We start from the raw sequence: 54,268 nt of genomic DNA on the forward strand, positions 1-54,268 counted from the left end.
ATGAGATGGCTGCCCAGTTGATCGAGGGATTTGCTGAACAGCGCGCATTGTCGCTGGCCGATGGTGCTGCCGAATATTTGGTGCCCCGCACAGAGCGCAGCTTTGCCGACCTGGAGGCGCTGGTGGCGATGATCGACCGTATCAGCCTTGAACGTCAGTCGGCGGCCACCATGTCTGTGTGGAGAGCAGCGTTGGAAGCGTTGCAAGGGCCCGAACAACAAAAACTGTTGTAGCCCGTGTTTGCAAATCCGCCCGATTGGTGGGAGTAAAAGCGCAATGTTCGACACGCTCAAAAGTTATCTGGACTCAATCCGTGCCCGTGATCCGGCGCCGCGCTCGCGCTTGGAAATCCTTTTATATCCCGGCGTTTGGGCCTTGGGCTTCCACCGGATTGCGCATTGGCTGTTCGATGCGAAGCTGTATTTTCTGGCGCGGATGATCAATCATATTTCGCGCGTGTTGACCGCCATCGATATTCATCCGGGCGCGACAATCGGGCGCAATTTCTTCATCGATCACGGCTTTACGGTGATTGGCGAAACCGCCGAGATTGGCAATAATGTAACGATCTATCAGTGTGTGACGCTGGGCGGGACCAACCCAACCAATGGCAAGGGCGGCAAACGTCACCCGACTTTGGAAGACAACGTCATCATCGGTTCCGGCGCGCAGATTATTGGCCCCATCGTCGTAGGCGAAAGGGGCCGGGTCGGAGCCAATGCCGTGGTCATGGAGGATGTGCCAGCGGGGGCCACGATGGTCGGTTTCAAGGCGCGCTCCACACTTGTCCCGGCGGAGGAGTGGATCAAGGAATTCATCCCATACGGAACGATGCCCGATTGCGAGGATGCAGAGGGGAACCGCATCGATTGCATCGAGGTGTTGCAAGACGAGCTCGCATCGCTGAAAGCCGAAATCGCCGAGATCAAGGCGGGCGGCGCGCATGGCACCCAATTGCCAGAGCAGACATCCCTTGATCTTGATCCCAAACGCAGCGGAACCAGCGACTGATGGCGTCAGGACCGCAGGGTAATTCTTCGTCAGGTCAGGTTGTTGCTTTTCCGGGCCGCGCAGGCGGGCAGGTGGGTTTTGAGCGCCTCGAATTGCAGCGCATCATGGATTTGTATGGCCGCATGGTCGCAGCCGGGCAGTGGCGCGATTATGCGATGGATTTCGATCGGAACGCCGCCAGCTTCGCCGCCTTTCGCAGGGCGACAGAACGTCCGCAGGCGCGCATTGAAAAGCGCCCGTCGCTCAGGAACAAACAGGGCATGTACACGCTGTTTGGCGAACATGGTCAGGTGCTTAAACGCGGTCACGATCTTGCCGGCGTCCTCGCGCCGATGGAGCGGCGCCTGATGAAATCGGTCGACGATTAAGCGATCTGCACGTGTCTTACATAAGGCGCGGGATCAGGTCGCAGGCGTAGCCGCCGACAGTTCATGGGTTACCGGTAACAGATCGCGAATGTCGCCGGGCAGTGCCGCAACCACGCTTTTGCGGATCGGTTGCCAGAACGCTGACAGGCTGAGCAGAGCCGAACCGATGACAAACGCGGTCAGCGCGAAATTCAGCTCCACCGCTCCAAATTCGCGGAACAGGAATGTGAGCGCAAACAGCACATAGGCGAGGGCCGAAACCAGCAAGGCGCGGCGATCAATTGCCAGCGCGAGCAGGCCGAAACCGACATACACCGCGAGCACGCCAAACGCTGCGCCGACGCCGATATTGTCGCCGTCCGTCACTCCGATAAGGGCAAAAATCGGATGCGCGATCATCGGGGCGGCTAGAAGGTGCAGCCAGAATGCGACATCGCTGCGCCGCGTCGTGCGTTCGCGGTCGGTAATGTCCCAGCGCATGGCAAAGGCAAAGACTGCAAGCCCGGCGGCAAAGACCAGCCCGAGTAAAAAGTCCGTGTTCAAATTGTCGGGTCCGACACCGGCGGCTATCAATCCTATCGTTGACGCCGCAACCGCCGCGGTGCCAGCTGCGATTGTGATCGGAACGGCAAAGCGGCGCCAGTGCAGGTAAGCCCCTCCGGCCGTGATCAGCGCTGCGGACGAAATAGCGATGGCACCGATACGGTCACCGCCACTCTCAACAAAAAAGATGCCCATGCCGAGCATGGTTGCGAAAGTGCCTCCGACAAAGGCGAGCAGCAGCAGGATTGAGGGAAGCGACATTCGGCGGCGCCGGGTGAAGAATTCGGACAGCGGCCATGCGGTCGCGGCAACCAGCAGTCCGGCAAACGAAATTTGCAGGGCATCGTGGAGGTTTTCAGCCTGCTGCCACGCTTCCACTTGCGCAGGCGTTGTGCCGGGAGCGGCTCGAACCAGCTGCCAGGCATCACTCACCGGAGCGAGAACGCTGGCAATGGCTTGTCCAATCGCGCCGGTAGCCAGAAGCAGGATAACAATCCCGATCGCGACGAAAATGTCGTTGAAGCTGTTTACGAGGCGAAAGTTCTCTTCCGAGGAACGCGGCAATTCGCGCACTTGCGTCATGTGCGCGCGAAAACTTTGCGCAGCCTCCGGCGTGATTGCGCCGGCTTCGACGGCTGAATTAAGATCGTCTTCGCTATACATCGGGCCTAGCCTCCCATCGCTTAGACGAGAGAAACTAGGCCCGGTGTATTACTGTGTCAATACGCTTGGACGCGTATCGGATGTGGGTCGATCAGCCGCGCGCGCTGTCAGGACCGGTGCCGGTCACTTTCTGCATCGCTTTCAGGATCGCGCCCGATTGCTCGCTGCCCGACTGCGGAGCGACGAGGTTGGTGAACGAGCTGATGTCGTCCCAACGATCAGCGAAACCTTCGACCGTGCGCTCGCCATCTTTCAGCCACACCGCATCGTTCATCACCACCCACGAGGAGTGGAAACCGCCAGCGCCAGCGCCGACGATTGCGTTGGTCGGCGAATCTTCGCTCACCAGGAAAAGCGCGGCTGGAACAACGTTTTCAGGTGCGAACAGCTTGAATGCTTCTTCTGGGAAGAGGTCTTCGGTCATGCGTGTACCAGCGACCGGGGAAAGCGAGTTGCAACGGATGTTGTACTTCGCGCCTTCAAGCTGGAGCGTCTTGGTAAGACCGGCGAGACCCAGCTTGGCCGCGCCGTAATTGGCCTGACCAAAGTTGCCGAACAGACCGGTTGAGGATGCGGTCATCAGCACGCGGCCATAGGACTGTTCGCGGAAGGTTTCCCAGCATGCCTTGGTCACGAAAGCCGACCCAGTGAGGTGAACTTTCAGAACGAATTCGAAATCATCCGGGGTCATCTTGGCGAAAGTCTTGTCGCGCAGGACGCCGGCATTGTTGATGAGGACGTGGACGCCGCCCCATTTTTGCTTGGCATCGGCGACCATCTTTTCCATCTGGTCGTATTCCGTGACGCTGCCGCCATTGGCCATCGCTTCACCGCCAGCGGCTTCGATCTCAGCAACCACTTCGGCAGCGGCATCGGATGTGCCGGTGCCATCGCGCGATCCGCCAAGGTCGTTGACGACAACTTTTGCGCCGCGCTTTGCCAGTTCCAGAGCGTAAGCCTTGCCCAGACCTCCGCCTGCGCCGGTGACGATCGCTACCTTGTCTTTGAAATCGATGCTCATGGGGGTCTTCTCCTGCTTCTTGTGTATCCCGCTTTACGCGGACGTAAACTTATCTGCGCGCTCGGTGACAGTTTTTACCGTATGTTGCAACAGGCCGAACGCCGCTTACCCCGCGCCGTAACGGCACATCGTGATGCTACAGCGTCTCTAGCGCCGGAATCAGGTCCGCCAGCGAATCAATCACCGCGTCTGCGCCAAGGTCATGCGGAGGTTTGTCGCAATAGCCATAGGCGGCAGCGATGACCGGTATACCGGCCGCCTTGGCCGCATTCACATCATAGGTGGAATCGCCGATAAACGCCATTGTCCCGCCGCCGCAGCGCCTCTGCGCCTCGATCAGGGGGTCAGGGTGAGGCTTCGACAGATAGCGTCCGTCCAGCCCTTTTCCCATGGAATTGCCGCCGATGACCGTTTCAAACGGCGCGATAAAATCGAGCTGTGTCAGGATCGAGCGGGCGAAGTCTTCAAATTTGTTGGTGACCACCGCCACTGTGACCCCGCGTGCCGCCAGATCGGCCACGACTTCGCGCGCATGGGGGTAGGGGGCGGAATGCACTGCGTTGTGATCAGCGTAATAGGCCAGCATCTGTTTGTAGAGCGCGCGGAAATCATCTTCGGGCATTCCGCCCTGCGCATCGACGGCGCGTTGCAGCATGATCTTTGCCCCGCCACCGATCAGATCCTTGCTGCTGTCGATTGGAACCAGATCGAACCCTCCAATTTCAAGCGCATGATTTACAGCAGTGCCGAGATCGCGAAACGTATCAAGCAGCGTTCCATCGAGATCAAAGCCTACCACTGCAAAGGGGAAATCCGCCATCAAGCCTCCTGATTGTGTGCCACTTTGATCGCCGCGTGAAGGAACCGCCTTCAATCTGCAAGGATTTGATGGCAAGCGCGCCGTGCAATATATTCCTTTTCCAACAGGGCCAGCCAATCCGCCCGCCGATGGGACAACCGATGACCGATTTTGCTGCCATTATCCTTGCCGCTGGCAAGGGCACCCGGATGAAGAGCAATCTGCACAAGGTGCTCCATCCCATCGCGGGCAAACCGATGCTGATGCACATTCTCGACAGCTTTGCCGAATTGCAGCCGCAGCGCACCGTTGTCGTGGTGGGTGACCGGCGCGAGCAGGTGGACGAAGCCCTGTCTGGCCGCGATGTCACCACTGCATTGCAAGACCCGCAGCATGGCACGGCCCACGCAGCCTTGCAGGCGCGCGAGGCCTTGTCGGGCTTCAACGGCAACATCTTGGTGACATTCGGCGACGTACCGATGGTCAGCGCGGCAACGGTCGAACGGCTGATCACCTCGCTGGATAAAGGCGCGAAGGTCGCGGTGCTCGGCTTTCGCCCGGCCGATCCGCTCGCCTATGGCCGCGTAATTGCAGATAGCGACGGCACGGTTCGCAAAATGGTGGAATTCAAAGACGCGAGCGAGGAAGAGCGCGCTTGCGACCTGTGCAATTCCGGCCTGATCGTGGCGCACTCCGATGATATGTGGACGCTGCTGGACGGGGTTGGGAATGATAACGCGCAGAGCGAATATTACCTTCCTGACGTCGCGACCGGCGCAATCGCGCGCGGAGACAGGGTGGAAGTCGTCGAATGCGATGAAAACGAGGTTGCGGGCATCAATTCGCGCGCCGAATTGGCCGCTGTAGAGGCGCAGTGGCAGGCTTTTAAACGCGAGGAGGCAATGGCAGGCGGCGCGACGCTTAAAGCGCCGGACACCGTATTCTTCAGCTGGGATACCCGGATTGGCAAGGATGTCATAGTCGAGCCGAATGTTGTATTCGGACCCGGCGTCACCGTTGCAGACGGCGTTCACGTGAAATCGTTCTCCCACATCGAAGGGGCAACGCTGGCCCGCGGTGTTCAGGTCGGCCCATTTGCGCGCCTGCGCCAAGGCGCGGTGCTGGAAGAAGACAGCTTTGTCGGCAATTTCGTCGAGATGAAAAAGGCCACGCTAGGCAAGGGCGCAAAGGCGAGCCACCTGTCCTACATTGGCGATGCGACGGTCGGCGCGAACGCGAATATCGGCGCAGGCACGATCACCTGCAATTACGATGGCTATTTCAAATATCACACGACCATCGGAGAGCGCGCCTTCATCGGATCGAACAGCGCATTGGTTGCCCCGGTCACGATCGGACCTGATTCGATTGTCGCCGCAGGATCGACTGTCAGCCGCGATGTCGGTGCTGGCGAGCTGCGCATGGTCCGCGCCGACCAGCTGGTAAAACAGGGCTGGGCTGACCGGTTTCACGATACGATGAAAAAGAAAAAGGCAGCGGCGAAGGACAAAAAATGACCCCGATCCTGTTTACCGCCAGTGCCAAACATGAGGAAGCCCGCGCTTTCTATGGAGAGGTCATGGGATTTGTGCTGACAGACGACAATCCGTTCTCGTTCGAGTTTGATGCGGCGGGAACCATGCTTTGGGTTCAAAAGGTGGAAGAATTTGCCGCGCATCCCTTCACGCAGATCGGCTGGGGGGTGAACGACATCGTAGGCGAACGTGATCGTCTGGTAGAGCACGGTGCAGAATTTCTTCGGTTTGAGTTCATGGAACAAGACGAACGCGACATCTGGACGGCGCCAGATGGAGCGAAGATTTGCTGGTTCCGTGATCCGGATGGAAACACGCTTTCGCTTACGCAACGGGCAGAATGAGCGACGAGCACCTTTTCTGCTGGCTATGCGGACGCCCTTTCGAGACGCTTGTCCAATGGCATCACCCGGTCCCGAAATCGAAAAAAGGCCGATCCACAGTCCCGGTCCATCCGATTTGCCACAAAACGATCCACGCAAACTTCACCAATGCAGAGCTTGCGCGGATTGGCGATGACTCGGGCTCAATGCTGAGGGATGAGGCGGTGGCAAAGTTCGTGCGCTGGGTCGCCTCCAAACCGCCCGATTTCCACGCGCCCACCCGCCGCTGAGCCTCGCGCCTCCGGGAACCTTTGCGCTGCAAAAAGGCTGGTGAAGCATAGCATCATCAGGAGATTACGAATGGGTATCGGTAAATATGTCGCCGCAGGCGCAGGTATTGCAGTTGTCGGCGCGGTCGCGGCCTATGCGCAATACCGCGATACAGAGGTGCCCGCGTACGAAATGATAAAGCAGGAAGCCGAGTTTGAAGTTCGCCAATACGCCCCGATGATCGTTGCCGAGGTCACACATACCGGCACACGCCGTCAGGCCAGCAGCGCGAGTTTCCGACGGCTTGCCGCCTATATCTTCGGACAGGACAGACCGCAGGGCGGCGAAGAAATCGCCATGACAGCGCCGGTTTTGACCGAGAAGGTCGATCAGAATGAGCAAATCGCGATGACCGCCCCGGTTCTGCAGGAAAGGACTGGCGGTGATACGTGGCGGATGCGGTTTGTGATGCCATCGAAATACACGATGGACACGCTTCCCGCAGCGCCATCGGACATCACTTTGACCGAAATGCCTGCACGCCGGATGGCGGCGGTCCGGTTCAGCGGATATGCGCGCAGCGACGCTTTGGCGCGGATGGAGGCCAAACTGATGGCCTGGATTGAAGAACAGGGACTGACTCCTGTCGGCTCTGTTGAATACGCATCCTATGATGCGCCAATGGTGCCCGGGCCGATGCGCCGGAACGAGGTGCTGGTGGAAGTGGCGGCCGAGTAACAGGGACCCCTACGGGGCGTCCCGGCCGCCATATCCAGCGATCAATTACGCGTTTTCAAGCTCACGCGCTGTGCCGGGCTGCACGCCGCTTTCGCGTTCCCATTGTTCAAACTCACTGCGGCTCAGCAGATAGCGTTCGCGCGCCTCGTGAAAGCTGATCACGCGGTCGTGAACGGCCTGAACAACATCGGCCTTTTTAGACTTTGACCAATACACACGGTGCGATTTGGGCAGACCATACTGCTTGATGGCATCGGCGATGGAAAGATGACGGGGGTATGCCATGCTTCGTACTCCTTGGGTTTAACCCAGTGCCTGCGGGGTGAGTGGGGGGTGCGACACTGAGCTGTTGGAGTGACGTTTGACTTTTGCACTTAACGCGAACCTACCAAGCATGGTTAATATCGCGTTGATGCCACCCTTTGTGTCTGGCCTGCGATGAAGTGAAGCAAAACTGTCGGATGATTTTACAGTCCATTGATTTGCCGCATAAAAAAGGGCGGCCCGCCAAAGCGAGCCGCCCCTACAATTTGGCATCAAAACGGCTTTAACCGCCGCTGTTTTCGTCCATCAACTGCTGCATCAGGTAAACATATTGAAGCGCCTGCAGCTTTGCACGCTGTTCGTTATCGACGCCGCCGGAATGTCCGCCGGTCATGTCTTCAAAGTAATAATAGGGCTGACCCAGCTCTTTCAGTTTCGCGGCGCCTTTGCGCGCGTGGGCAGGATGCGTGCGGTCATCAGCGGTCGATGCCCACAGGAACGGTGTGGGGTAATCCTCGCCCTCGACGATCTTCTGATAGGGCGAATATCCTTCAATCCACTCACGCTGCTCTGCAATGCGCGGATCGCCGTATTCGCCGATCCACGACGCCCCGCGCCCAATCAGGTGATAGCGCAGCATGTCAAATAGCGGGATTGCCACGATTGCCGCGTTGAAGAGGTCCGGGCGCTGCGTGAACGCCGTGCCGACCAGCAGGCCGCCCTGCGATCCGCCTTGAATGCCCAGATGCTCAGGTGAGGTGAAGCCTTTGTCCACCAGATCCTGACCCACGGCGATAAAATCGTCCCACGTGCGCTGTTTATTCTCGCGGATCGCGGTCTGATGCCAGCCGGGGCCAAATTCGCCCCCGCCGCGCAGATTGGCGAGGACATAGGCGCCGCCTTTCTCCAACCACAGCTTGCCCGTCGAACCCATATAGCCGGGAAGGCGGGGTATCTGGAAACCGCCATAGCCGCTCATCAGTGTGGCGGTGCTGCCGTCCATTTCCATGCCTTCGGGCTTGACGATAAAATACGGGATTTTTGTCCCGTCAGCGCTGGTCGCCTCGTGCTGCTCTACTTCCATACCGGCTTTGTCAAAGCGGCTGGGCGAGGTCTTCAGCACGGTCGGCGCGGCGGTGCCGTCGGTATAATACAGCGTCGTCGGGTTGAGGAAATCAGTGACCGTGAACATGATCTGGTCGGTTTCGCTGGAGCTTGCAGCGATGCCGACAGTGGCGTTGTCGGGCAGATCCACCTGTTCGCTCACCCATTCGCCGTTCACAAAGTTGAACTGCAACACCTTGCCCACGACATTGTCGAGCATCCCGACGAACAATGCGTTCCCGGTGATCGCTCCGCCGCGCTTCGTCTGGCGTTCTGCTGGCGCCCAGACGAGCGTCTTGGCCGCGCCATTGGGGTCGGCTTTCCATTCTTCCAGATTGACCGCAATCAGGCTGTCCGCCGGAAACGTCTGGCCGTCCACTTCCCAATCGACATCGGTGGAATAAAGCAGATGCCCGTCCACGATGCCGTAGGGTGAGGCTTTCTTCGGAATATCGAGCTTTACCCAGTCATCGTCGATCGAGACGAAATATTCGCTTTCATGGAAGCTGACGCCGCGAAAAGCGGTCATCGCGTGGATCGTGCCCGTGTTGTCGCGCAGCAGGCTCGCTCCGGCCCACACATCGCTGCTTTCGCCGCGGAAGACCTCCGGCGCATCGGCGAGCTCGGTGCCCCGTTTCCAGATACGGCTGGTAAAGGGGTATTCGCTGTCGGTCAGCGTGCCTTCGCCAAAGTTGCGGCCTACCAGCAGGGTGTCTTTGTCAATCCAGTTGACGCCGCCCTGGCTCTTGTCCTCGATGGCAAAGCCGCCCTCGACAAAGCTTTTGGTCGATGTGTCGAATTCGCGCATGATGGTGGCATCCTCGCCGCCGTCGGACAGCGCGATCATGCACATGTTGAGCGCAGGGGGGAGGCAGGTCGAGCCCTTGTAGACCCATTCCTTGCCCTCTGCCGCTGCCAGCGCGTCGACATCCAGCACGGTTTCCCATTCGGGTGTCTCGGTCTGATAGCTTTCCAGCGTGGTCCGGCGCAGCAGACCTTTCGGATTGTCCTTGTCCTGCCAGAAATTGTAGAGGCCATCAGGGCGGAAGCTGACATACGGCACGCGGTCTTCGCTGTCATAGATCGCCAGCGCCTCCGCCTTGAGCTGTTCAAAGCGCGGATCAGCTTCGAGCACGCCCAGCGTGCGCTCATTTTCGTTCTCGACCCATTCGAGCGCTTTTTCACTGCGCGCTTCCTCAAGCCAGATATACGGGTCCTGTTCAGGGCCGGGCACGCCGGTTTCATCCATGTGATCGTCGGCGGCTGCGCCGGTGGCTGCGGTGATCGTCATGGCAGCTGCCAGTGCGAGTGTGGAAACAAGTTTCAAACGTCCTCTCCTGCGGGGAATTTGTGCAGGAGATAGTGGCTTGGCAGGGACCGCTTGTGAAGGCCAAAATGTGCCGCTGGACAAGTTTCAGCCAGGTTCTGCCGACGGTTCCGCCGGCTTGCCAATCGCGAATTCACGGCCATCCAGCCAATTTACGTATTTTCCTGCGAGCCACCAGACCGCAACGACCAGGGGGGCGGACAGCATACCGTCCGTTGCATAATGCCAGCCAAGGTGGATGGAGCCGATGTAGATGACCACTGCATAGGTCCACCCGACGGCTGTCAGAATCTTCGATCCCTGCTGCTGAAGCCAAAGCGCAGCGGCAACCGAAATCGCGACATGGATCGAAGGCATGGCCGAAATCCCGCTGATCAGATTCGGGTTATCCATCGTGGCGATCAGCGCATCTTTCACCATAATCACAGACGGGGCGCTGTCCGAAAGGACGTCCAGCATCGGATCGAAACTGCGGTCGCCATAGAAATCGCCCACCATCACCGGCCCGACAGAGGACAGCGCCATCGCCAGCCCGCCGCCAAGGATCAGCCAGACGAATTGAAGCACCATGGCAAAACGGATTTTCTGCGCCTCGTCAAAAGCGAAAGCGACCCAGATGGCGAGGCCGATATGAACGACGTGCCACGCATTATACAGCCACACGATGGGCTGCGTGGCCCAGCCGAACAGGGCATGTGTGATGCGCCACGGATCGGTGCCGAAGAAAAGGGCGCGGTCCAGATCGACCAGAAACGGATCGAGATAGAACGGGACCACGAACGGGATGGATTTCTTGAGCCCGCTGAACACCTCAAGCGACATCGAAAGCGAGAAATACAGCGCCGCTGCCCATGCGACCTTGGGCCAATGGCGTCGCAATTCCTCTCTTAGCTGTTGAAAGGGGTTGAGGTCCCTTGCCAGGATTGGCCTCAGGAGGAAAAAGATCACCAATATCGGAATGAAGGTCACTGCGAGTTTCAGGAATGCATCGCCGCGATTGTTGTCCGGTACCGGCGCGAGCAAAGCGATCAGCGCGATCGCGACGACGGTCATATAGCCTACACTGATGCCGCGAATAATCATGACGAGTGCCTAACAGCTCCGGTAACTGGCAGAGCGGGCGGACGATTATTCCGCCCGTTTCTGCCAAAAAAAGGGCGACCCGCGGGCCGCCCAATTCAAATCGCATTGTTTGGTAAATATCTGTTTAACTCTCGACGTGCTCGGCAAGCACGGTCAGCCCGTTTTCGCCGACTTCGGCAAACCCGCCGCGCACTTCGATTGTTTCGGGCGCTGCGCCTTCGGTCTTGTAAACCTGCACCGCTCCGTCGCGGATTGTGCTCATGAAGGGCGCATGGCCCTCCAGAACGCCGAATTCACCCTCGCTGCCGGGCACGACGACCATATGGACGTCTTCGCTGCGGACCTGCTTGGCCGGGGTTACGAGTTCAAAGTGAAGGGGCATCTGACTTAAGCGTCCTCAGCCATTTGGGCGGCTTTTTTCTGCACGTCCTCGATGCCGCCGACCATATAGAACGCCTGTTCTGGCAGGTGATCATATTCACCTTCGACAACGGCCTTGAACGATTTCACGGTGTCTTCGAGCTGGACGAATACGCCGCTAATGCCGGTGAAGACCTCTGCCACGTGGAACGGCTGCGAGAGGAACTTCTGGATCTTGCGCGCGCGGGCAACGGTAAGCTTATCTTCTTCCGAAAGCTCGTCCATGCCGAGAATGGCGATGATGTCCTGCAGCGACTTGTATTTCTGCAAAGTCTCCTGGACCTTACGAGCTGTCTCATAGTGCTCTTGACCAACAACGCGCGGTTCGAGAACGCGGCTGGTGGAATCGAGCGGGTCAACCGCCGGGTAGATGCCCAGCTCGGAAATCGCGCGGTTCAGCGTGGTCGTTGCGTCAAGGTGAGCAAACGAGGTTGCCGGTGCAGGGTCGGTAAGGTCATCGGCAGGCACGTAGATGGCCTGAACCGAGGTGATCGAACCCTTGTTGGTCGAGGTGATGCGTTCCTGCAGGTTACCCATGTCGGTCGACAGGGTCGGCTGATAGCCCACTGCCGATGGAATACGGCCCAGCAGCGCGGACACTTCCGAACCGGCCTGCGTGAAGCGGAAGATGTTGTCGACGAAAAACAGAACGTCCTGACCTTCCTCATCGCGGAAATATTCCGCCATGGTCAGACCAGAGAGAGCAACACGCGCGCGCGCACCGGGAGGCTCGTTCATCTGACCGAAGACGAGGGCCACTTTCGAACCTTCGCTGGTGGCGACACCGTTGTCATCTTTCTGGATAACGCCCGCATCGAGGAATTCGTGGTAGAGATCGTTACCTTCGCGGGTACGCTCACCCACACCGGCGAACACGGACACGCCGCCGTGGCCTTTTGCGATGTTGTTGATGAGTTCCTGAATAAGAACGGTTTTACCAACGCCAGCGCCGCCGAACAGGCCGATCTTTCCGCCCTTTGCGTAAGGCGCGAGCAAGTCGATCACCTTGATGCCGGTGACGAGGATCGCGGCATCGGTCGACTGGTCGACAAATGCCGGTGCCTCGGCGTGGATTGGCATGGTTTTATCCGCGCCAACGGGGCCGAGTTCGTCGATCGACTGACCGATGACGTTCATGATGCGGCCCAGTGTTTTCGGGCCGACCGGCACAGAAATCTGCGCACCGGTCGAAATCACTTCGCTGCCGCGGACGAGGCCCTCGGTCGCGTCCATCGCGATGGTGCGGACGGTATTTTCGCCAAGGTGCTGGGCAACTTCGAGAACAAGCGTCTTGCCGTCGTTCTTGGTTTCGAGCGCGGAGAGGATCGCCGGCAGTTCGCCTTCGAACTGCACGTCGACGACAGCGCCGATGACCTGGGCGATAACGCCGTTGGTGGTCTGGTTGAGGACTGGTGCGGTGGCCATGTTGTGTTCCTTAGCCTTAAATTAGAGCGCTTCTGCGCCAGCAATAATTTCGATGAGTTCGGTGGTGATCGCTGCCTGACGGCGGCGATTGTATTCGATGTTGAGGTCTTTGATGAGCTCGCCAGCATTGCGCGTCGCGTTGTCCATCGCGGTCATCGAAGCGCCTTGCTCCGACGCCTCGCGTTCGAGGAGCGATCCGAACAACTGCGTTTTCACGTAGCGCGGCAGCAGCTCTTCGAGGATTTCCTCTTCGCCCGGTTCATATTCGACCACGGCATCGCTGTCGTCAATCGCTTCGGGTGAGGGAACAGGGATCAACTGATTGACAGTCGGTTCCTGCACCAGCGCCGATTTGAACGTCGGGTAAATCAGATGCGCGACATCGAATTTGCCGTTTTCGAACATATCGATCAGCTCGGCTGCGATTGCATCCGCCTCTTCGAAACCCGGTGTCTTTACCGTGCTGGTGTCGAAGTGCTTGCCGATCTTGCTTTCAAAGTCGCGCTTCAATGGTGCGCGGCCTTTTTTGCCGACGAGGTAGAATTCGATCTCCTTGCCATCGGCCAGCAATTCCCTCGCCTTGAGCTTGGCAGCTTTGACGATGTTCGAATTGAGACCGCCGCACAGCCCTTTGTCCGTGTTGACCACGACCAACAGGTTGCGTTTGTCAGACCCTGTTCCGGCCAGCAGTTTGGGTGCGCTGTCGCCCGAAACCTTGCCGGCCAGGCTGGCCATGACCGCGCTGAGACGTTCGGCATAGGGCCGACCCGCTTCGGCAGCGGCCTGCGCCCGGCGAAGCTTCGCCGCAGCGACCATCTGTTTGGCCTTGGTGATCTTCTGGGTGGATTTAACCGACCCGATCCGATCCTTGAGTTCCTTTAGCGAAGCCACTGAGGCGCTCCTTTACGCGAACTGCTTGGCGAATGCTTTGAGAGCCGCTTCGGTGCGGTCCTTCACATCGCCTTCGAACTTCTTGCTCGAACGGATATCGCCAAGCACATCGGCGTGTTCGCCGCGGAAGAAAGCGAGCATCTGCTCTTCATATTCGCCGACGCGGTCCACGGCGACATCATCGATGTAACCGTTGGTGCCTGCAAAGATCGACACGGTCTGCTCTTCGAATGGCATGGGCGAGAATTGCGCCTGTTTCAGCAGCTCGGTAAGGCGGGCACCGCGGTTAAGCAGTTTCTGCGTCGCTGCATCAAGATCGGAGCCGAACTGTGCGAACGCCGCCATTTCGCGGTACTGCGCAAGGTCCAGTTTCATCGAGCCGGAAACCTTTTTCATCGCTTTGGTCTGGGCGGCACCGCCCACACGGCTGACCGAAAGACCGACGTTAATGGCTGGACGGATGCCTTGATAGAACAGGTCCGTTTCAAGGAAGATCTGGCCGTCGGTGATCGAAATCACGTTGGTCGGAATATAGGCCGACACGTCGCCTGCCTGCGTTTCAATGATCGGCAGCGCAGTCAGCGATCCGTGACCTTCGCTCTCGTTCATCTTCGCAGCGCGTTCCAGAAGGCGACTGTGAAGATAGAAAACGTCACCGGGATATGCTTCACGACCCGGCGGGCGGCGCAGCAGCAGCGACATCTGGCGGTAAGCAACGGCCTGCTTGGAAAGGTCATCGTAAACGATCACGGCGTGCATGCCGTTGTCGCGGAAAAATTCACCCATTGCGCAGCCGGTGTAAGGCGCGAGATACTGGAGCGGTGCAGGCTCGGAAGCGGTAGCGGCCACAACGATGGAATATTCCATGGCGCCGTTTTCTTCGAGCTGCTTCACGATCTGAGCAACCGTCGAACGCTTTTGACCAACAGCGACATAGATGCAGTACAGTTTCTGCTTCTCGTCATCGCCCTTGTGCGCGTCTTTCTGGTTGATGAAGGTATCGATTGCGACAGCCGATTTACCGGTCTGGCGGTCACCAATGATGAGTTCGCGCTGACCGCGGCCAACCGGGACGAGCGCGTCAATAGCCTTGAGGCCCGACTGCACTGGCTCGCTCACCGATTCGCGCGGGATGATGCCCGGCGCTTTTACTTCGACGCGGCTACGCTGGGTCGTTTCGATCGGGCCTTTGCCGTCAATCGGGTTGCCCAGTGCATCGACCACGCGGCCGAGGAGAGCTTTGCCGACAGGAACGTCAACGATGGTTTCGGTCCGCTTGACCATATCGCCTTCTTTGATCTCGGCGTCCGAGCCGAAGATCACGACACCGACATTGTCGGCTTCGAGGTTGAGGGCCATGCCCTGTACGCCATTGGCAAATTCAACCATCTCACCGGCCTGAACCTTGTCGAGGCCGTGGATGCGGGCGATCCCGTCACCCACGCTGAGAACGGTGCCGACTTCGCTGACTTGCGCTTCGGTTCCGAAGTTGGCGATCTGGTCTTTGATGACCTTGGAGATTTCTGCGGCGCGGATTTCCATATTCGTAGTCCTTTAAGCCTTCATGGCCTGTGCAAGCGAGTTAAGACGGGTGCGGATCGAGGCGTCGATGCGCTGCGATCCGATGGTGACGACGAGGCCGCCGAGCAAGTCGGGGTCTACATCGGCTGAAAGCATGACAGTACGGCCTTCGCGGGCCGTCAGCTTGCCTTTTAATTCATTGAGCTGCGTATCGCTCAGCGGGTGCGCGCTGGTAACTGTTGCGGTGACTTCACCGCGCTGCGCAGCGGCGATCGCTCTAAAAGCGGCGATCATACCGTGCAGCGATGCCAGACGGCGGTTCGAGGCAAGCACACCGAGAAAATTGGTGGTCAGCTCTGTCAGGCCAAGATGTTTTGCCACGGCGCTGATGGCCTGCCCCTGCTCGCTGCGCGAGAGTTGCGGGTTGGTGGTGGCGCTGCGCAAATCGTCCGATTCGCCTAGCGCGTCCTGCAGCTTGGCGAGATCAGATTCGACGGCAGTAACCGTCCCGGCCTCGCTGGCCAATTCGAACAGGGCTGAGGCGTAACGGCCTGGCAGGCTAGCCTGAATACCGGCGGAAATATCCACGCGTTTCGATGTCCTTTAGGATCTTCGAGAATAACGATGCATCGCTTCGCACGAACGGGCTGCTCAAAGGCATCCCCACGAAGCTGGCGCGCGCCTAGCAATGTCTTTGTGATTCCGCAAGCGAAGCGGAGACACTTTGTTGTCGGCACACGCCCCGCTGCGGCCTGTCTCATTCGCTTGCACCCGAAAACAAAATATGCACAACTTGCAAAGAGGAGCGAAAACGCTCTCGGGAGAGGAATTATGCAGTTTACACCGATGGCCCCGAAATGCGGGGTAGAGGTATCCGGCGTTGCGTTGGCCGATTGCACCGATGATCAGATGAATGAGATCAAGCAGGCCATTTACGAGCACGGCGTTGCTGTCTTTCGCGATCAGGAATTTTCGCCGGAGGATCACATCACGTTCGGCCGCCGGTGGGGCGGGATCGATGTGAACAATTATTTCCCGCTTCAGGACGACTTCAAAGAGATCGCCATCGTCAAAAAGGAAGCGGACCAGTCGACCAATATCGGCGGAGCATGGCACACCGATCATTCCTATGACCAGATACCGGCCATGGGATCGGTCCTAGTCGCGCGCGACTTGCCTCCAACCGGCGGCGATACGGAATGGGCGCATATGGGTGCGGCCTACGATGCGCTGCCCGATAATCTGAAGCAGGAAATCGAGGGGCTGGAGGCATTTCACACCGCCGACCACGTCTATAAAGTAGACGGTCTCTATGCGCAGACCGACATGGGTAAAAGCCTGCGCGGACAGGACCTGAAGACGGGCGCGGTGCATCCGGTGGTGATCCGGCACCCGCACACCGGGCGAAAGCTGCTGTATGTGAACACCGCTTTCACGATCAATTTCGTTGGGCAAACCCGCGAAGAGAGCTTGCCGTTACTACAACGTCTCTGCGATGCGGCGCTCATCGGTGACAACCAGTACCGCTTGCAATGGAAGCCCGGCACGGTTGCGATCTGGGACAACCGGACGACGTGGCACAATGCGATCAACGATTATGCGGGTCACCGGCGCGAAATGCACCGGATCACGCTGTCGGGTGAGGCGCTGGCGGCATAGAGCATACCCGTTTCGGTGCGCAGTTATCCCAGCGTCCGCGTTAACCAGATGACCGGCGCGAGCGACAATATGCCGAACCCGATGGCGACCATCCACCAGCGCCGGGCGAAGATCATGGCAAGGAACAATAGCCCGGCAAGCGTGTCGCCTGACACTCTCATCGCAAAATCGGCGAATGAACTGGATTCGGGCCACACATTTGCAAACCAGCGAATGTTGATTGTCCAGAAAAACAGAGACATCAAAATCCACTGATACTTGCGGTTCTCCTGATAGTATTCACCAAGATCCAATCCCTCTTCGGGGATCGCGTCAGGCAAGGAAACGGCCGCCAGCAAAACCAGCATGATCAGCTGGAACATAATCGGCAGAAAGGCGCCGAGCGTTATCGAACCGCCTGCATTGTTAGCGACACCCCACCAGTATGAAATGATCGTCAGCAGGACGAAAAACGCAAACAGCGGCTGCGCCCAATGCCAGCGAACTGTCCTCGACCGCAGAACCTTGTTGAGATGATCGAGTTCAAAGGCGATGGCCACGCCAAGAACGATGGATGCAAGGACGAGAGCCTGTTCCACCGGTTACAGCCCGGTTTCGTCCAGGTTCGTTGCAGACGCCTCGCAATTATAAACCAGCCGTTCGTTCGGGCGTTGCGGTAGCTGGGCGATTACGGCGGATTGCTGTTCCCCCAGCAGACGGGCCGCATCCAGCACGCCGCAGGCTGGCGGCGTATATTCTCCGCGTGCCTCACGTGCGGCCTGCATGGCTGAACGACTGAGCAGATAGCGATCGCTGCGGAAGGTTCGCGTTTCCGGGTCGTAGGTGTTGACCGAAACCGCTGCTTCTTCGCCGGGGACAAGCACGCGGGTCCAATCGCCGCTCGTAAGGCCGTATTGTGTGCGGCCATTGACGCATCCGTCAGCCGCCCATGAAAATTCGACATCGTCTTTCCGGCCGCTGGTTATACGGCTGCGTTCGGGGATGAGCGTGCAGATCAGCGTCCCGTCGCTGGCAAACGATGTGGGCGGTCCTGTTCCACCGCTGCCATTATTACCGCCCTCGGCCTGCTCCATCGCGGCTGCAACGCGGTCTTCAATCTCGGAATAGCCGGGGCGCGTGATCCAGACGAGAATTGTGCCGATGATGGCGGCTGCCGCGACACCTGCGGCGATCATCGAATTGGACTGCGCGTGGCTGTTTGCCTCAGGGTTCATCCGGGCCGATTGGCGCAGCTGGATCGCGGCATAGCCTGATCCGATGCCGACCAGCAGCAGAATCAGCGCCATCGCCATGGCATTGTCGCGTTCTTCCATGACGGAAAGCTGGGCGGCCATGCGCGCTTCGCTGCGGGCTTCCCGCATGGCGTCCTCGCGCGCTTCGACCAATGCCCGCGCCTCGGCCCGCTGCGCGTCGAAACGGGCGCGCTCTGCCGCATCAAGATCCTCTATCGAACGGCAGGGCAGTGCATTGACCTGCGGCTCGACATCGTTGGCACGCAAAAACGGGAGCAACTCGCGCAGGGAAACAGCGAAATAAAACTCTGCGTCGGACCCGTTGGAATCCGCTCCGAATGAATTAACACCCAACACGCGCCCGCAGCCATCGAGCAGCGGTCCACCGGAATTCCCGCGCGCAATCGGCGCGGTGTGCAGGATTGTGTCGAATTGCCGGCTGGGCCGCTGGCCGGACAGGAAACCGCGGCTTTTTACAGGTGGCTGCGCCTTGAAAATGTCGCTGATCTCCAGCCCCTGAGCAAGATCGACGTTCATTGGGTAGCCCACAGCGGACACTCCGCTCATGTCGCCGCCTGAACTGCCGTCGACGCCGCCTGCAATCGTGAGTGCTGGCAGCGAGAGCGAGCTATCGATGATTTCCAACAGCGCGAGGTCATTGCGCGGGCTGACCGAAACAGGCCGGACAAATGCGCCGTCATCACCTTCGCTAGGCACGATCCCGATCCGCAGGGTGTCGTCCTGCAAAGCCTCCCGAATGACATGGGCGTTCGTGACGATGCGTGTCGGCGTCACGGCAAAACCGGTGCCGTGCGTGACCGGCACGAGTTCCTCACCGTCCTGACTGATGATTACTACGCGCACTACGCCGCGCGCGGCGGCATCGATGTCACCTGGATCGGCGCGGAGCGGGGCGGCGAGCAGGGCTGTCAGCACCACCAATATTTTCAGAAAATTGTTCATCCCGTTCCCCTTTACCCACCGTGCTACATTGACCGCAAGCTTCGGGATGCGCTGTAACCACGCTTGTGAAAAAAGCTGCTTCATGATGACCCCGCAAACTTTGAGCGATGATGAACGCTGGCAGATTGCCATGGCAAAGGATCGCCGGTTCGATGGCGCATTTGTGACCGGGGTGCATTCGACCGGCATTTATTGCCGCCCCTCATGTCCAGCGCGCGCTCCTCTACGAAAGAACGTGCGCTTTTATCTGGACGCATCGGCAGCCGAGGCGGCGGGGCTGCGCGCCTGCAAACGGTGTTCCCCCAATACGCAAAGCGCGGAAGAAGCTTGCGTTATGGCGGCCATCGCAGCGATCCGTGCGGATGGCAGGATGACACTGGATCAATTGGCGGACCTGACCGGATATTCGCCGACACACTTCCAGCGCTTGTTCAAACGCACGGTCGGCCTGTCTCCTGCGGCATTTGCGCGGGCGCTGCGTGAAGAGAAAGCGCGTGAAGCATTGGAGGGCGGGGCAAACGTGACCGACGCGCTTTATCAGGCGGGATATTCCGCTCCCTCACGCTTTTACGAGGATACGAAAGGACGGCTGGGAATGCAGGCGAGCGACTGGTGCGATGGCGGTAAGGGCGTGCGCATCCATTGGAGCGTGATCGATACGTCGCTGGGCGCGATGCTGGTCGCCGCGACGGATAAAGGGGTGTGTTGCCTGTCATTCAACGAAGCCGAAGAGGAACTGCGCGCACGTTTTCCCAAAGCTGGGCTCGTGCAAGCTGGTGAGCAATTCAAGGCATTGTTCAAGAGGGTCACTGCCATCGTCGAAGATCCCACGCTAGATAGCGCGAACATTCCGCTCGACGTGAAGGGCACCGCGTTTCAACAGCGCTGCTGGGAGGCCCTTCGCCGGATTCCGGCTGGCGAGACGCGCTCTTACGGGGAACAGGCGGCAATGCTTGGCAATCCAAAAGCAAGCCGCGCCGTGGGCAGCGCGAACGGCGCGAACAACATTGCAGTGCTGATCCCGTGCCACCGCGTGGTGCAGGCGGACGGATCAATCGGCGGATACGCTTACGGGCCGGAAATCAAAGCTGAACTGCTGAAGCGCGAAGGCGAAGGATAATCATGACAAAATCGGAATTTGCAGCGCTGCATACCGGCAGCGCCCCGCTCGTGTTGTTCAACATCTGGGATGCGGGCAGCGCACGCGCCGTTGCCAAAGCCGGTGCGAAGGCCGTCGCCACCGGCAGCCTGTCGCTGACGGGAGCCCAAGGAGTGGACGATGGAGAGGCGCTGCCGATTGCGGACCTGCTAAAGACTGTGAGGCAGATCGCCGCAGCTACCGCACTGCCTCTGACCGTCGATTTCGAAACCGGCTATGCGTCCAGTCTTGTCGAACTTGCTGCCAATGCGAAGGCGTTGCGGGACGCTGGCGCAATCGGTTGCAATCTGGAAGACCGAGTTATCGGCAGTTCGTCCTTGCGCGACCCGCAGGAGCAGGCTGAACGGATCGCCGCACTCGATCATGCAGGGTTATTCGTGAATGCGCGGACCGACATTTTTCTAGGCCCCTTGATGGCCGGAGAAAATCCAAATTCCAGCGATCTGGTTGAAGCCGCCATTGTGCGAGCAGAGATTTATCAGAAAGCCGGCGCAGGATGCTTTTTTATACCCGGATTGAGCGATCCTGAATTGATCCGGAGGGTTTGCCAAGCGATCGCTATGCCTGTGAACGTGATGCGATTGCCCGGTATGTTAGGCAATCGCGAACTTCACGAACTTGGTGTTGCCAGAATCAGCCACGGTCCCGCACCGTGGCGGGACGCGATGGCAGCTCTTGAGGAGGCAGCGCGCGAGGCTTTCGACGACTGATGCAGCCATCATTCCCGCGCGCTTTTGGTTAGCCTTCGAATTCGGTTTCCAACGTTATCTCGCAATTGAAAAGCTTCGAGATCGGGCAGCCTTCCTTGGCTTTGGCGGCGAGCTCTTCGAATTCCTCTTTCGTTACGCCCGGCAGCTTTCCCGTGAGTTTCAGCGCGCTTTTGGTGACGTCAAAGCCGCCCTCACCGTCACCTTCAAGCGTCACGTCACAAGTCGTATGCAGCGTGCCGTTTTCGTGACCGGCTTCTGCCAGCTGGAAACTCGTCGCCATCGTAAAACACGCGGCGTGCGCGGCGGCGATCATCTCTTCGGGATTGGTGCCTGCTGCGTCCTCAAACCGGGTTTTGAAACCGTAGGGATTGTCGAGAGCGCCTGATTTGGTCGAGACGTGCCCTTTGCCATCCTTGCCCATGCCCTCATAACTTGCTGATGCGGAATTGATGGTCTTCATGATCGATTTCTCCTTCGGGAAACCAACCCCCGGCGCGGACGGATGTTCCACTACCTGGAAAGCGGATTGCGAGCGTTCATTTGCGCGCGGTTCAGGTGTCTGATGCGTGGACCTCAGCTAGCCGGACAAACGGAGCGAGCAGTTCGTCCTCGCTGGCAGTTTCGATCTTTCCGGCATCGACATCGCTGACCGACCAGAAGATTGAGGGCGCTTCATCATCCAGCATCGCCCAGGATGCGAACATCCGTTCGTGTGCTTCTTCTTCCAGCAGCAGGCGGACATTGGTGTGCCGATCATCTTGCTCAATCCGGGCGAAGAGTGCGTCGATTTTGTCCGCGGGGCCTTCGATCAATTGCAGATAGATATCATGGCGGCAGATCAGCGCCCCGCTGATGTCATCGCGCGGATTGTTGCGCCGGGCCTGCAACAGAATGCCTGCCAGCATGGAATTGTCGAAGCCAAATGGCTGCGACCTGTAAATAAGCCGCTTTTCCATAATTCTTCTCCGGTAAATGCTGGGCTGGCGAGACTACGCTAACAAAGGCGCTGTGGACAGGTATGTTCGCAGCGCGTCAGTCCAGTTTCGGCGGAAAACCCGGCTCGCATTTGGCCATGGCGTTCTGATAGGCTTCGCGCGATCCGATGCGCTGCAGGTACGCTTTCAGATTGGGCATGTGGTCGATGGTCATATCGTTGAAGGCGCGGCTGGTGGTCAGCTGGAAAACCATCATGATGTCGGCTGTGGTTAGCTGCGATCCGCCAAAGTAATCCGCTTCCCCCAGCCGAGTTTCGATCTGCTCCCATGCATTGGTCACGCGTTTCATCAGCGGCGGCGGCATATCCGCGCCCACCGCGTTCACCGCGATCTGCATCATGCCATTGGTCATGAAAGTCGCGTTGGCAAAGTGGAACCAGTACAGGTGATCGGCGAAATCCGCATGATCCGGGCCGGGGACCAGAGCGGTATCAGGCGCATATTTGCCTACGATATATTCGACGATCGCACCGCTTTCGCCCAGCTTCGTCTCACCATCTTCGATCACCGGAGCGATCTGCATCGGATGGATCGCCTTTAACTCTGGCGGGGCGAGCCGCGTTTCAGGATCGCGGTTGTAGAGTTTAAGATCGTAGTCGAGCCCCAGTTCCTCGCAGAGCCAGACGATCCGCTCGGATTGCGAAATACGAAGGTGATGGATGGTGAGCATTCTTTCCTCTCAACGGTTGGCGGCGTTAAGCCCGCCTTCAAGTTGCAGCGGCGATGCAGCAAAAAAAGCGAGGGGGAAAGGGGCCGATGCATTTCAAGGCAGCAATAGCAACGGCAGTAACGGCGATCTTGACCTGCGGCGGATGTGCGACGGTTGGTCTGCCTGCGGCTGCTCCGGCAGAACGGACCATCATAAGCCGCTATAGCTGCCAGCTCGAATACACTATCGTGGGCGGCACGATAAGGGCAAACGCTGAGCTGAATGAGGACGGGACGCTCTACGCGCAGTCAGGCATCCGCTGGGAATTTAGCAGTGAAGGCTCGTTTACTCCAAGTCTGGCAGACCCTCGCTACAAAGTGCTTCCGCCCCGTTACATACTGGCGTGGCCCTTAAACAGTGACGGCGCGATCGATCCCGCGCTTGGGCAGATATATGTCAATCGCCATGTCTTTCCCGCTGATCGCACCCAATCATTGCCCGAACAGGTTCGCATCGGCCTTCGATCCAGTCTTGCTCAACCCGGTTTTGGCAATGCAAGGTTTGGCACCGATCCCGTGCCGGCGACAGGATCGCTCAATTTCTTTGCGTCGTTGGTTGAGGCGGTGGCCTTGGGTCGAGGGGGCGGGGCGCTGTTCGGCATCGTTACCGACGCAGATGGCGCTCTGCTGGATTACTGGTCGATGGATTACGCGCGGTTTGAGGCCGTGAGAGCCCAAGTCCCCTCGGCGCAGGCAAGGCTAGAGATGCTGCGCGAAAATTTCCGCGAAGAATGCATGTTCATCGAAGATGTCGAGGCAAACCGCATCTATCTAACCGACAATTCCTAGCCGCGCGCCCAAGACTTGTCAGCAGGTTCCAGCTGATCAAGAAACCCTTGAGCGCTGTCGAGATACGCCTGCTTTTTCGCATTATCCATCCGGTCCCAGTTCGAATAGATGCGCCCGATCCGGTGGTTGCTTGCCAGCCGGTCGCGGTGGCGGTCCATGAAATGCCAGTAGAGCGGGTTGAACGGGCAGGCATCCTCGCCAGTTTTCTTGCTGACCGAGTACCGGCATTCCTTGCAGTAATCGGACATTTTGTTGATGTAATTTCCGCTGGCCGCATAGGGTTTGGTCGCGAGTTCTCCGCCATCTGCGTAAAGGATCATCGCAGAGACATTGGGCAGCTCCACCCATTCATAGGCGTCCGCATAGACAATGAGATACCAGTCCTGAACCTCGCGAGGGTTGATCCCTGCTAGTAGGCAGAAATTGCCGAGCACCATCAGCCGCTGAATGTGATGGGCGTGGGCATCTTCTCGGGTCGAGCGGATGCAATCGGACAGGCAGCGCATATCGGTCTCGCCGGTCCAGAAAAACTCTGGCAAAGCGCGCTGCGCATTAAGTTTGTTATCGCTGGCGAGGCCCGGCATTTTCAGCCAGTAGAACCCGCGAATGTACTCCCGCCACCCGATGAGCTGGCGGATAAATCCCTCGACCGAGTTAAGCGGAGCTGCGCCGTCTTCGTAAGCCTTCTCCGCGCGCTCGCAAAGCTCCAGCGGGTCAAGTAGGCCGAGGTTGATGCTGGTCGACAGCATCGAATGATACATGTCGTCGGACCCGTGGACCATCGCGTCTTGATACGGGCCGAATTTCTCGATCCGCTGCGCAAAAAACGCATCGGCGGCCTTTTCGGCATCGTCGCGCGTGACCGGCCAGCGGAACGGCTCCAGATCGCCGAAATGATCACGGAATTGGTCAGCGACCAGATCCATGATTTCGCGGGTGATTTCGTCGGGGTCGAAATTGGGGACCGGTGGCGGGTTCATTTCCTCCTTGGGCGGTTCACGGTTCAGCTTATCGAGGTTCCACTCGCCGCCCTTGGGTTTGCCGTCATCGTTCATCAGCAGGCCGGTCTTGCGCCGCATTTCGCGGTAGAAATGCTCCATCGTCAGATGTTTGCGATCCTCGGCCCAGTCCTTGAATTCGGCGTGCGAGCAAAGAAACCGGTCATCGGGGAGGACTTCGACCTCGCAAGCGAATTTATCCGGCCATTCCTCAATCTGCTGCTGCACCCGCCATTCGCCAGCCTCGACGATATGGATGGCGCGCGGATCATGACGTTCAGCGGCGCGCGCGACCTCTCCGGTAAAGCTGCCTGAATTGTCTGGATCGGTCAGTTTGACGTAATCGACGCTCCACCCCGCATCGCTGAGTTCATCGGCAAAATGCCGCATCGCCGAAAAGATGAGCGTAATTTTTTGCTTGTGATGTTTGACGTAGGTCGCCTCATCCCAGACCTCCATCATCAGGATGACGGTGTCGTCTTTGGTCCGGCCCCGAAGCGAGGCGAGTGTGCGGGTCAATTGATCGCCTAGGATCGGGACGAGTATCGGATTGCTGGCCATACGGCGATAATGCGCAGCGTCTGGTTTTGTGCCTCAGACGAAACTGTAGGGATCGATATCGACGCCGATCCTGACGCCGGGCGCAAATTGATGCGCGTCGATCCAGTCGCGCAGCACCTTTTGCAGGCTGGCGCTGCGGCGCGCGTTCACGAGGAACCGGTAGCGGTATCGTCCGCGCAGCAGGGCGAGCGGGGCAGGGGCAGGGCCGAGGATGTAGAGATCTTCAAGCTCGGGCCGCGTATCGCCCAGCCTTACGGCCGCCTCGCGCGCTTCTTTCTCGTCCTCGGAGGAAAGGATTATCGCCGCCCACCTGCCAAATGGCGGCGCGCCTGCATCGCGGCGTGCCTCTGTTTCGGCGGCGTAAAAGGCATCGCGGTCGCCGTCTGCCAGTGCGGCGATTACGGGTGCGTCGGGATGGCGCGTCTGGATGAGAACCTCACCGGGTTTTGATCCGCGACCCGCGCGTCCGGCAACCTGCGCCACCTGCTGATATGTCCGCTCCGCAGCACGCAGGTCGCCGCCCTCTAGGCCCAGATCAGCATCGACCACCCCGACCAGCGTCAGCTCGGGGAAGTGAAAGCCTTTCGTTACCAACTGCGTACCGACGATGACATCGATTGCCTTTGCCTCAGCCTTGGCGATGAATTCCGCCGCGCGTTCGGGGTTGCCCAGCGTGTCCGATGTGGCGACCGCTACGCGGGCCTCGGGGAACAGCTCCGCCACCTCATCCGCGATCCGTTCAACCCCCGGACCGCAGGCGACGAGGCAATCGGGTTCGCCGCATTCCGGGCAGGTTTCGGGCACGCCGGTTTCGTGGCCGCAATGATGGCAGGAAAGCCGAGCGGAAAGCCGGTGCTCAACCAGCCATGCGCTGCAATTGGGGCATTGGAACCGGTGGCCGCAATTGCGGCACAATGTCAGCGGCGCGTAACCCCGGCGGTTGAGGAACAGCAGCGATTGCTCGCCGCGCGAAAGCCGTTCTTCCAAAGCATCGACTATCGGCTGCGACAGCCATTTGCCGGCGCCCGGCTTTTCCTCGGTCAGGTTGACCAGTTTGATCGCAGGCAGCTGCGCACCGCCAAACCGGCTGGGTAGCTCCAGCAATTCATACGTGCCCGTCTGCGCCATATGCAGGCTTTCCAGCGCCGGTGTCGCACTGGCCAGAACCACGGGGATTTGTTCGAAGCGGGCGCGCATGACCGACACATCGCGGGCATTGTAGCGCACGCCCTCGTCCTGCTTGAAACTGACCTCGTGCGCTTCATCGACGACGATCAGGCCCAGATTGGCGTAGGGGAGGAACAGTGCCGACCGCGCGCCCACAATGACCTGCGCGTTGCCGTTTGCGATGGCCCGCCACGCGCGCCGCCGCTCTGTCGATTTGAGCGACGAATGCCAAAGGACAGGCGCAGCGCCAAACCGCTGTTCGAACCGGACGAGGAAATTTTCCGTGAGCGCGATTTCGGGAAGTAGGACCAGCACCTGGCGGCCCAGCCGGATCGCTTCTGCCACAGGCTCGAAATAGGTTTCGGTCTTGCCGGACCCGGTCACGCCGTCGAGCAGCACGGGTGCAAACTTGCGTGCCTCGACCGCTTTCACCAGTGTTCTTGCAACGCGCAATTGATCATCGGACAAAACGGGCTGATCAAAATCAGGGTCCGCTGGCGGATAGGGCCGGTCGATCGCGACCGTCACAGGCTCTATCAGACCAGCGCCGACCATTCCGCGAAGGACGCCTTCGGATACTTCGCTGGCCCCCGAAAGCTCCCTGATTGTGCCCTGATGCCCGCCAAGCATTTCGAGCGCCTGTTTGCGCTGCGCGGTGAGGCGGCCAGATGGCTCCGCGCCGCTCAGCCGGTATTCGGTCATGGTCGCCGGACCGCCCAGCGCGCCGCCACTGGAAAGCACCATGCGCGCTACGCTGGCGAGGGCGGCGCAGTAATAGTCTGCGGTCCATTCAATCAGGCGGCGCAGCGGCGCAGAAAGCGGCGGAACAGCGACCACTTCCCTGATTGGGCGCAATTTTTCGGCAGGAACCTCGCTACCGGGAAGCCGTTCACTTTCCCACACGATCCCGGTCACCGTGCGCGGGCCAAGCGGCGCGATGACGACATGGCCGGGCACGACCTGGACGCCGTCGGGCACGCTGTAATCCAGCGGGCCGAGCGCGGCATTTAGGACGAGAAGACGGACGCGGTTCATGTGCCGCTGCTATATGGGGCCGGTAAGTGCCAGACGACAAGGAAGCGATGATGGATATAAACGGACTTGATACCTCGACCTTGGGACGGCGCGCGCTGATAAAGGCGGGTCTGAAGGGCGGGATCGGTGCCGCAGCCGTCCTGGCACTGCCCGCTTGTTCGACCTATCCCGGTTTCAGTCTGACAGAGGCGGTTCGCCGATTGCTGCTGTTATCGAGCGAGCGCGCCTTTGCCCGCCTGACCGAGGATGGCGGGTATTGGGATGATCAGGTTGCGCGGCTGGGCCTTGGCAATCTGCTGGGCACCCGCGGCGACGTGCTTTCGCGAATATTGACCTCGGCCCTGTTCACCGACCGGCTTCAGGATGCGTTTGCGGATATCGCCATCGAAGGGTCGTACCGCGCCGCACCGATCGTGACAGAAGCAGTCAGAACAATCGGAATCGCCAACGCGGTCGATCTGGTGCGCGGCGGCCCGGAGGCTGCCACTCAGGCACTTCGCGGGGAGCTGGGCGGCCGTTTGATTGACGAAATGGTGCCGGAACTTGGCGAAGCGATCCGTATTGCGTCGGACCCGCTTGTCGGACAGCTTATCAACGCAGCGACGGGCACCAATGTAAGCGGCATCGCTCAGCGGCTAGCCGGAAATGTCGACGACGCGATCTGGAACGAGATGGGGATCGAGGAAGCCGCCATCCGTGCCGATCCGAAGGCAACTGGCGATCCGATGCTCATCAGTGTCTTCGGCGTTGGCACAGCTATATAGGCTGATCTAAAAGCGTGCCGTGACACCCAGATCCATGATGTGGTCCATCCGGTCTTCACCGTCTCTTACGACATATTGGTTGAGATAGCCGGGCGTGAACGACACGCCCTCTGCCAGCGGGACCGAAACGCCTGCAAAATTGCGCCAGACAGCCACGCCGCCGCGGTTAAAACGGGTTTCGTTCACTCCGACGAATGGCTCTGTGTAAAGCACCAGGCTGTTTTGCTCACTGATCGGCGCGCGCAGTTGGATCTGGTTGCGGTAACGAAGGCCGGTGTCGCCGCCCTCTTCGAAGAAGCGTTGTTCAAAACGATTGCGCGACGTGAGGCGCAAACCCCGGCCGTTGTCGATCAACGTGAATGTTGCTTCCTGATAGGTTCGGTGCTCGTTAATTTGGGTCGGGCCAACCGGATCGGTCAGGATATACGCGTAGCCGCCGCCGATCGTGGTCTTCGCGTTCAAACGATATCCGACGAAGGATCGCAGCAGCAATTGGCCCAACCTGTCGGCGTCCTGCGTGAGGCGTTCCTGAGCTTCTGCGCGAACGAACCAATCGCCTTCTTCATCAATATCGACGAACACGAACTGCCCGCCCCAGACGTTAAAATCATCCTCTGCCGCAGCAGCAGGCAACGCCATAAATGCCGCGCACATTGCTCCGAACATTGCCAGAAAACGCATCTTTATCTCGTCCCAATTCAATCAAATGCCGCAAGATTGTGATATTATACCATAACCATTTCTCGCTACACCGGTTCCCATGTCGAAAAGCAGAAGGTTGAACAGCGCAGCCGCTGGCCTCTCGCGGGTGCCTGTGCCATCCCGTCACCCAGCGAATCACACACGCGCCTTGGGAGCTAAGACGCCATGAAATTCTTCGTAGACACCGCCGAAATCGCGGACATCAAAGAACTCGCCGCGACCGGCCTGCTGGACGGCGTGACCACCAATCCCTCGCTCATCGCAAAATCCGGACGCGATTTCATGGAGGTGACGAAAGAAATCTGCGGGATCGTCGATGGTCCGGTCAGCGCAGAGGTGGTCGCGCTCGATCACGAAACGATGATGAAAGAGGCAGAGGTGCTGCGCAAGATTGCGGACAATGTCTGCATCAAGGTGCCGCTGACGGTCGATGGGCTTAAAACGTGCAAGGCGCTGACCGAAGATGGCACGATGGTCAATGTGACGCTGTGCTTCTCCGCCAATCAGGCATTGCTCGCGGCGAAGGCGGGTGCAACTTTCATCTCGCCATTCGTAGGGCGGCACGATGATAACGGGTTCGACGGGATGGACCTGATCGAGGACATTCGGCTGATCTACGACAATTACGCCTATGAAACCGAAATCCTGGTCGCGAGCGTGCGCCATGTGACCCACGTTCTGGAAAGCGCGAAAATCGGCGCAGACGTGATGACCGCGCCGCCGAAGGTGATCCACGGTCTGTTCAAACATGTGTTGACGGACAAGGGGATCGAGGGGTTCATGGCCGACTGGGAAAAGACGGGACAGAGCATCCTGTAATCCCTATCTGGTCTCGCAATGGCAGAAGAAACCCCTCTCGATAAGTTCAAGGAAGCTCTCACCGGTGCATCGCGCGCGCTCGCGAAAGATGCCGAGGTAGAGGTTGCGTGGAGCGCCGATGTGCCCGGCGCATCGGGCAATCGTTTCCGCGTCCCGCTTCCCGCACGCGATCTGCCGGGCGACCAAGTGACCGAGGCGCGCGGCTATGCTGATAGCTTCGCGCTCAAACTCCGCCACCACAATGCCGGGCTGCACGCGGTGAACGCGCCGCCAGAGCCGGTGGCGCGGGCCTGCTATGACGCGATTGAACAGGTCCGTTACGAGGCGCTGGGTGCGAACCGGTTTGGCGGGATCAAATCGAACCTGGATGCAGCGACCGAGCTGCGCCTGAGCAGCGATGACATCATCCGCGCTCAAAATTCCAGTGAAGTCCCGATCCAGAGCGCGCTTTCGCTGTTGCTGCGCGAGCAGCTGACCGGCGAAGCGGTGCCTGACCGCGCACAGGCGGGCGTGGCGATGGTGCGGGAATTCATCGAGGACAAGATTGGCGATGACTTCGCCGCCCTGTCCGACACTCTTGGCGACCAGCAGGCATTCCAGAAACTGACGCTGGATATGCTGCGCGAACTCGACCTCACCCGCCCGACCGACGCGCCCGAAGACGACGCCAGCGATGAAGGCGAGGACGAAGACGGCGCCGAAGACGAACAGAACGGCGACGATCAGGAAGAGGGCGAGGGCGACCCGCAAAGCGCGGAAATGGCCGGTGAAATGGCCGAGGGCGAGGGCGAGGGTGAAACCGACACCGAAATGTCGGGCGAAGAGGAAATGCAGGAAGGCGAGCCGGGTGAAGACGGCGATGCCTCCAACGCGCCGGTGCGCCCGAACCGCCCGCAATCCGACATACCCGACAGCCTCGATTACAAGGCTTTCACCGACCGGTTCGACGAAGAAATCGAAGCGCCCGAACTGTGCGATAGCGAGGAACTGGACCGGCTGCGCGCCTATCTCGACAGCCAGCTGACGGGCCTTCAAGGCGTAGTTACGCGGCTAGCCAACCGGCTCCAGCGCCGTTTGATGGCGCAGCAGAACCGCAGCTGGGACTTTGATCAGGAAGAAGGCGTTCTGGACGCGGCCCGCCTGTCGCGCGTGGTTGTATCTCCTGGCACGGCGCTGACTTACAAGGTTGAGCGCGACATCGATTTTAAAGACACGGTGGTCACGCTGCTGATCGACAATTCCGGTTCGATGCGCGGACGGCCAATCAGCATCGCCGCGATCAGCGCCGACATTCTTGCGCGTACGCTGGAACGGTGCGGGGTGAAGACCGAAATCCTCGGATTTACGACGCGCGCATGGAAGGGCGGCCAAAGCCGCGACGCATGGCTGGCCGATGGTAAGCCGCAGGGGCCGGGCCGTCTCAATGATTTGCGCCACATCATCTACAAACAGGCCGATGAGCCGTGGCGCCGCGCGCGCCGCAATCTTGGCCTGATGATGCGCGAAGGGTTGCTAAAGGAAAATATCGACGGAGAGGCGCTGTTATGGGCGCATTCCCGCCTGATCCACCGCCCCGAGGAACGCCGCATCCTGATGGTGATATCCGACGGCGCGCCGGTCGATGACAGCACACTGAGCGTAAACAGCGCAGGCTATCTCGAAGCGCATCTGCGCGGAGTGATCGACTGGGTCGAAAACGTCTCGCCCGTGCAACTGGTCGCCATCGGCATCGGCCACGACGTAACGCGGTATTACCGGCGGGCCGTGACGATCATGGATGTCGATCAACTCGGCGGCACGATCATGGAGCAGCTTGCGGAGTTGTTCGAGGATGAGAAGGGCCAAGGAAAGGGAGCGCGGCGGCGGTGAGCGACATTGATGTATTGCTTATTGCATTAGGGGTCACAATGCTGGCGGTCTCGATACCCGCAATCATTCGCCCAAACATGCTTCATAAACAATCAGTGAGGAACCGCGACGCACGACTATTGGAAATTGAGGCTGGTGCGCCCGAGACGTATTTTGAAGAGAAGCGCGAGTTGGAAGCATACACTCCACGATACAATCCGAGCAATCGAACACTTCGCGCTTTCGGCGTGGTGGGTTTGATCATCGGCAGTTTGTCTATTTTTTGGGGTTTGTAACAATGAACGTAACCGAAGCCGTCACTTCCCGCCGCTCTGTCCGGCAATATCTCGATAAACCGGTTGAGCTTGAGAAAATCCGCCGCGTTATGGATACCGCGCGCTGGGCGGCTTCGGGTTGCAATTATCAGCCTTGGGAGGCGGCGATCCTCACCGGTCAGCCGCTCGCCGATCTACAGGCGAATATCACCACCACGCCTCCGCAAGAGGCCGAGTATGACTGGACCGCGCCAGCGCAGGAGGATGCATACAAACAGCGCCTCAACGCCGTTTCCAAGGGTATGTTTGGCGCCATGAATATTGCCCGCGATGATGGCGAGGGCCGGATGAAGGCGATGATGCGCAACGCCACCAGTTTCGATGCGCCGGTCGTCATGTTCACTTATTTCCCGCGCCTGATGAAAGAGGCGCAGTGGTCGGACACCGGCATGTGGTTGCAAACGGTCGCGCTGCTGCTGCGCGAAGAGGGGCTCGACAGCTGTTTTCAGGAATACATGGCTCTGTATGCCAATGTAATCCGCGACCATCTCGGCCTCGACCATGACCGATATATGCTGTTTTGCGGCATGGCGATTGGATACCGTGATCCTGACGCGCCGCTCAACACCTATGACCGCGAACGGGTGCCGCTGGATGAACAGGTCTCTTTTCTGGGCTGGGAGTGATCCCGATCAATCGTGACCGCGCTGGGATTCCGAGACTTGTCTGACAATATCTGGATCACGCCAGATCATCACTCCCATCGTGATAAACCACCCAAGCATCATGCCTGCCAGCATCCGCTCATACGCTCCGTCATACGCCGTGGGCACGAGAAATAACAACGGCCCCAGGATCGCCCACAGCACACCGCCTGCATACAGCACGATACCGAGCGATTTGTTGATCTCCCAAAACTGTCCGGCGGTCATCAGGACGGTAAGCGGAAATGCAACGCCCAGCACATAGACGAGCCGGTAATGGATCACCGGACCATCGCCAGTGGTGTATGCCTCATAACCCGCGATCAGCGCCAAGCAGATCGCGACGACTACCAGCAGCCACGATCCGATCTTCCAGTCGAGCCTGTCGATACGCCAGCGCAGCAGTCCATATGTGGTTGCAATTACGCCGACGACGAAAGCGTATATTCCGATATCGGCGATCTCATCCACGATGCTTTCACGTTTGCTTGCCGCAAGGTCGCTGATAGTGTCACGGATCATCCCGACCTGATCCGACAGGCCGGTTCCGATAAAATCCATGACCACCGCGATTGTGCAGCCAGCAATGGCTATTCCGCCGAGTGTCCGTGAGAGTGTATCGGTTCCTGAATCGGTGCTGATTGTTGCCTCCTGTTGCGCCCTTGCGCGGATTGTCGCATGGCCGGGCCATGTCGAAGAATCCGCTAAAACTGTTCAACAGTCTCAATCGCCAACTGGAGGAATTTGTTCCGATCCATCCCGGCGAGGCGCGCGTTTATACGTGCGGGCCGACGGTCTACAATTATCAGCATATCGGTAACATGCGGGCGTATATCTTTGCCGACACGCTGGGCCGCACGCTGAGCCAGCGCGGGCTGGATTTGACCCACGTCATCAACATCACCGATGTCGGCCATTTGACCAGCGATGCGGATGCGGGCGATGACAAGATGGAAAAAGCGGCGGCAGCGCAGGGCAAAAGCGCGTGGGACATCGCGCGATATTATCAGGAAGTGTTCGAGACTGATCTTGACCGGCTGAACGTACGCAAACCGGCCCATCCGCGCGCCACCGATTACGTCGAAAGCATGATCGAATGGGGTAAGCAGATGCAGGAAAAGCACTGTTATGAGTTGGAAAGCGGGCTGTATTTCGACGTCTCTACCGTGCCCGAATACGGGCGGCTCGCGCGCGCTGTTACCGAAGAGGGCGAGGGCCGGATCGCCAGCGTCGATGGAAAGCGTAACGCGCAGGATTTCGCGATCTGGCGCAAGACACCGCCGGGCGAAACACGGCAGATGGAATGGGATTCGCCGTGGGGTAAGGGCGCGCCCGGCTGGCATCTGGAATGCTCCGTGATGAGCGCGGAATTGCTCGGCCACCCGTTTGACATTCACACTGGCGGCATTGATCACCGCGAAATCCATCACCCGAACGAGATCGCGCAAAATCAGGCGCACAATTGCTCATCTGACAGCGCGGCGCGCATCTGGATGCACAACAATTTCCTGATCGACCGGTCCAAGGGCGAATTGGGTAAAATGTCGAAATCGAGCGGCGAATTCTTGGTGCTGCAAACGCTGGTTGATCGCGGTTACCATCCGCTCGCCTACCGCATGATGTGTCTGCAGGCGCATTATCGCAGCGAACTGGAGTTCAGCTGGGAAGGGCTGGACGCTGCGCTTACGCGGCTTAAACGGATGGTGATGGTGGCCGAGCGGCTCGCCGATGCTCCGTCAATGCCGGTCGCCGAACATCCGAAATTCGCCGCACCGCTGGCCAAATTTGAAGAGGCTGTAGCGGACGATCTCAATACGCCACTCGGGCTCACCGCATTGGAAGACGCGCTTGGCGTGAAGAAAGTCGACGCCGGTATCAAACGCGCCGTGGTCGAACACATGGACGCGGTTTTTGGCCTCGGACTGTTTGACCTCACTCGCGAAGACCTCCGCATCCGCCCGAAAACCGCCGAGATAACAGAGGTCGAAATCGAGACCGCACTGACCCGCCGCAAGGCCGCGCGCGGCGAAAAGGACTTTGCAACCTCGGACACGATCCGCGATGACCTCAGCGCAAAGGGCGTTGAGGTGATGGACGGCGATCCGCTGGGCTGGGAATGGAAATTAGCATGACGACACTCGCAATATCAGGCCTCATCCGCCCGCTGCTTGAACCCCAGTTGCCCGATGACGTCGATGTGCGATGGTTCACGACCCATGAAGAGGCGCTGGAGGCGGTGAAGGGGGCGGAGGTCGGTTGGTTCGATTCCAACAACAAGGATGATATGGTGAAGTCGTTGATGGCGGCGACCGATCTCAAATGGCTGAATTCCATCTATGCAGGGCTCGATTTTCTGCCGATGGATGTCCTAATCGATCGCGGCATCACGGTCACCAATGGCGCGGGCATCAACGCCATCACCATCGCCGAATATGTGGTCATGGGGATGCTCAACATCGCCAAGGGATACCGCGATGTTGTGCGCGCGCAGGATCGGCGCGAATGGCTGCTGGACAGTCCGGGCAAGCGTGAACTGGCTGGATCAAAGGCGCTGCTGCTGGGGTACGGCGCAATCGGAAAACTGATCAAGCCGCGCCTTGAAGCCTTTGAGATGGACGTAAGTGTCGTCAGGCGCTCTGGCGGCGAAGGCGTGCTTTCGCCGGATGAATGGCGGAGAAAACTAGGCGAGTTTGACTGGGTCATCCTTGCCGTGCCGGCCACGCCTGAAACCGACCGGATGATCGGCGCTGATGAACTTGCGGCGATGAAATCCGACGCCGTCATCGTCAATATCGCGCGCGGAGCCGTAATCGACCAGTCGGCGCTGGAAACTGCGCTGCGGGAAAAGGCGATTGGCGGCGCGTTTCTGGACGTTACCACGCCTGAGCCATTGCCCGCAGATCACCCGCTATGGACGCTCGACAATGCCCATATCAGTATGCACCTTTCCGGGCGGGCGCAGGATCAGATGTTCATCCGAAGTGCGAACCGCTTTCTCGAAAATCTGGAAAAATACCGCAATGGAAAGCCGGTCGGCCCGGTCTTTGACCCGGTGAAGGGTTATTGATCGCGGACACCTCTCCCTCGGACCGGCCTGCCTATCGGCGCGGCACGATCTTCATCTCGTAAGGGATGAACAGCAACACCTCACCCGGCCCTGACCGCGCCCATTGGACCGGCATATTGAGGCCGGTCAGCTCCACGGTAAATTCATCGCCAAGCGTATCGGCCTGCCTTTTTGAATCGGCAGCGATCTGGGCGATGATGGCATCGCGATAATTGTCCGGGCCAACGACCGATAGCGTTCCGTCGCCTGATATGTCCATTTGCGCGCGGCCCACTTCGGGCACAGCCTCGACGAATGCTTCGATGCGGGCCTGTGCCTCGCTGATGGGCGTGTCAGCCAGCGGAGCCTTCACCAAAAACCGGATGAATTCACTATCGGGGCGCCGGTCGCGGGATAGCTCCAGCTCGTCCGCGTTATCCTCCGTCACCTGGGTTACGATGTAATTTCCCTGCGCCAGTTCCACACCCGCGCCGCTCGCAGCACGGATCGCGCCGAACAGCATCGCGCGGATTTCCTCTTCGCGCTGGTCCGCGTCGCGGGTGTCGCCGCGAATGATCACTTGCTGGACGAGGAAATCAGCCTCGCGCCGCAGCCCCACTGCCGGGCGATAATCGGAGAAATCATCGTTATCGATCCGCGATGCCGTGACGACGATCTCTTGACTGCGCAAATCCTGCGCCGCCGCAGGCGCTGCTACAGCGGCCAATGCGGCAGTCGTGAAAAACACAATGAGTTTTCGCATGATAATCGGCTCCCCTCAGGCAAACGCTAACCTGTTTGCCTGAGGGGTCAACCGTTCAGCTTTCTTCCAGCAGCAACAGAACCGCCGTCACGACCATACGTTCATCATTGCCGCCAAAGCGGTGATCGACCTCGCGCACCGCCGCCTCTGCGACCAGTTGTCCCGGTATGGTGAATTCGTGATCGGGGAGCACAGTGATGAAGTCCTCCCCGGCGGCAACTGCGCTTTTGCCGTCGAAATCCAGCATGATCTCGTGCCGCGTGCCTGAAAACGTAATCGAAGCCCACGGTTTCTCCTCGTGCGAGAGAAGGCTTGCCTGACCCTGCGCCACTGCAAGCAAAGCCTCCCGCACACGGTCTGCGGTCGTTCGCCTTGGGCGATAACGTCTGGGGCGCATTGATGGTGCTGTGGCAGCTTTGGCTGATTTCGTCTCGAATGGCGCTTCGGCGGCCGTGTTGGGCATGAACGTTTCGATCAGCATGGAGCCAGTTCCTTTGTTTCAACGGATTGCGAGGCGGCTTCGAAATTGGCCATCCACTGCAAAGTGCGGGCCTCCGTTGCAGGGCGCGGCATTCGCCCCATGCGGAGATCTAGGACAAAGCGCGGATCGTGGGCTGCAAGGCGTCCAAACTTTGTTGCAGGCATGTCGTGGTTGCGCAGAAACTTTTCGACTTTTCGGATCAGCATCTTTTCCCTCATTATGGATTGAAATCATTGGCGATTCACTCGCCGTTCGGTAGATGTTCCAATCGAAATCCTACTTGTCTAGGAAAAATCCTATGGTATAGGAAAACTTAAGGGGGCAGACATGGCGGGAACGCCGGTTTTGCGAGGGAATGATCTGGTTATGTCCGAATTCAAGATGACGCCGGAGCGCGCAAAACTGCTCGAGCTATCGCGCGCAAAGGGTGTCAGTCTCAGCAAAATGTCCGAATTGATCGGTCGGAATTCCGCGTATCTTCAACAATTTATAAAACGCGGCTCCCCGCGCAAACTGGAGGAGGGGGACAGGATGAAACTAGCCCAGTTCTTTGGTGTGTCGGATGACGTGTTGAGCGATTCGCAGGAAAATTCCTACATTGAGGAAATTGGCGCTGCCGATTCGAACTACATAGAAGTGCCCAGATTGAGCGTGGGTGCCTCCGCAGGGCCGGGTGCGCTTTCATCACAGGAGACGCCGTTTGACACGTTCCGGTTCTCGCGCCGCTGGCTTGTCGAACAGGGGCTGGAGCATGCGCAGCTATCGGCGATCACGGTCGAAGGGGATTCGATGGAGCCTCTGCTCAATGATCGCGACGAGATACTTGTCGATTGTTCGCCGCGCCCCCTGCGTGACGGCATATATGTGGTGCGGCTTGGCGATACGCTCGTCGTGAAGCGCGTTGCCAGCACGGGGGGAGGGCGGTTGGCCCTGCTCAGCCAGAACCTTGCCTATCCGCCCGTCAATGTGATGGCGCAGGACGTGGAAATCATTGGCCGCGTCGTATGGAAAGGCGGGCGCATTTAACGGACAGGCGGATATTGGAAGACGGCGCGGCGTGTAAAACCGCGAGGGAGCCGATCAACGCCCTTGTCTCGCATTCTGGCAGAGGCCAAATAGGCGGCATGACTGAAGCCAAACCTACCCCGCCCATGAAAGCCGCCATCATTCCCGTCACGCCGCTGCAGCAGAATTGCTCGCTGATCTGGTGCACGAAAACGATGAAAGCGGCGCTGACCGATCCCGGCGGCGATCTCGACAAGTTGAAAGAGGGCGTGGCCAAAGCTGGCGTGACGCTCGAGAAGATCCTGATCACCCACGGCCATCTTGATCATTGTGGTCAGGCCGGAATGCTCGCCGATGAACTTGGCCTGCCGATAGAGGGGCCGCATAAAGACGACCTGTTCTGGATTGAGCAGCTCGACAGCGACGGTGCGCGCTACGGGATGGAGGCCAGGAGTTTTGAGCCGACCCGCTGGCTGGAACACGGCGACACGGTGACGGTGGGCGAACTGACGCTGGATGTGATCCACTGCCCCGGGCATACACCCGGTCACGTCGTATTCTTCCACGAGCCGAGCCGTTTTGCGATCGTGGGCGATGTCCTGTTTCAAGGCAGCATCGGGCGCACCGATTTTCCGCGCGGAAACCATCAGGATTTGATCGACGCCATCACCCAGCGGCTATGGCCATTAGGCGAAGACGTGATGTTTATCCCCGGACACGGCCCGACAAGCACGTTCGGGCAAGAACGCAAGACGAATGCGTTTGTCAGCGATCACGCGCTGGCCTGAAGCGGATCGGGCAGCGGCCGCCTTATCGTTAAAGGATGTCGGCGCCGATCAGCACTGCAGCGACAGCCAATCCAATCAGCGTCAACATAGTTATGATGGTGCCGAACATGCGGCCCTTGCCCAGCTTTCCGCCATCCATTCCAAATCCGTGCATGATGCGGCCGATGATGAAGATCAGCGCTACAAGGCCAAGCCATGATCCGCCTTTCCCCGACAACTCGATCACCGCGAGCAGGATAAGGACGAATGGTGCGCTTTCGATGAAGTTTGAATGGGCGCGCATACTGCGGATGACGCTTTCGTTGCCGCCGTCGCCGACCGACACTTTCTCCGACAAGCGGACCCGGCCCACACGCACCATAAGCCAGACATTCAAAATAGCCGCCGCAGCTGCCGCCGCGAGCGTTACTGGAAGTAAAGTCATGCCGTGATCCCCTCTTTATATATCACGCGCCGTGCTAGTGAGGGTTCGCGCCGCTTGCAACGTGCGAATTTTCCGCTATAGCGCGCGGCTTCCCGCCAGCTTTCGGCCAGGACGCTCGCCAGCCTTGTGCTTGTGCGATCAGCGACCTTGCCCTAGAGGCGGTTCCAAGACGTTACGTCAATTGACCGAAACACACGCATTTATTTGAGGAAATGGTGCCGCCATGGCTGTTCCAAAGAGAAAAGTATCCCCGCATCGCCGTGGCAATCGCCGCGCGCACGATTCGCTGAAAGTAGAAGCGCATCACGAATGCAACAATTGCGGTGAGCTGAAACGCCCGCACAATCTCTGCCCGCATTGCGGCTATTACAACGGGCGCGAGGTTGTCGCTGTCGGGCTGTAAGGCCTACAGACGATGATATCGGAGAACCTGACATGAGCCTGCCGCGTATCGCCATTGATGCGATGGGCGGCGATGAAGGCGTGCGCGTCATGATAGAGGGCGCGGCGCTGGCACGTCGTTCTCACGATGCGTTCAATTTCCTGCTGGTGGGTGACCAGGCGCGGATCGAAGCCGCGCTTGAAGATCATCCGAACATGCGCGGCGCATCCGAAATCCTCCATTGCGAGGATGTGATCAGCGGCGATGAACAGCCGAGCCGCGCAATCCGCCGGGCGAAAACGACCTCCATGGGCCTCGCCGTGAACGCGGTGAAAGAAGGCGCGGCTGGCGCGGCGATCAGCGGTGGCAACACCGGTGCGTTGATGGCGATGAGCAAGATTGCCTTGCGCACCATGCCCGGCATTGATCGGCCTGCGCTTGCAGCGCTTATGCCAACGCTTGAGCCGCACGACGTGGTGATGCTGGATCTGGGCGCCAATACGGAGGCGGATGCGCGCAACCTTGTGCAATTCGCCGTCATGGGCGCGGCGTATTCGCGGATCGTGAATGGTTTTGAAAAACCGACCGTTCGTCTGCTCAATATCGGCACCGAAGAGATTAAAGGCACCGATGCGCTGCGCGATGCTGCGGCCCGCCTGACTGCCGCCAGCGAAGACCGCAATGGCGGCCTAGAGATGAATTTCGCCGGATTTGTCGAATCCGACAAGATCAATCGCGGTGAAACGCATGTCGTGGTGACTGACGGATTTTCCGGCAACATCGCGCTCAAGGCTATCGAAGGGTCTGCGCGGTTCGTGACTGATCTGCTGAAACAGGCGTTTACCAGTTCGATCCGCTCCAAGGTTGGCTTTCTGGTGTCGCGCCCGGCGACCGAATTGCTGCGCCACCACCTCGACCCGAATAATCACAATGGCGCTGTATTCCTCGGGTTGAACGGCGTGGTTATCAAAAGCCACGGCAGCGCCAATGCAAAAGGCGTGGCGCATGCTGTGACGGTCGCTGCGCGTTTGCTCGAAAACAAACTGACCCAGCGCATCACCCACGATCTGGCTGAATTGGGCGAGGCAGCTTTCCAGAACAATGACGGCGCCCCAGTGTCCGAGGCTGGACCGGCCAAATGATGGGCGCGCGGCTGCTCGGTTCGGGATCGGCTCTGCCAAAGCAGGTCGTGACCAATGCCGAACTCGCCGCGCGGATCGACACCACCGATGAATGGATCGTAGAGCGGACCGGTATTCGTCAGCGCTATATCGCCGGAGATGACGAGACTACGTCCACTCTCGCAGTGGATGCAGCGCGTGCGGCGATTGCCGATGCTGGGATAGAGGCCTCTTCAATCGATCTGATCGTCGTGGCAACTGCCACGCCCGACAACACCTTCCCGGCGACCGCGACAAAAGTGCAGGACGCGCTTGGCTGCAATGGCGGTGTGGCTTTCGATGTCGCGGCGGTTTGTTCCGGCTTTCTTTATGCGCTCGCCACCACCGATTCGCTGCTGCGTACCGGCATGGGAAAGCGCGCTCTGGTCATCGGAGCGGAAACTTTCAGCAGAATTCTCGACTGGGACGATCGGACGACTTGCGTCCTGTTTGGCGACGGGGCGGGGGCTGTCGTGCTCGAAGCACCCGGCGAAAACGATCAGCCGGGCACAGAAGGGCCGGGCATCATCGCGAGCAAGCTGCACGCCGACGGTGCCCAGCACGATCTGCTATATGTTGATGGCGGTCCGTCGACCACGCAGACGGTTGGCCATCTTCGCATGAAAGGCCGCGAGGTCTTTCGCCACGCGGTGGTCAATCTTTCGAGCGTCCTTGGCGAAGTGCTTGAACAGTCGGGCTTTACCGCTGACGATATTGACTGGATTGTCCCGCATCAGGCGAACGCCCGAATCCTCGACGCGACCGCGCGAAAGCTTGGCATTGCGCCCGAAAAAGTGATCGTCACGGTTGATCAACACGCCAACACTTCGGCTGCATCGGTGCCGCTGGCGTTCGACGTGGCCCGCCGCGATGGCCGTATCAAAAGCGGCGATCTGGTGATGTTCGAGGCGATGGGCGGCGGCTTCACCTGGGGCGCGACCTTGATGCGGATTTGATCCGCGGGTGTCGGATTTGTGCACAATCCATGGATTTTGAACAACTTAGTTTGCGGTTGCGATTAAAAACCGTTATGCTTCATCAGCTTCGTGCAGGGTCGCACCGACGAAGGAGTAAAGCGTATGATGCGTTCAGTAGGGACTTTGACCCGGGCTGATCTGGCTGAGACAATCAACCGCAAGCTGGGATTTAGCCGCGCAGAATCGCTCGATATGGTGGAATCGATTCTCGACAAGATGTCGGATGCTCTCTCCAAAGGGGAGAACGTGAAGATATCCGGTTTCGGCAGTTTTGTCCTGCGGGACAAGAACGAACGTATTGGCCGCAATCCCAAAACCGGGATCGAAGTGCCGATTACGCCGCGCCGTGTGATGACGTTCCGCGCGAGCCAACTGCTGAAAGAACAGATCGCCAAGGGCGAATAAATCACGAGCGGGCGCACTGCTTTTTCGCGCCCTGAGGGTTAGGGATTATGGCGGACTTCGATGACGGCAAAGACGATGGCGCATTGCGCACCATTGGCGAAGTCAGCGAGGCTCTCGATATCAAACCCCACGTGCTGCGTTACTGGGAACAGCAATTTGCGCCGCTCAATCCGCTGAAACGCAGCGGTGGGCGGCGCTATTACCGGCCCAGCGACGTCGCCATCGTTGAAACGATAAACCGCCTCGTCAACGAAGAGGGGTATACCCTTAAAGGGGCAGAGGCGGTTTTGCGTTCTGCGCCCAATTCCGAACATGATCGCCGATCAGACGACCGCCGCAGCACCGATAGGCGTGCAGGGGGCGGGGATACGGCTGGAGGCAGCGTCGGTGACAGCACTCTCAAACCAAAAATTGACGCAGCCTTGCCCCGGCTGAAGGCCTTGAGGGCGAAACTGGAAGCTGCAATCGAGGCGTGAGGTGAAAGCCGCGCGGCGCGTTATTCCGCCGCCATCAACGCCGCTTCGCCCAAGTCCACGCTCACCAGGCGGGACACCCCTTTTTCCGCCATGGTTACGCCGAATAATCGGTGCATCCGGCTCATTGTGACCGCGTTGTGGGTTACAATGAGATAACGGGTATTGGTGGTCGCCACCATGGAATCGAGCAGGTCGCAGAACCGTTCGACATTGGCATCGTCCAGCGGCGCATCGACCTCGTCCAGCACGCAGATCGGGGCGGGATTCGTCAGAAACAATGCAAATATCAGCGCGGTCGCGGTTAGCGCCTGTTCGCCGCCAGATAGCAGCGAAAGCGATTGCAGCCGCTTGCCGGGTGGCTGCGCGTAAATCTCCAGGCCGGCATCCAGCGGATCGTCGCTATCGATCAGCGCCAGATGCGCCTGCCCGCCTTGAAACAGGCGGGTGAACAGTTCGCGGAAATGGCCGTCGACTTCCTCAAATGCAGCCTTCAGCCGTTGGCGCCCTTCGCGGTTGAGATTGCCGATGGAGCCGCGCAGCCGGTTTACCGCTTCGGCTAGCTCGGCCTGTTCGCCTGCATTGGTGCCATGCTCCTCCTCGATCCGCGCCAGCTCGTCTGCCGCGACCAGATTGACGGGGCCAATACGTTCCCGGCTGGCGGTGAGGCGGTCCAGTTCCTCGGTTTCCTGAGAGGAATGTTTCACAGCCTCTTCGGCAAAATTGAACCGTTCGCCCAATAGCGGCGGCGGGCATTGGAACCGTTCCCCCGATAGCCGCGCCATTTCGCCCCGGCGCTCTTCTTCGCTCTCTGCGCGGGCTGCCAAAGTCGCTCGGCCCTCGCGCGCCTGTGCCAGTTGCTCGGTCACGTCGCCCAGCGCGCGGTCGGCAACTGTCAGCGCCTCTTGCACCGTGTTTTTAGCATTCTCGGCGGCGGCGAGTTCGCGCGTGAGCTTTTCGCGCATCGCATCGCCTTGCTCAATTTCTGCGATAAGGGCTGCTGGCTTTACGGCGATAACCGCGCGCTCTTCCTCGATTTCTTCAAGCCGTTTGGCGGTTTCAGCCATGCGCTGCGCCGCTTCGCCAGAACGCGCCTGCCAATTGGCATGATCAGCCCGCTGCGCAGCGAGCCTTTCGCGCGATACGGCCAGCCCCTGATCGTGCGCGGCCAGTTGCGCCATGGCGGCCTGCACTGCGGATTTCGCTGCCTCGTGCCTGCTGCGCGCCGCCTCGAGCGACGCGCGGCCCGCCTCGGGTGAGGGAAGGGCGGATTTCTGCTGCTGCGCGGTTTCCAGTTCATGGGTCGCAGTGCGTACCTGCTCTTCAAGGTCGCTTGACGCGCTGGCCAATTCCTCCAGCCGCGCTGCAATCCGTTCTTTCGCGGCCTCCGCCTGATCGAGCGCACGCAAGGCCTGTCGTTCGGCATCGATAGCGCCTGCGATCGCGCGTTCCTGCGCGACCAGATCCATTTGCAGCACGCGAAGCTCCTCGCGCGCTTGTGCCTCGCCTGCCTCGGCGGTTTGCGCCTTGGCGCGCAGGTCTGGCAGCATCGCCTCCAGCTGGGAAAGGCGGTTCGCCGCCTCGAGCATCGCCGCCTCGGCAGAGCCTTCACCGCGGGCGACAAATCCGTCCCAACGGCGCAGGTGGCCGGTTTTGGTAACGAGCCATTCGCCCGGGCCAAGTGTGCGCCCGTCATCGGGTTCCGCAACATGGACGAGCGAAAGGCGGGAGCGCAATTCAGCCGGGCATTTCGTAATGTGGCTCAATAGACTGTCCGCAACTTCGTCCGGGGCATCGCTGCCGGTCCAGAACCGTCCGTCTTTCGCCTCTTCGGGAGAGCCAAGGGGCGATTTGGCATCACGGCCTAGCACTGCGGCCAAGGCGCGTTCGTATCCCGATGCAACGCTGACCTTGTCGAGAGCGGCTGGCAGACCTTCGCGGCCCGCCGCACGCTTCGCGCGCGCATCACGGTCACGGGCGAGGGCGGAATATTCACGTTCGACCCCCGCAAGCTCGGCCTTCGCGGCGGCAAGCTGAGCGGCTGTTTCATCGCGTTTGTCTTGCAGCGCGCTTTTGCGCGATTGATCCGCCTCCAGGCGTTCGCGCAGGCGTGTCACTTCCTTCGCGGCTTCCTCGGCGGCATCCTGTGCTGCTGTTACAGCGTCATCGGGGTCCTGCCCGCCTGACAATTCGGCGCGGGTTGCCGCGATCCGATCACCTTCGCGCGCCAATCGGTCGAGCCGCGCCTGGGCCTGCGCAATGGCTGCCTCGGCGACGCGCCATTCGGCCTCGACCCCGGCATGGTCGGCGGTTGCCTTGGCCAGAGCGAGTTCTGCGGTCCGGCTGGCGCGCTCGCTATCCTCGCTTTTTGCGGCGAGGGCAGGGCGCGCGCTCTCCGCCTCTTCTGCTGCTTTCTGACTGGTTTCAAGGTCGCTTGCGAGCGTCTTGAGCGCCTCTGCGGCGTCGGATGTCATGCGGTCGGCTGCAACGCGGTCCTCTTTAAGACGAGTGCGTTGTCGTTCCAGCCCGGCCAGGCGCTGTTCCGCCGCTTCGAGTTTTTCTGACAGGGCGGCCATACGGTGCCCATGCGCGTTGGCATCATCGCGGCGGTCGATCAATTCATCACGCGCTTTGGCCAGTTTCTCTGCTGCGTTTGCCTGCGTCTTCTGCGCGGTTTCGGTCGCGTTCTGCGCCTCAGCAACGCGTTTCTCCGCACCTTCTGCGGCGGCGCGGGCTTCCTTTGCCGCCTTAGCCGCATCGCGCCACCGGGCAAACAGCACGCGCGCCTCTGCTACGTTGATCTGATCTGTGAGGGTTTTGTACCGTTCAGCTTGCTTGGCCTGCCGTTTGAGCGAGGCCATCTGCGTGTCGAGACCTGCCATCAGGTCTTCGAGCCGGGCAAGGTTGGCCTCGGTCGAACGCAGCTTGCTTTCGGCGTCTCTGCGCCGGACATGCAGACCGGAAATGCCTGCTGCCTCTTCCAGCATCTTGCGGCGCTCGGCCGGCTTCGCAGCGATGACCTGCGCAATCTTGCCTTGGCTCACCAGCGCTGGTGAATGCGCGCCGGTTGCGGCATCGGCAAAGGTCAGCGCGACATCTTTTGCCCGCACATCGCTGCCGTTGACTCGGTAGGCGCTGCCAGCGCCGCGCTCGATCCGGCGGGTGACAACCAATTCCTCGCCGTCATCATCCGCGGCGTGCAGCACGACCTCGGCAAAGGCGCGTTCTGGGCGGGAGGATGTTCCTGCAAAGATAACGTCCTCCATCCCGCCCGATCGCATGGATTTTGCAGAGGTTTCCCCCATGACCCAGCGGATCGCTTCGAGAAGGTTGGATTTGCCGCAGCCATTTGGCCCGACAACCCCGGTCAGGCCGGGTTCGATGCGCAGTTCAGCCGGCTCTACAAAGCTCTTGAATCCACTGAGCTTAAGCCGGCTGATCTGCATGATCGTGCGTGGTCCCCCTGCGCCGCGTTACCGTGCGCCGGCGTTTTGCAACGCGGCTTCCACGTCGTTCCAGCTGATGCCGTCGATCCGGCTGTCGTTCAGGAAGAAGGTCGGCGTGCCCGAGACCTGCAGTTCATTGGCCTGCTCGGCCGAATTGTTGGCGATTGTCTCAATCGTCTCGACATCGGCGAGGCAGGCGCGCGCCTGATCCGCTGAAACGCCGCGAGCGGAGAAAAAGTCGATCAGTCCAGCCGCTTCCCCGATGGCGATAAAGCGTTGCTCTACCGGCAGTTCGCCGGATGCCTCGTATTGGGCGGCGTTCTGCTGGACGTTCTGGAAGATCCCCTCGAGTGCACCCCATGCCTGGTCGGACAGCGGCTGCATGTTTTCTTTCTGACCGCAGCGGACCAGCGTCGCGATGGCGAGATCGATGGGATCGCGCACCAGATTGCGCTGTTCAAAGCTGACGACGCCGGTGGACACGTAATCGTCCTTGAGTGGCGGCTTTCCGGTTGCGGAAAATTGCGCGCACGCTCCGCAGGTGTGCGAGGCGTATTCGACCAGTTTCAGCGGCGCTTCGGGATTGCCGAGAACATAGCCGCCTTCGTCGCTGACGGTCACTGTTTCGGTCCAGCTGGTGCCGTCAGGCGCAGGAATAGCGGCGATTGCTTCGCCGGCTTCATCGCCGCCCGTTTCTGCATCGGCGCCGCATGCGGCCAGCATCAGCGGGGCAATCAGGCCGAGCGAAAAAGTCATGCGGGCCTTGGTCGGAAAAGCGATCGAGATCATGGGAAAAATTACCTTTAGTCTTTCAAGGAGGATAAACGGGTGTTTCTGGTGGCAACAATAGCGCGCAAATACCTGCTTGTGCAAAAATCCGGCAAAACTGCCATCGTTCGACGATTTGGGCCATTTGAGCCCGATACAAGATACGCGCGGCGTGAGTGTGTGACTATTCCTCCACCGGCTCCGGTTTGAAACGCTCGGCGAGGATCGGATAAAGGTCATCCCATGAATGGATGCCCTCCATGAGTTTGCCATTGAACAGGAAATGCGGCTTTTCAAACCCATCAGCATCGATTGGCAAACCAAATTCTTCGGTATCGGCCCTGCTGTTTGCTAGCAAACGGGCCGCTTCGCCGCGATCGGACAGGCAGCGGCCAATATCCATTTGCGAATACCCCCGGCGGCGGGCGAGCAGGTCATCAAAATCGAGCGCGTTTACCAGGCTTCTGCGTGAAGGAATGGTGCCGTGCGACCAATTGACCCGGTTAAATGCAGAGGCCCCGTTCCATGCGTCCATCCAGCGTTTCTGTTCGCGCATGAATATCGCATGGTTTACCTTGAACTTCGCAGGCTCTCCGCACGATGCCAGCAGGCTAAGCGGCAGATCGGCCGGATGATTGAAACGGGGCCGGATTTCGAGATTGAGTATGCCCGGCGCGAGCAGTGCCAGATCAAGTTCCGGGTCCCCGCGAAACGCAAATTCATAGCATCCCTTGCAGGCATAACTGACGAACATGACAAGCCGGGCCTCCGCCTCGGGATTGCCAATCAGGTGGCCGCGTTCGGTTTCCTCGACAGTGGCATGCCATGCTTTTTTGCTGGTCAGGTCTTTGAAGGCGCTGCGTTCGTCTTCAAGGCTTTGCGCGGCGGCAGTCTGGGACAGGCAGAGCGCAGCGAGACCTGCCGCACCGATTATAGCTTTCATTGCTCGCCCCTGTCCTTTTTCTCTTTCGCATCGAAACTGCGCGCCAGCGATTCAAGCACAGTGCGCAGTTCCGGGTCGCCGATATCGCGCAGGCTGTCCCCCAGTTCCATCGGGATCGGCTTTAACGAAGGCGGCGCCTTGGCAGGCTTTTGACCATGGGTAGGCTTAACCGCGCCTTGCCGGATTTTGACACGCACGACGGCGCTGTATCCGAAGAAGCGGTTCACGCGCTCCATGATTTCTGGCGTGACCTGCTGGATCAGCGGCGCGTGGGCCGGGCTGACGACCAGTTGCAAGATACCTTCGGATTTTTCGCCGGGAGGGAAACGGATCGCCTCCGGGCTGCAAACGCGCGCATGGCGCGGGCCGACGATTTCGGGCCAGCGGGTCACGACAGAGCTTTGCACGAAACCAAACCGGCGAAAGGCTGTCCGACCGATTTCCGGCATCAGGTCGCCAATCGCCTTAGGCCCGCCGCCGCGAGGGCGGGTATAGGGCTTGGGACTTTTTTTCGCCCGTTTGCCAGCCTTGTTATTGTCATCGCTTCCCATGTCGCGAAAAGCCATGCCATAGGGCGGGCGTGACTTCCATGCCCGATACACTCTCTTCCACGCTGCTGGATTGGTACGATAACCATGCTCGCGCCCTGCCATGGCGCAATCCGCCGGGGGAGCCTGCGCCGCAGGACGCGGCGTGGCCTTACCGCGTGTGGCTGTCGGAAATCATGCTCCAACAGACAACGGTTGCAGCGGTAAAGCCGTATTTCGAGAAATTCACCCGTATCTGGCCGAGTGTCGAGGATTTGGCTGCGGCTTCCGATGATGAGGTAATGGCTGCGTGGGCGGGGCTTGGCTATTATTCGCGGGCGCGCAATCTGGTGAAATGTGCGCGGATGGTGGCAGAAATGGGCGGCTTTCCTGCAAGCGAGAACGAGCTTCGCCAGTTGCCCGGTCTGGGCGCATACGCCGCTGCAGCAATCGCAGCCATTGCGTTTGGCGAGTGGGCGGTGGTGGTTGATGCCAATGTCGAACGGGTGGTTTCGCGCCTGTTCAACATCGCAGAACCATTGCCCGGCGCACGCAAACCGATCCGTATCAGGGCGGAGGAGATCACGCCGGATGACCGCTCGGGCGATTTTGCGCAGGCCATGATGGACCTCGGCTCCAGCATCTGCACCACGAGATCGCCGCGCTGCCTGCTGTGTCCGATTGGAGATTATTGCGAAGCCAGAAAAGCGGGCGATCCGGAGCGGTTGCCGGTAAAGCCTGTCAAAAAGCCCAAACCGGAACGGACCGGTACGGCGTTCTGGATTGAACGCAATGATCACGTCTGGCTGGTCACACGCGAGGGGACAGGAATGCTGGGCGGGATGCGTTCATTGCCCGATGATGGTTGGACCGCTCGCGCCGACGGGTCAGGCACCGCACCGATAGCCGCCGATTGGCGCAATGTCGGAGCTGTGCAGCACACTTTTACTCATGCACATCTGACGCTGACTGTGCAGCACGCACAGGCGGAAAGCGCGCCCGATGGGGAGGGCGAATGGTGGCCTGTTGCCGATCTGGATCAGGCCGGACTGCCAACCCTCTTTGCGAAGGCGGCTAGGCTCGCGCTCGCCTGAGCGCGCTTAGAATATGCCGCCGCCGATAGACAGCCGGACGGCCGCAACAAACAGGACGATGAGGCAGAAATTGCGCCCCGACGTGCTGGAAGACAAGGCGCCGAAAATCACCCCGATGATGATCAGGGGCAGCGCCAGCCAGTTCCCCCAACCCAGAAACGGGATCGTAGCAGGAATGACAATATCGAGCGATATCAGGCCAAACAGCCAAGCGAGTAAGTTAAACATGTGTGTTATATGGATAGCACACCGCGCAAAAACAAGTCTTGATTGACCACTCAAGCCAAACGTCCCACACAGCGATCAATTGAGTCCCCCTTGAGAGAGAACCCCATGGCATTTCGCAATTTCGACACCACCGACCTTTCACGGCGCACGCTTTTCCGGGGCGGCGGTTATCTTGCGGCCGGTGCGGCAATGGCGGCATTGCCATTTGGCCGCAGTCTGCTGGCGCACGATGTCAGTCAGACATGGCCCACTGTCGCGGCCCTTGCCGACAAATATGTGTCCGAGCGCAAGGTTGCGAACCTTTTCCTGACATTCGGCAACGGTCAGGAACCGCACGCACACACGGTCGGCGGGGGAACGCTGGGTTTTGGCCGGCCGGCGCAGGTCGATGAAAATTCGCTCTACCGAATCTACTCCATGACCAAGCCGGTTACCGGCATGGCAATCATGATGCTGATTGATGACGGGGTGCTGGGTCTGGACCAGCCGCTTCACGATGTGATCCCAGCGTTCCGGGATATGCAGGTGCTGGTCGATCCGGCTGGTTCGCTGGCTGACACGGTTCCGGCTGCGAAGCCTATCACGATTCGCCAGTTGCTGACCCACACGGCGGGGCTGGGTTATCTGATAACCAGCAAAGGTCCGCTGCTTGAGGCGTATCAGCAAAACGGCCTCGTCGGCGGCCGCGTCAGCCGAATTCCGATACCGGGCATCCCGATTGTCACACCTGCACCAAATCTGGAGGAATGGGCCGATCGGCTCGCCGGTCTTCCGCTGATGTATCAGCCGGCGACCAAGTGGAGCTATTCCTGCAGTATCGACCTGCTTGGCCGCGTGATCGAAGTGGCATCGGGCATGGGCTTTGAAGAATTCCTGTCCGAACGGATTTTCACGCCCTGCGGTATGGACAGCACCTGGATGACAGTGCCCACCAGCGAATTGTCCCGCATGACGGACAATTACGGCATTCTCGGCGGCTTCCCGCTCCCGCTCGACCCGGCAGAGGCCACGATCTACACCGATGCGCCCAGCGTCCCTTCGGGCGGCGGAGGACTTGTGTCTTCTCCCCGCGACTATGACCGGTTCCTGCGGATGCTGCTCGGCTATGGTACGATCGATGGCACCGAAGTGATGAGCGAGATGGCCGTGCGCGTCGGCACCTCGGACTTGCTACCCAAGACGGTGGATACGACCGGATCGTGGATCGCTGGCGAAGGGCACGGCGCTGGCGGACGCGTGGTCAACGGGACATTCGGCTGGGGCGGCGCTGCCGGTACATTGGCGGCGGTCGATTACAATCTTGGCCTGCGGACCGCGTTGTGGACGCAGTATATGCCGACCGACACCTACCCCATCAGGGAAGAGTTTCTCGCCGCATTGCAGAAAGACACCGCTGCAATGCGCACCAATATGGGGGCGTGATGAACCATCCTGCCCATCCAGAGCTGGCCCGCACAGGCCCGATTGCCTTTGCCGGGTCGCCAATAGACCGCGCCGACCTGATCCGGGTTGATCCCGACGCACTGGCCGCGCGGATGGACTGGCGCGCAAAGGTTCTGATGCTCGATGGACTGCTGCCGCAAATTGACGAGATGGGCGGTCTCATCTGGGGCACGCTTGCCGATATCGATTCCGATGCAGAACTGGTTTTCCTGGGCTTGCTGGATGAGAAGGCCTGTTTCGCTGCCGTTCCCGATGATGGAGCGACGGGGCCAGCCTATGCAATGCCGCGCGCATGGGCTGCGATCCAGCAGCTAAGCCCGCCTGATCTCGCCATTTATGGCGGCGCGCGCAGCCTGGTCGATTGGCACGCGCGGCACAAATTTTGCGCCAAATGCGGCGCGGGCACAAAACCTGCCAAAGGCGGCTGGCAGCGCACTTGCGGTGCCTGCGGCGCACAGCATTTCCCGCGCACCGATCCTGTCACGATCATGCTGGTCGAAAACGCTGAGGTGAATGGCGGCAGCCTGCTGCTGGGCCGTCAGCCACGCTTCCCGCCGCGCAGTTTTTCCGCGCTCGCGGGCTTTGTCGAACCGGGCGAGACCATCGAAGAGGCGGTCGCGCGCGAGGTTTGGGAAGAGGCAGGGCTGCGGGTGCGCGATGTCGAATATATCGCCACCCAGCCGTGGCCATTTCCCAGCCAGCTGATGATCGGATGCTATTCGAAGACCGACGAAACCGACATCACTCTGGATGTCGAGGAGTTGGAAGAGGCGCGCTGGTTCTCCCGCGAAGAGGTGGAACACGCAGTGCAGCATTCGCGCGGATACGAAGGGGACGGGACCGAAACTGCCTTCACCGCGCCGCCGCCTACGGCCATCGCGCACAGCCTGCTGAAATGGTGGCTGGAGAAAACGAAATGAGTGCAGCCCAGCAGCTGACCATCGACATCTATTCCGATGTCATGTGCCCATGGTGCGCCATCGGCTATGGCCAGCTTACCCAGGCTTTGGAACAGCTGGACGGCGAAATTGAGGCGCAAATCCGCTGGCGTCCGTTTGAACTCAACCCCGATATGCCGGCAGAGGGTGAGGAGCAGGAGGCGCATCTCCAGCGCAAATACCGCCGCTCCGCCGAAGAGGGCGCTGCGGTGCGCGGGCAGATGAAGGCCATTGCGGAAAAGGCGGGTGTGTCGCTCGCATATGATGGTGATGAAGCAGAGGCTCCGCCGGCGATGATGTGGAACACGCGCGATGCGCACAAATTGCTGACCTTCGCGCTGGAACAGGCTGGTCCCAGTGTGCAGACGCAGTTGAAACTCGCGCTGTTCCGCGCGCATTTCAATCACCGGCGACGGATCGGGGAGCGCGCTGTCCTGCTGGATATTGCTGCGGAAAACGGCCTTCACCGCGAAGCTGCAAAGGCCGCGCTGGACGATGCCGATCTGGAGGCGCGGGTCATTGCCGAAGAACGCGAGGCGTGGGATCTCAACATATCAGGTGTCCCAGCGATGATCGTGAACGGCAAATTCATGATACCCGGTGCGCAGGCCCCCGATGTTTACGTAAATGCCCTGCGCCGCGTCGCTGAAAAAAGCCGCGCCTGAACTGGCTGGCCGTTGATCGGGCAGACACGGCGAGCCGCCACAAACCGCTTGCCGTAAGGGAATGAGCGGTTAGGCTTACCACCGGGATTATCTCATGCGCCTAGTGCCTCTCTTTACAGGAGCGTTTTGATGACCATTGCACCGAAAATCCGCCTCACCGCAGCCGCCGTATCGCTGGCTTTGCTTGCCGCGTGCGGAGCAGAGCCTGCGAGCGAAACAGAGGCGGTTGCCGCAGCGGACGAGCCGGAAGTGATTGACCAGCGGCAGGACAATTTTGAAAGCATCAGCGACGCATTCAAAGTGATCCGCACCCAGCTGGAAAGCGGCGAGCCTGATTTTACCGCCATCGAAACTTCGGCGGCTGACATCAGCGAACGCGCCCAATTGGTCAGCGGCTATTTCCCCGAAGGCACTGGCGTCGATGACGGCTACGACACCGAAGCCTTGTCCACGATTTGGGAAGACCCCGCAGGCTTTGAAAAGGCCGCGCAGAACTTTGTCGATGCGAGCGCCGAAATGGTCACCGTCGCAGCCAGCGGAGACGCGGTGGCTGTCGGCGAGCAGGTGAAGACGCTCGGCGGAACATGCAAAGGCTGCCACGACAAATTCCGTCTCAAGACCGACTGATCCGGCTGGCGCATCATGGCCACCCGACCGGTTAAAGTCTGGGACCTGCCGATCCGGCTGACCCATTGGAGCTTCGTCGGCCTCATATTCGCGATGTGGTACACGGCTGAAAACTCGCTGTGGTGGTGGCATACGCGGCTTGGCGTGACGCTGTTTGCGGTGCTGCTGTTTCGTATCATCTGGGGATTTATCGGCACCCGGACAGCGCGCTTTTCAGACTTTGTGCGCGGGCCGGTCAGGGTATGGGCGTATCTGCGCGGGCGCAGCGGCGTATATGACCAGATGGGCCACAATCCGCTGGGCGCATTGGCGGTGCTGACGCTGCTCGGCGTGATGCTGACGCAGGTCGGGATGGGGCTATTCGCTGGCGATCCCTATGACGGCGCGACCGGTCCGCTCAATTCGCTCGTCGGTATTGCGACCGCCGACACGCTGACCGATTGGCACGCCGATTTCCTGTATGTGGTGCTGGGCATGGTGGCGCTTCATATCGCGGCGATCAGCATCTATTCGTTCATCCGCCTCGATGACCTTGTCGGCCCGATGATCACAGGAAAGCGCGAGGCTCCGCCTGAAATCGAAGGGCTTGGCGCGATGCCATGGGGCAGGGCGGCAGCGGCTTTGGCCGTTTCCATCGCTGCGGCGGTCTGGGTGTGGTTCGGGGCACCGCCGTTTGGTTAGATCAGCCCGAGCCGTTCCAGTTTCGCCGCCATTTTGCCGGGCAACACATCGCCAACATCCTCGCCATCAGCTAAGTCAGCCGGCGCATTGTCATCGGTGAGATAACGCCAACCCTGATGTGCGCGCTTTCGCTTTTGATGCACACGGACGAGTTCCGGTTTGAGGTTGATGTTCCAGCGGCCATCAGGCGTTTCGGTGAAGCTCAGGATTTCCGAGCGTGCAACCAGCGAATGGTTGAGTATCCAGTAAAGCGATCCGCCGACCATCTCTTCATGCCGGGTCGGGCGATACTTCGTGGTGAGCGCGATTTCGCTGCGGTTCTTGTACCAGCCAGCCAGATCTTTCCAGCTTTTCGCACCGAACGCGATTTTGGTCATGTGAAGCGGCATGTGTCTCAATCTGGCGTCCCCACAGGAGAGATCAACCCATCGACACCAGCCCGCTAACAACAGCGAGGCCCAGAAACGCAAAAAAGCCCATCGAATCGGTGATCATGGTCACAAAAACCGATGATGCGACCGCCGGGTCCTGATTGAGCCGCTCAAAAATCACCGGGACGAGCACCCCGGCAAGCCCGGCGACTGCGATATTGATGATCATGGCTGTCGCG

Annotated in this window: 62 protein-coding genes (2 of these 62 only partly in view); 31 read left to right on the forward strand and 31 right to left on the reverse strand. The window is 59.6% G+C overall.

Going from position 1 to position 54,268, the window contains the following annotated elements; all coding sequences use genetic code 11:
- The 3 genes in view from ACGHU1_RS13910 to ACGHU1_RS13920 are tightly spaced (at most 43 nt apart) and all read left to right on the forward strand, a layout consistent with a single transcriptional unit that may run on beyond the window.
- A protein-coding gene (locus ACGHU1_RS13910; protein ID WP_390587906.1) for an ATPase crosses the window boundary here: on the forward strand, positions 1-233 show its 3' portion. 409 nt of this gene lie to the left of the window's left edge; the window shows 233 of its 642 coding nt (coding positions 410-642); the start codon falls outside the window, past its left edge; it ends in the stop codon at positions 231-233.
- 43 nt (positions 234-276) lie between these two features.
- Positions 277-1,011, forward strand: a complete 735-nt coding sequence (epsC, locus tag ACGHU1_RS13915; RefSeq protein WP_390587907.1) for a serine O-acetyltransferase EpsC — start codon at positions 277-279, stop codon at positions 1,009-1,011.
- Entirely contained in the window at positions 1,011-1,379 is a 369-nt protein-coding gene (locus ACGHU1_RS13920; protein WP_390587908.1) for a DUF2794 domain-containing protein, read from the forward strand. Before epsC ends, ACGHU1_RS13920 begins: the two co-directional genes overlap by 1 nt.
- A 33-nt stretch (positions 1,380-1,412) precedes the next feature.
- On the opposite strand, the gene ACGHU1_RS13925 is transcribed toward ACGHU1_RS13920, so the two are convergent.
- The 3 genes from ACGHU1_RS13925 to ACGHU1_RS13935 form a co-directional block, all read right to left on the reverse strand.
- Positions 1,413-2,585 (reverse strand): hypothetical protein, encoded by a 1,173-nt coding sequence (locus ACGHU1_RS13925; protein ID WP_390587909.1) that lies wholly within the window; start codon positions 2,583-2,585, stop codon positions 1,413-1,415.
- Positions 2,586-2,676: 91 nt separating this feature from the next.
- On the reverse strand, positions 2,677-3,606 hold the full coding sequence (locus tag ACGHU1_RS13930) for an SDR family NAD(P)-dependent oxidoreductase (RefSeq protein WP_390587910.1): 930 nt from the start codon (positions 3,604-3,606) through the stop codon (positions 2,677-2,679).
- 136 nt (positions 3,607-3,742) lie between these two features.
- On the reverse strand, positions 3,743-4,426 hold the full coding sequence (locus ACGHU1_RS13935) for an HAD-IA family hydrolase (protein WP_390587911.1): 684 nt from the start codon (positions 4,424-4,426) through the stop codon (positions 3,743-3,745).
- A 140-nt stretch (positions 4,427-4,566) separates the two neighbouring features.
- Here ACGHU1_RS13935 and glmU point away from each other — a divergent pair, with 140 nt between their 5' ends.
- From glmU to ACGHU1_RS13955, 4 genes are all read left to right on the forward strand, one after another.
- Complete coding sequence (gene glmU, locus ACGHU1_RS13940) at positions 4,567-5,922, forward strand: bifunctional UDP-N-acetylglucosamine diphosphorylase/glucosamine-1-phosphate N-acetyltransferase GlmU (protein WP_390587912.1); 1,356 nt, start codon at positions 4,567-4,569, stop codon at positions 5,920-5,922.
- On the forward strand, positions 5,919-6,284 hold the full coding sequence (locus ACGHU1_RS13945) for a VOC family protein (protein ID WP_390587913.1): 366 nt from the start codon (positions 5,919-5,921) through the stop codon (positions 6,282-6,284). Before glmU ends, ACGHU1_RS13945 begins: the two co-directional genes overlap by 4 nt.
- Positions 6,281-6,553 (forward strand): HNH endonuclease, encoded by a 273-nt coding sequence (locus ACGHU1_RS13950; RefSeq protein ID WP_390587914.1) that lies wholly within the window; start codon positions 6,281-6,283, stop codon positions 6,551-6,553. Before ACGHU1_RS13945 ends, ACGHU1_RS13950 begins: the two co-directional genes overlap by 4 nt.
- 70 nt (positions 6,554-6,623) lie before the next feature.
- Complete coding sequence (locus ACGHU1_RS13955) at positions 6,624-7,271, forward strand: SOUL family heme-binding protein (RefSeq protein ID WP_390587915.1); 648 nt, start codon at positions 6,624-6,626, stop codon at positions 7,269-7,271.
- Between the two features lie 45 nt (positions 7,272-7,316).
- On the opposite strand, the gene ACGHU1_RS13960 is transcribed toward ACGHU1_RS13955, so the two are convergent.
- From ACGHU1_RS13960 to ACGHU1_RS13995, 8 genes are all read right to left on the reverse strand, one after another.
- Entirely contained in the window at positions 7,317-7,556 is a 240-nt protein-coding gene (locus ACGHU1_RS13960; RefSeq protein WP_390587916.1) for a DUF1153 domain-containing protein, read from the reverse strand.
- Between the two features lie 262 nt (positions 7,557-7,818).
- On the reverse strand, positions 7,819-9,966 hold the full coding sequence (locus tag ACGHU1_RS13965) for a prolyl oligopeptidase family protein (protein WP_390587917.1): 2,148 nt from the start codon (positions 9,964-9,966) through the stop codon (positions 7,819-7,821).
- A gap of 87 nt (positions 9,967-10,053) precedes the next feature.
- Positions 10,054-11,049, reverse strand: a complete 996-nt coding sequence (locus ACGHU1_RS13970) for a phosphatase PAP2 family protein (protein ID WP_390587918.1) — start codon at positions 11,047-11,049, stop codon at positions 10,054-10,056.
- Positions 11,050-11,173: 124 nt separating this feature from the next.
- Complete coding sequence (locus tag ACGHU1_RS13975) at positions 11,174-11,431, reverse strand: ATP synthase F1 subunit epsilon (protein ID WP_390587920.1); 258 nt, start codon at positions 11,429-11,431, stop codon at positions 11,174-11,176.
- A 5-nt stretch (positions 11,432-11,436) separates the two neighbouring features.
- Positions 11,437-12,894 carry a F0F1 ATP synthase subunit beta gene (atpD, locus tag ACGHU1_RS13980; RefSeq protein WP_390587921.1) on the reverse strand — a complete coding sequence of 486 codons (1,458 nt, stop codon included), beginning with the start codon at positions 12,892-12,894 and terminating at the stop codon, positions 11,437-11,439.
- A 21-nt stretch (positions 12,895-12,915) separates the two neighbouring features.
- Positions 12,916-13,785, reverse strand: a complete 870-nt coding sequence (locus tag ACGHU1_RS13985) for a F0F1 ATP synthase subunit gamma (protein ID WP_390587922.1) — start codon at positions 13,783-13,785, stop codon at positions 12,916-12,918.
- A 12-nt stretch (positions 13,786-13,797) separates the two neighbouring features.
- Positions 13,798-15,327, reverse strand: a complete 1,530-nt coding sequence (atpA, locus tag ACGHU1_RS13990; protein WP_390587923.1) for a F0F1 ATP synthase subunit alpha — start codon at positions 15,325-15,327, stop codon at positions 13,798-13,800.
- 12 nt (positions 15,328-15,339) lie between these two features.
- Positions 15,340-15,894 carry a F0F1 ATP synthase subunit delta gene (locus ACGHU1_RS13995; RefSeq protein ID WP_390587924.1) on the reverse strand — a complete coding sequence of 185 codons (555 nt, stop codon included), beginning with the start codon at positions 15,892-15,894 and terminating at the stop codon, positions 15,340-15,342.
- A 243-nt stretch (positions 15,895-16,137) separates the two neighbouring features.
- Here ACGHU1_RS13995 and ACGHU1_RS14000 point away from each other — a divergent pair, with 243 nt between their 5' ends.
- Entirely contained in the window at positions 16,138-16,965 is an 828-nt protein-coding gene (locus ACGHU1_RS14000) for a TauD/TfdA dioxygenase family protein (protein WP_390587925.1), read from the forward strand.
- A 23-nt stretch (positions 16,966-16,988) separates the two neighbouring features.
- Here ACGHU1_RS14000 and ACGHU1_RS14005 read toward each other — a convergent pair whose 3' ends face one another.
- Positions 16,989-17,543: a hypothetical protein gene (locus ACGHU1_RS14005; protein WP_390587927.1), complete on the reverse strand. Its 555-nt coding sequence runs from the start codon at positions 17,541-17,543 to the stop codon at positions 16,989-16,991.
- A 3-nt stretch (positions 17,544-17,546) separates the two neighbouring features.
- Positions 17,547-19,160: a trypsin-like peptidase domain-containing protein gene (locus ACGHU1_RS14010; RefSeq protein WP_390587928.1), complete on the reverse strand. Its 1,614-nt coding sequence runs from the start codon at positions 19,158-19,160 to the stop codon at positions 17,547-17,549.
- Between the two features lie 85 nt (positions 19,161-19,245).
- On the opposite strand from ACGHU1_RS14010, the gene ada reads away from it, so the two are divergent.
- Positions 19,246-20,280 carry a bifunctional DNA-binding transcriptional regulator/O6-methylguanine-DNA methyltransferase Ada gene (gene ada / locus ACGHU1_RS14015; protein WP_390588037.1) on the forward strand — a complete coding sequence of 345 codons (1,035 nt, stop codon included), beginning with the start codon at positions 19,246-19,248 and terminating at the stop codon, positions 20,278-20,280.
- A gap of 2 nt (positions 20,281-20,282) precedes the next feature.
- Entirely contained in the window at positions 20,283-21,029 is a 747-nt protein-coding gene (locus tag ACGHU1_RS14020; RefSeq protein ID WP_390587929.1) for an isocitrate lyase/phosphoenolpyruvate mutase family protein, read from the forward strand.
- Between the two features lie 28 nt (positions 21,030-21,057).
- Here ACGHU1_RS14020 and ACGHU1_RS14025 read toward each other — a convergent pair whose 3' ends face one another.
- From ACGHU1_RS14025 to ACGHU1_RS14035, 3 genes are all read right to left on the reverse strand, one after another.
- Entirely contained in the window at positions 21,058-21,489 is a 432-nt protein-coding gene (locus tag ACGHU1_RS14025) for an OsmC family protein (protein ID WP_390587930.1), read from the reverse strand.
- A gap of 91 nt (positions 21,490-21,580) precedes the next feature.
- On the reverse strand, positions 21,581-21,985 hold the full coding sequence (locus ACGHU1_RS14030) for a BLUF domain-containing protein (protein WP_390587932.1): 405 nt from the start codon (positions 21,983-21,985) through the stop codon (positions 21,581-21,583).
- Between the two features lie 76 nt (positions 21,986-22,061).
- A complete protein-coding gene (locus tag ACGHU1_RS14035; protein ID WP_390587934.1) occupies positions 22,062-22,694 on the reverse strand; it encodes a glutathione S-transferase family protein in 633 nt (210 codons plus the stop codon).
- Between the two features lie 86 nt (positions 22,695-22,780).
- On the opposite strand from ACGHU1_RS14035, the gene ACGHU1_RS14040 reads away from it, so the two are divergent.
- The gene (locus ACGHU1_RS14040) at positions 22,781-23,521 is read left to right on the forward strand and encodes a hypothetical protein (RefSeq protein WP_390587936.1); all 741 of its coding nucleotides are present in this window, start codon (positions 22,781-22,783) and stop codon (positions 23,519-23,521) included.
- Here the strand turns inward: ACGHU1_RS14040 and ACGHU1_RS14045 are convergent.
- Together ACGHU1_RS14045 and ACGHU1_RS14050 are read right to left on the reverse strand one after the other, a co-directional pair.
- Complete coding sequence (locus ACGHU1_RS14045; protein WP_390587938.1) at positions 23,518-25,080, reverse strand: cryptochrome/photolyase family protein; 1,563 nt, start codon at positions 25,078-25,080, stop codon at positions 23,518-23,520. The two genes, ACGHU1_RS14040 and ACGHU1_RS14045, sit on opposite strands and share 4 nt — an antisense overlap.
- Before the next feature lie 33 nt (positions 25,081-25,113).
- Positions 25,114-27,282, reverse strand: coding sequence for a primosomal protein N' (locus ACGHU1_RS14050; RefSeq protein ID WP_390587940.1), 2,169 nt, complete (start codon positions 27,280-27,282; stop codon positions 25,114-25,116).
- A gap of 26 nt (positions 27,283-27,308) precedes the next feature.
- Between ACGHU1_RS14050 and ACGHU1_RS14055 the strand changes: the two genes are divergently transcribed.
- Complete coding sequence (locus ACGHU1_RS14055; RefSeq protein WP_390587942.1) at positions 27,309-28,046, forward strand: DUF4197 domain-containing protein; 738 nt, start codon at positions 27,309-27,311, stop codon at positions 28,044-28,046.
- A gap of 6 nt (positions 28,047-28,052) precedes the next feature.
- Here ACGHU1_RS14055 and ACGHU1_RS14060 read toward each other — a convergent pair whose 3' ends face one another.
- Complete coding sequence (locus ACGHU1_RS14060; protein ID WP_390587944.1) at positions 28,053-28,727, reverse strand: DUF2490 domain-containing protein; 675 nt, start codon at positions 28,725-28,727, stop codon at positions 28,053-28,055.
- 186 nt (positions 28,728-28,913) lie between these two features.
- Here ACGHU1_RS14060 and fsa point away from each other — a divergent pair, with 186 nt between their 5' ends.
- Genes fsa through ACGHU1_RS14080 form a run of 4 tightly spaced genes read left to right on the forward strand, consistent with a single transcriptional unit; the run spans position 28,914 to position 32,376 of the window.
- Positions 28,914-29,567: a fructose-6-phosphate aldolase gene (gene fsa, locus ACGHU1_RS14065; protein ID WP_390587946.1), complete on the forward strand. Its 654-nt coding sequence runs from the start codon at positions 28,914-28,916 to the stop codon at positions 29,565-29,567.
- Positions 29,568-29,585: 18 nt separating this feature from the next.
- On the forward strand, positions 29,586-31,436 hold the full coding sequence (gene cobT / locus ACGHU1_RS14070; protein WP_390587947.1) for a cobaltochelatase subunit CobT: 1,851 nt from the start codon (positions 29,586-29,588) through the stop codon (positions 31,434-31,436).
- Positions 31,433-31,711 (forward strand): hypothetical protein, encoded by a 279-nt coding sequence (locus ACGHU1_RS14075; protein ID WP_390587948.1) that lies wholly within the window; start codon positions 31,433-31,435, stop codon positions 31,709-31,711. Before cobT ends, ACGHU1_RS14075 begins: the two co-directional genes overlap by 4 nt.
- A 2-nt stretch (positions 31,712-31,713) precedes the next feature.
- Positions 31,714-32,376: a nitroreductase gene (locus ACGHU1_RS14080; protein WP_390587949.1), complete on the forward strand. Its 663-nt coding sequence runs from the start codon at positions 31,714-31,716 to the stop codon at positions 32,374-32,376.
- 6 nt (positions 32,377-32,382) lie between these two features.
- On the opposite strand, the gene ACGHU1_RS14085 is transcribed toward ACGHU1_RS14080, so the two are convergent.
- On the reverse strand, positions 32,383-33,066 hold the full coding sequence (locus tag ACGHU1_RS14085) for a DUF998 domain-containing protein (protein ID WP_390588039.1): 684 nt from the start codon (positions 33,064-33,066) through the stop codon (positions 32,383-32,385).
- 17 nt (positions 33,067-33,083) lie between these two features.
- Here ACGHU1_RS14085 and cysS point away from each other — a divergent pair, with 17 nt between their 5' ends.
- The gene (cysS, locus tag ACGHU1_RS14090) at positions 33,084-34,526 is read left to right on the forward strand and encodes a cysteine--tRNA ligase (RefSeq protein WP_390587950.1); all 1,443 of its coding nucleotides are present in this window, start codon (positions 33,084-33,086) and stop codon (positions 34,524-34,526) included.
- Positions 34,523-35,461, forward strand: a complete 939-nt coding sequence (locus ACGHU1_RS14095; RefSeq protein WP_390587951.1) for a D-2-hydroxyacid dehydrogenase — start codon at positions 34,523-34,525, stop codon at positions 35,459-35,461. The genes cysS and ACGHU1_RS14095 overlap by 4 nt, the downstream gene beginning before the upstream one ends.
- 31 nt (positions 35,462-35,492) lie before the next feature.
- Here the strand turns inward: ACGHU1_RS14095 and ACGHU1_RS14100 are convergent, their stop codons facing one another.
- Genes ACGHU1_RS14100 through ACGHU1_RS14110 form a run of 3 tightly spaced genes read right to left on the reverse strand, consistent with a single transcriptional unit; the run spans position 35,493 to position 36,890 of the window.
- Positions 35,493-36,203, reverse strand: coding sequence for a TonB-dependent receptor (locus tag ACGHU1_RS14100; protein ID WP_390587953.1), 711 nt, complete (start codon positions 36,201-36,203; stop codon positions 35,493-35,495).
- Between the two features lie 55 nt (positions 36,204-36,258).
- Positions 36,259-36,684, reverse strand: coding sequence for a hypothetical protein (locus tag ACGHU1_RS14105; protein WP_390587955.1), 426 nt, complete (start codon positions 36,682-36,684; stop codon positions 36,259-36,261).
- Complete coding sequence (locus ACGHU1_RS14110) at positions 36,678-36,890, reverse strand: hypothetical protein (protein ID WP_390587956.1); 213 nt, start codon at positions 36,888-36,890, stop codon at positions 36,678-36,680. Before ACGHU1_RS14110 ends, ACGHU1_RS14105 begins: the two co-directional genes overlap by 7 nt.
- A gap of 121 nt (positions 36,891-37,011) precedes the next feature.
- On the opposite strand from ACGHU1_RS14110, the gene ACGHU1_RS14115 reads away from it, so the two are divergent.
- A complete protein-coding gene (locus ACGHU1_RS14115) occupies positions 37,012-37,710 on the forward strand; it encodes a helix-turn-helix transcriptional regulator (RefSeq protein WP_390587957.1) in 699 nt (232 codons plus the stop codon).
- Between the two features lie 98 nt (positions 37,711-37,808).
- Complete coding sequence (locus ACGHU1_RS14120; protein ID WP_390587959.1) at positions 37,809-38,477, forward strand: MBL fold metallo-hydrolase; 669 nt, start codon at positions 37,809-37,811, stop codon at positions 38,475-38,477.
- A gap of 28 nt (positions 38,478-38,505) precedes the next feature.
- On the opposite strand, the gene ACGHU1_RS14125 is transcribed toward ACGHU1_RS14120, so the two are convergent.
- The gene (locus ACGHU1_RS14125; RefSeq protein WP_390587960.1) at positions 38,506-38,901 is read right to left on the reverse strand and encodes an MAPEG family protein; all 396 of its coding nucleotides are present in this window, start codon (positions 38,899-38,901) and stop codon (positions 38,506-38,508) included.
- A 223-nt stretch (positions 38,902-39,124) separates the two neighbouring features.
- Between ACGHU1_RS14125 and rpmF the strand changes: the two genes are divergently transcribed.
- From rpmF to ACGHU1_RS14150, 5 genes are all read left to right on the forward strand, one after another.
- Positions 39,125-39,304, forward strand: a complete 180-nt coding sequence (gene rpmF, locus ACGHU1_RS14130) for a 50S ribosomal protein L32 (RefSeq protein WP_390587962.1) — start codon at positions 39,125-39,127, stop codon at positions 39,302-39,304.
- A gap of 32 nt (positions 39,305-39,336) precedes the next feature.
- Positions 39,337-40,425 (forward strand): phosphate acyltransferase PlsX, encoded by a 1,089-nt coding sequence (plsX, locus tag ACGHU1_RS14135; protein WP_390587963.1) that lies wholly within the window; start codon positions 39,337-39,339, stop codon positions 40,423-40,425.
- Positions 40,422-41,399: a beta-ketoacyl-ACP synthase III gene (locus ACGHU1_RS14140; RefSeq protein ID WP_390587965.1), complete on the forward strand. Its 978-nt coding sequence runs from the start codon at positions 40,422-40,424 to the stop codon at positions 41,397-41,399. Before plsX ends, ACGHU1_RS14140 begins: the two co-directional genes overlap by 4 nt.
- Positions 41,400-41,522: 123 nt before the next feature.
- Entirely contained in the window at positions 41,523-41,825 is a 303-nt protein-coding gene (locus tag ACGHU1_RS14145; RefSeq protein ID WP_390587967.1) for an integration host factor subunit alpha, read from the forward strand.
- Between the two features lie 47 nt (positions 41,826-41,872).
- Positions 41,873-42,301: a MerR family transcriptional regulator gene (locus ACGHU1_RS14150; protein ID WP_390587969.1), complete on the forward strand. Its 429-nt coding sequence runs from the start codon at positions 41,873-41,875 to the stop codon at positions 42,299-42,301.
- A 20-nt stretch (positions 42,302-42,321) separates the two neighbouring features.
- Here the strand turns inward: ACGHU1_RS14150 and smc are convergent, their stop codons facing one another.
- The 4 genes from smc to ACGHU1_RS14170 all read right to left on the reverse strand — a co-directional run bounded on the left by smc (position 42,322) and on the right by ACGHU1_RS14170 (position 48,021).
- Complete coding sequence (smc, locus tag ACGHU1_RS14155) at positions 42,322-45,744, reverse strand: chromosome segregation protein SMC (protein ID WP_390587971.1); 3,423 nt, start codon at positions 45,742-45,744, stop codon at positions 42,322-42,324.
- A gap of 27 nt (positions 45,745-45,771) precedes the next feature.
- Positions 45,772-46,533, reverse strand: a complete 762-nt coding sequence (locus tag ACGHU1_RS14160; RefSeq protein WP_390587972.1) for a thioredoxin domain-containing protein — start codon at positions 46,531-46,533, stop codon at positions 45,772-45,774.
- Between the two features lie 163 nt (positions 46,534-46,696).
- Positions 46,697-47,455 (reverse strand): DsbA family protein, encoded by a 759-nt coding sequence (locus ACGHU1_RS14165; protein WP_390587973.1) that lies wholly within the window; start codon positions 47,453-47,455, stop codon positions 46,697-46,699.
- Positions 47,452-48,021: a DUF721 domain-containing protein gene (locus tag ACGHU1_RS14170; protein ID WP_390587975.1), complete on the reverse strand. Its 570-nt coding sequence runs from the start codon at positions 48,019-48,021 to the stop codon at positions 47,452-47,454. The genes ACGHU1_RS14165 and ACGHU1_RS14170 overlap by 4 nt, the downstream gene beginning before the upstream one ends.
- A 23-nt stretch (positions 48,022-48,044) precedes the next feature.
- Between ACGHU1_RS14170 and ACGHU1_RS14175 the strand changes: the two genes are divergently transcribed.
- A complete protein-coding gene (locus tag ACGHU1_RS14175; RefSeq protein WP_390587976.1) occupies positions 48,045-49,076 on the forward strand; it encodes an A/G-specific adenine glycosylase in 1,032 nt (343 codons plus the stop codon).
- A 6-nt stretch (positions 49,077-49,082) separates the two neighbouring features.
- Here ACGHU1_RS14175 and ACGHU1_RS14180 read toward each other — a convergent pair whose 3' ends face one another.
- Positions 49,083-49,304: a hypothetical protein gene (locus ACGHU1_RS14180; protein ID WP_390587978.1), complete on the reverse strand. Its 222-nt coding sequence runs from the start codon at positions 49,302-49,304 to the stop codon at positions 49,083-49,085.
- A 105-nt stretch (positions 49,305-49,409) separates the two neighbouring features.
- Between ACGHU1_RS14180 and ACGHU1_RS14185 the strand changes: the two genes are divergently transcribed.
- The 5 genes from ACGHU1_RS14185 to ACGHU1_RS14205 all read left to right on the forward strand — a co-directional run bounded on the left by ACGHU1_RS14185 (position 49,410) and on the right by ACGHU1_RS14205 (position 53,658).
- Complete coding sequence (locus tag ACGHU1_RS14185) at positions 49,410-50,726, forward strand: serine hydrolase domain-containing protein (protein WP_390587979.1); 1,317 nt, start codon at positions 49,410-49,412, stop codon at positions 50,724-50,726.
- Positions 50,726-51,667, forward strand: a complete 942-nt coding sequence (gene nudC / locus ACGHU1_RS14190; protein WP_390587981.1) for an NAD(+) diphosphatase — start codon at positions 50,726-50,728, stop codon at positions 51,665-51,667. Before ACGHU1_RS14185 ends, nudC begins: the two co-directional genes overlap by 1 nt.
- Positions 51,664-52,350 carry a DsbA family oxidoreductase gene (locus tag ACGHU1_RS14195; RefSeq protein WP_390587983.1) on the forward strand — a complete coding sequence of 229 codons (687 nt, stop codon included), beginning with the start codon at positions 51,664-51,666 and terminating at the stop codon, positions 52,348-52,350. Before nudC ends, ACGHU1_RS14195 begins: the two co-directional genes overlap by 4 nt.
- Positions 52,351-52,479: 129 nt before the next feature.
- Entirely contained in the window at positions 52,480-52,977 is a 498-nt protein-coding gene (locus ACGHU1_RS14200; RefSeq protein WP_390587985.1) for a c-type cytochrome, read from the forward strand.
- A gap of 15 nt (positions 52,978-52,992) precedes the next feature.
- On the forward strand, positions 52,993-53,658 hold the full coding sequence (locus tag ACGHU1_RS14205) for a cytochrome b/b6 domain-containing protein (protein WP_390587987.1): 666 nt from the start codon (positions 52,993-52,995) through the stop codon (positions 53,656-53,658).
- Here the strand turns inward: ACGHU1_RS14205 and ACGHU1_RS14210 are convergent.
- Complete coding sequence (locus ACGHU1_RS14210; protein ID WP_390588040.1) at positions 53,655-54,047, reverse strand: DUF1489 family protein; 393 nt, start codon at positions 54,045-54,047, stop codon at positions 53,655-53,657. The two genes, ACGHU1_RS14205 and ACGHU1_RS14210, sit on opposite strands and share 4 nt — an antisense overlap.
- Before the next feature lie 31 nt (positions 54,048-54,078).
- Positions 54,079-54,268, reverse strand: partial view of a magnesium transporter gene (gene mgtE, locus ACGHU1_RS14215; RefSeq protein ID WP_390587989.1) — the 3' portion only. 1,262 nt of this gene lie beyond the right edge of the window; the window shows 190 of its 1,452 coding nt (coding positions 1,263-1,452); its start codon lies beyond the right edge, outside the window; it ends in the stop codon at positions 54,079-54,081.

The organism is Erythrobacter sp. MTPC3 (assembly GCF_042854385.1).
In the GTDB taxonomy this organism is placed as follows: domain Bacteria; phylum Pseudomonadota; class Alphaproteobacteria; order Sphingomonadales; family Sphingomonadaceae; genus Erythrobacter.

Excerpts from the sequence above, each read along its gene's own strand:
- ada (WP_390588037.1), top strand. The coding sequence starts at position 19,246 with ATGACCCCGCAAACTTTGAGCGATGATGAACGCTGGCAGATTGCCATG.
- ACGHU1_RS14025 (WP_390587930.1), bottom strand. The coding sequence starts at position 21,489 with ATGAAGACCATCAATTCCGCATCAGCAAGTTATGAGGGCATGGGCAAG.
- ACGHU1_RS14140 (WP_390587965.1), top strand. The coding sequence starts at position 40,422 with ATGATGGGCGCGCGGCTGCTCGGTTCGGGATCGGCTCTGCCAAAGCAG.
- ACGHU1_RS14100 (WP_390587953.1), bottom strand. The coding sequence starts at position 36,203 with ATGCGAAAACTCATTGTGTTTTTCACGACTGCCGCATTGGCCGCTGTA.
- nudC (WP_390587981.1), top strand. The coding sequence starts at position 50,726 with ATGAACCATCCTGCCCATCCAGAGCTGGCCCGCACAGGCCCGATTGCC.
- ACGHU1_RS14035 (WP_390587934.1), bottom strand. The coding sequence starts at position 22,694 with ATGCTCACCATCCATCACCTTCGTATTTCGCAATCCGAGCGGATCGTC.
- ACGHU1_RS14200 (WP_390587985.1), top strand. The coding sequence starts at position 52,480 with ATGACCATTGCACCGAAAATCCGCCTCACCGCAGCCGCCGTATCGCTG.
- ACGHU1_RS14095 (WP_390587951.1), top strand. The coding sequence starts at position 34,523 with ATGACGACACTCGCAATATCAGGCCTCATCCGCCCGCTGCTTGAACCC.
- ACGHU1_RS14180 (WP_390587978.1), bottom strand. The coding sequence starts at position 49,304 with ATGTTTAACTTACTCGCTTGGCTGTTTGGCCTGATATCGCTCGATATT.
- ACGHU1_RS14195 (WP_390587983.1), top strand. The coding sequence starts at position 51,664 with ATGAGTGCAGCCCAGCAGCTGACCATCGACATCTATTCCGATGTCATG.
- ACGHU1_RS14020 (WP_390587929.1), top strand. The coding sequence starts at position 20,283 with ATGACAAAATCGGAATTTGCAGCGCTGCATACCGGCAGCGCCCCGCTC.
- epsC (WP_390587907.1), top strand. The coding sequence starts at position 277 with ATGTTCGACACGCTCAAAAGTTATCTGGACTCAATCCGTGCCCGTGAT.
- ACGHU1_RS13970 (WP_390587918.1), bottom strand. The coding sequence starts at position 11,049 with ATGATTATTCGCGGCATCAGTGTAGGCTATATGACCGTCGTCGCGATC.
- ACGHU1_RS13955 (WP_390587915.1), top strand. The coding sequence starts at position 6,624 with ATGGGTATCGGTAAATATGTCGCCGCAGGCGCAGGTATTGCAGTTGTC.
- cobT (WP_390587947.1), top strand. The coding sequence starts at position 29,586 with ATGGCAGAAGAAACCCCTCTCGATAAGTTCAAGGAAGCTCTCACCGGT.
- smc (WP_390587971.1), bottom strand. The coding sequence starts at position 45,744 with ATGCAGATCAGCCGGCTTAAGCTCAGTGGATTCAAGAGCTTTGTAGAG.
- ACGHU1_RS14150 (WP_390587969.1), top strand. The coding sequence starts at position 41,873 with ATGGCGGACTTCGATGACGGCAAAGACGATGGCGCATTGCGCACCATT.
- ACGHU1_RS13935 (WP_390587911.1), bottom strand. The coding sequence starts at position 4,426 with ATGGCGGATTTCCCCTTTGCAGTGGTAGGCTTTGATCTCGATGGAACG.
- atpD (WP_390587921.1), bottom strand. The coding sequence starts at position 12,894 with ATGGCCACCGCACCAGTCCTCAACCAGACCACCAACGGCGTTATCGCC.
- fsa (WP_390587946.1), top strand. The coding sequence starts at position 28,914 with ATGAAATTCTTCGTAGACACCGCCGAAATCGCGGACATCAAAGAACTC.
- ACGHU1_RS13945 (WP_390587913.1), top strand. The coding sequence starts at position 5,919 with ATGACCCCGATCCTGTTTACCGCCAGTGCCAAACATGAGGAAGCCCGC.
- ACGHU1_RS14045 (WP_390587938.1), bottom strand. The coding sequence starts at position 25,080 with ATGGCCAGCAATCCGATACTCGTCCCGATCCTAGGCGATCAATTGACC.
- ACGHU1_RS14010 (WP_390587928.1), bottom strand. The coding sequence starts at position 19,160 with ATGAACAATTTTCTGAAAATATTGGTGGTGCTGACAGCCCTGCTCGCC.
- plsX (WP_390587963.1), top strand. The coding sequence starts at position 39,337 with ATGAGCCTGCCGCGTATCGCCATTGATGCGATGGGCGGCGATGAAGGC.
- ACGHU1_RS14205 (WP_390587987.1), top strand. The coding sequence starts at position 52,993 with ATGGCCACCCGACCGGTTAAAGTCTGGGACCTGCCGATCCGGCTGACC.
- ACGHU1_RS13960 (WP_390587916.1), bottom strand. The coding sequence starts at position 7,556 with ATGGCATACCCCCGTCATCTTTCCATCGCCGATGCCATCAAGCAGTAT.
- ACGHU1_RS13920 (WP_390587908.1), top strand. The coding sequence starts at position 1,011 with ATGGCGTCAGGACCGCAGGGTAATTCTTCGTCAGGTCAGGTTGTTGCT.
- ACGHU1_RS14050 (WP_390587940.1), bottom strand. The coding sequence starts at position 27,282 with ATGAACCGCGTCCGTCTTCTCGTCCTAAATGCCGCGCTCGGCCCGCTG.
- ACGHU1_RS14105 (WP_390587955.1), bottom strand. The coding sequence starts at position 36,684 with ATGCTGATCGAAACGTTCATGCCCAACACGGCCGCCGAAGCGCCATTC.
- ACGHU1_RS14120 (WP_390587959.1), top strand. The coding sequence starts at position 37,809 with ATGACTGAAGCCAAACCTACCCCGCCCATGAAAGCCGCCATCATTCCC.
- ACGHU1_RS14080 (WP_390587949.1), top strand. The coding sequence starts at position 31,714 with ATGAACGTAACCGAAGCCGTCACTTCCCGCCGCTCTGTCCGGCAATAT.
- rpmF (WP_390587962.1), top strand. The coding sequence starts at position 39,125 with ATGGCTGTTCCAAAGAGAAAAGTATCCCCGCATCGCCGTGGCAATCGC.
- ACGHU1_RS14040 (WP_390587936.1), top strand. The coding sequence starts at position 22,781 with ATGCATTTCAAGGCAGCAATAGCAACGGCAGTAACGGCGATCTTGACC.
- ACGHU1_RS13975 (WP_390587920.1), bottom strand. The coding sequence starts at position 11,431 with ATGCCCCTTCACTTTGAACTCGTAACCCCGGCCAAGCAGGTCCGCAGC.
- ACGHU1_RS13930 (WP_390587910.1), bottom strand. The coding sequence starts at position 3,606 with ATGAGCATCGATTTCAAAGACAAGGTAGCGATCGTCACCGGCGCAGGC.
- glmU (WP_390587912.1), top strand. The coding sequence starts at position 4,567 with ATGACCGATTTTGCTGCCATTATCCTTGCCGCTGGCAAGGGCACCCGG.
- ACGHU1_RS14210 (WP_390588040.1), bottom strand. The coding sequence starts at position 54,047 with ATGCCGCTTCACATGACCAAAATCGCGTTCGGTGCGAAAAGCTGGAAA.
- ACGHU1_RS14060 (WP_390587944.1), bottom strand. The coding sequence starts at position 28,727 with ATGCGTTTTCTGGCAATGTTCGGAGCAATGTGCGCGGCATTTATGGCG.
- cysS (WP_390587950.1), top strand. The coding sequence starts at position 33,084 with ATGTCGAAGAATCCGCTAAAACTGTTCAACAGTCTCAATCGCCAACTG.
- ACGHU1_RS14000 (WP_390587925.1), top strand. The coding sequence starts at position 16,138 with ATGCAGTTTACACCGATGGCCCCGAAATGCGGGGTAGAGGTATCCGGC.
- ACGHU1_RS13925 (WP_390587909.1), bottom strand. The coding sequence starts at position 2,585 with ATGTATAGCGAAGACGATCTTAATTCAGCCGTCGAAGCCGGCGCAATC.
- ACGHU1_RS14145 (WP_390587967.1), top strand. The coding sequence starts at position 41,523 with ATGATGCGTTCAGTAGGGACTTTGACCCGGGCTGATCTGGCTGAGACA.
- ACGHU1_RS14030 (WP_390587932.1), bottom strand. The coding sequence starts at position 21,985 with ATGGAAAAGCGGCTTATTTACAGGTCGCAGCCATTTGGCTTCGACAAT.
- ACGHU1_RS14110 (WP_390587956.1), bottom strand. The coding sequence starts at position 36,890 with ATGCTGATCCGAAAAGTCGAAAAGTTTCTGCGCAACCACGACATGCCT.
- ACGHU1_RS14185 (WP_390587979.1), top strand. The coding sequence starts at position 49,410 with ATGGCATTTCGCAATTTCGACACCACCGACCTTTCACGGCGCACGCTT.
- ACGHU1_RS14175 (WP_390587976.1), top strand. The coding sequence starts at position 48,045 with ATGCCCGATACACTCTCTTCCACGCTGCTGGATTGGTACGATAACCAT.
- ACGHU1_RS14165 (WP_390587973.1), bottom strand. The coding sequence starts at position 47,455 with ATGAAAGCTATAATCGGTGCGGCAGGTCTCGCTGCGCTCTGCCTGTCC.
- ACGHU1_RS14115 (WP_390587957.1), top strand. The coding sequence starts at position 37,012 with ATGGCGGGAACGCCGGTTTTGCGAGGGAATGATCTGGTTATGTCCGAA.
- ACGHU1_RS13950 (WP_390587914.1), top strand. The coding sequence starts at position 6,281 with ATGAGCGACGAGCACCTTTTCTGCTGGCTATGCGGACGCCCTTTCGAG.
- ACGHU1_RS14160 (WP_390587972.1), bottom strand. The coding sequence starts at position 46,533 with ATGATCTCGATCGCTTTTCCGACCAAGGCCCGCATGACTTTTTCGCTC.
- ACGHU1_RS14170 (WP_390587975.1), bottom strand. The coding sequence starts at position 48,021 with ATGGCTTTTCGCGACATGGGAAGCGATGACAATAACAAGGCTGGCAAA.
- atpA (WP_390587923.1), bottom strand. The coding sequence starts at position 15,327 with ATGGAAATCCGCGCCGCAGAAATCTCCAAGGTCATCAAAGACCAGATC.
- ACGHU1_RS14125 (WP_390587960.1), bottom strand. The coding sequence starts at position 38,901 with ATGACTTTACTTCCAGTAACGCTCGCGGCGGCAGCTGCGGCGGCTATT.